This window comes from Grimontia sp. AD028, from assembly GCF_000973155.1.
In the GTDB taxonomy this organism is placed as follows: Bacteria; Pseudomonadota; Gammaproteobacteria; order Enterobacterales; family Vibrionaceae; genus Enterovibrio; species Enterovibrio indicus.
The window spans coordinates 1-57,671 of record NZ_LASY01000007.1 but is presented as its reverse complement, the minus strand read 5'-3'; the positions used below and the strand labels follow the sequence as shown (position 1 = coordinate 57,671).

Below are 57,671 nucleotides of genomic sequence, written 5' to 3'. Positions count from 1 at the left end.
TCCTTCCTAAAGAACAACATGATGAGGTCAATGAAGACGCTCTGCTGGCAATCATCACGCCTAAGCCCGAAAAGGAAACCGAAACCGCCTAAAACTGAAAAGCCCCGCAACACGAGCGGGGCTTCTTTTATCTTTTAGCAAAACATGTCTGGTTAGATAATCGTTCTACCCAAAGAGATCACGACACGACGGTTCTTGTTACGACCTATCGGGCTTTCATTTTCTGCGATTGGACGACGCTCGCCATAAGCTTCAACCTGAATCCTGTCTTTCGGCAAGCCGAGCGACATAAAGTATTGTTCCAGTTTTTCAGCGCGGATTTCAGACATTCTCTGGTTAGCAGCCTTCGCACCACGACCATCCGTGTAAGTCGCCATCAACACCAAATCGATGTCTGGGCTGTATCTCACGAACTCTGCGATTTGTGCCAACCTCGCCATGGAAGCCTTGTTTAACTCATCGCCATTCTCATTGTAATGGAGCACGGTGAAGGCGATATCATCAAAGGCGTAAGGCAATAAGCGTGCAACACAGCTGCTGAATTCATTGTAAGGCTGTTGGAACGACACAGAGGACAACGCAATATCAACGCGTTTCCCCTTGCTTTGCCACTCTTTGAAGCTAAAAGTCGGATAGCGGCCATTTTCCAGCTCAGACAACATACTCCAAGCCGTTTGCCCGTCAACATAACCGTTAAACTGTTTGTAGAAACGCAGACGGTCGATATATTCCGCAGGCTCACCGGCGAACCAAACTGGCGGCATAGAGACGAGAGAGACATTTTGCGTTTCACCCATCGGGCGACGCATTTCCAGCTCAAAATCCAAGTTAATTTTCTTGCTGGCACGGGAAGTAAATGTCGCCATGCCATAGTTCGGGATCATGTGTTCAATACGACACTCGATCGGCGTATCTACCGTCACCTTCCACACAGATTCTGTCGGCTTCGCTCCGTAATACTTGCTCGCAGACACCGAGAGCGGTGCAAGGCTTGCAGCAATGCATAATGTCAACAGCGATGCTTTCTTCATACTGTGCCGGTTCCTGTGAATCAGTGGAAAGGTATTGCTTATCTTATCGGAAGCCAGTCCCTTATCTTTAGTCTTATTTTAATTCTTCATGCCAAAACTAGAAAATGAAAATCAAGCCAGCATCTGACATAATGCACGCCTCATTTTTACAAGTTATCCGAGACATGACCCAAGAAACCAACCTGAATACGCTAAAAGCAAGATTCCGCGGCTATTTTCCTGTTGTTGTCGATGTAGAAACGGCAGGTTTTAACTCAAAGACTGATGCACTGCTTGAAATCTGTGCGGTCACTCTGAAGATGGATGAAGACGGTTGGCTTTCCCCTGATAAAACCATTCACTTTCATGTTTTTCCCTTCGAAGGCGCTAATCTGGTTAAAGAAGCGCTGGAATTCAACGGCATTAAAGACCCTTTCAGCCCACTGCGTGGTGCGGTAGAAGAAGAGCACGCACTGAAAGAGATCTTTAAACTTATCCGCAAAGAACAAAAAGCGGCAGGCTGTCAGCGCTCGATCATGGTGGCTCATAATGCCAATTTCGACCACAGCTTCGTCATGGAAGCCTCGGAGCGTAGTCATCTAAAACGCAATCCTTTCCATCCGTTTGCCACTTTCGACACAGCAGCACTGAGTGGCTTGGCCTTTGGTCAAACCGTTTTGGCAAAAGCATGCCAAACCGCCGGGATCCCTTTCGATAACCGAGAAGCACACTCAGCGCTCTACGATACCGAGCGCACCGCAGAACTGTTCTGTGAGATCGTTAACAAATGGAAGAAATTAGGCGGCTGGCCAGTCATGGCAGCTGAGGAAGAATCCGAACAAGATTCTGATTAATACAATCATAACCTTGGCAAAAGAACCGGCTGCACGCCTTATAAAACAAGGCCTGCGGCCGTTTTCTTTTCACAAACGTCAAATAGTTTTAAACGCTAGATTGAAATCACCCTCAAAAACGAAGGTTTCGTTGCGCAGATCCTGCGCAAACTATTGATAACAAAACCACAACAAATCTCAATTTGCTACTTATACTGACTTAGAACGATTCAACGCTCGTGCCGCTTAGATTCGGACACTTCACGTTGAAGACGACAATAATAAAAGGCAGTGACAGAGAGGCAAATTAATATGAAACGTGTAACACAGCGTACCCTACTTTCCACAGCGATTGCGCTGGCCGCTTTTCAGGCCCACGGCGCAGGCTTCCAAATCAGCGAACATTCCACCAGTGGTCTAGGTCGTGCATTTGCTGGCGAAGCAGCCATTGCAGACAACGCCGCAGTCGCAGCCCGTAACCCAGCGGCGATGACAATGTTTGATTCGACACAAATGTCGGGTGGTCTTTCGTTTATTCAACCGGATGTGGATGCAACACTGAAAAGCAGTAATTTAGGTGGAACAGAAACATACTCGGATGTAGCGCCTGATGCATTGGTACCTTATGCACACTATGTAAGACCACTGAATGACAGGATGGCTTTAGGTGTTTCAGTTTTTTCTAATTTTGGGCTATCTACTGAATATCCATCCGATGCTTCAGCGGGGCCTGCAGCAGGCAAGAGCGAGTTAGCCACTGTAGATTTCAACGTGAATTTCGCTTATGAGGTAAATGAACAACTTAGTTTGGGTCTTGGCTTAAACGCTGTTTATGCTGACGCTTCGTTGGTTCGAAATGCAGGTAACCTGAGCCCCTTCATACCCGGTACAACAGCAACGACAGAGATAGCACATCTTGAAGGTGATGGCTGGGGATATGGCTGGAATGTTGGTGCATTGTGGCAGTTTGACGAGAACAATCGTCTGGGTGTTGGCTATCGTTCGCAAGTCGACATAACGCTGGAAGGGGACTATCGTGGTACTTCGAATACGACAAGCCTAGTCACTGGACAAACTGTTCCTGGTGAAGTTGAACTCAACCTTCCGGACATTTTTGAGTTCTCTGGCTATCACAAAGTCGCACCAAAATGGGCAGTTTCATACAGCGTAATGAGAATTGGTTGGAGCAGTTTCGAAGAGCTCAAAGCTACTGGTTCGTCTTGTACCAGCTCGGACGGTGTAGGAGTGTGTTTCCTCAATGAAGAAAATTGGGAAGACAGCTGGCGCTATTCTATTGGTGCAACCTACTTCCTGAATCCAACTTGGACGCTTAGAGCAGGTTTCGCTTACGATGAAAGCCCTGTACCAGAAGAGTACCGCACTTTAAGTATTCCTGATACTGATCGCAACTGGTATACAATAGGCGCAACATACACTGCAAGCGAAGCCTTTACTATCGATGCTGGCTTTGCTTATTTGAACGGCGATGCCGTTGAAGGAACAGAATCTAAGAGTGTAGCTACTTACAACTTTGAAGCAGGCGGCGACGCTTACATCTTCGCTGTTGGCGCAAACTACACCTTCTAAGTTATTGTTTCAAATATGAGAAAGGCCGATTTTTACAATCGGCTTTTTTGTTTCCAGTCACAAAAGTGAAATTCAATCGAAGCAGCTGTGACCTGCTATTCAGTACCTTACCTACAAAATTCAAACAGTCGCTCAAATCGCAACCAGATCGTTTCTAATCGTTAATGAACAATTACAGGCACTTCTGAATGAACAACCTTTAATTAGTGTATTTACTTAAAACATCAGTTTTAAAACTAGACATAAAATACCGAAATTTCAGACACTCACCTCGATTTTAACACCTGTTTAACATTCCGGCGCATCATGACATATTAAGCATCGTAAAGATCCGACCAGTAGCCATACACATTTATTATAGGCTGCAACGTTTTTCCAACTTATTGAAAATATTGGAAATTGGTCATTTAGTGACCGACAACTCAATTAGGACGAGAGGCAGTATGTCAAAAAAACTATCAAGAAGCGCCCTTGCGGTCGCCATTGCTCTCACCGCCCCAAGTGCTTGGAGTGCGGGTTATCAAGTTGCTGAACACTCAGCAAGCGGATTAGGACGCGCATTCTCTGGCGAAGCAGCAGTCGCCGATAACGCTTCAGTGCTGGCACGTAACCCCGCAGCCATGACTATGTTCGAAAGAACCAGTGTTTCTGGTGCACTGAGCCTTATCGATCCAAATGTAGATGTAACCCATGAAGGACCATCTCGAAACCAAAAAGCTGAAGATGTGGCGCCATTCGCCATCGTTCCCGCCTCCTACATGATTTCACCAATTAACGACAGGCTCTCATGGGGAATTGGATTATTCACCACTTATGGTGTTGCGACAGATTATCCTGACGACTTTAGTCTCGGTCGCTCAGCCGGTGATACTGCACTTACAACAGTTACGTTAAACCCAAGCATCGCATGGAAAGCGAGTGAGAATCTAAGCCTTGGTGCTGGTCTTAATGCTGTCTATGGCGTTGCTGAACTCAATCGCCACAAAGGTTTACTCTCGTTCAACGGTGCAAACGGTAATGCGTCTGACAAGCTAATCACTATGGAAGGCACAACGTATGCTTTTGGCTGGAATATCGGTGCACTCTTTCAAATGGATGAGAGCAACAGATGGGGTCTGGCATACCGCTCTCAAGTGACCCTTGATTTTGAGGGTGACTTTACAGATCACACAGGCGCCGCAGCCAACCTAGCTCCTGGTACTACCGTAAAGGGAGATTTAGAGGCAATTCTTCCAGCCACAATTGAAGCTTCGGGTTTCCATCAGCTAGATGACACATGGGCAGTTCATTACAGTATTCTGTGGACAGAGTGGAGTAAATTCAAAGAACTTCGAGCAACTAATAGCCAATGTAATTCTGCAGATGGGGCTGGGGTATGTTTCTTAAAAGAGGAGCATTATGAAGATGCTATTCGTTGGTCAATAGGAGCGACTCACGCACTCAATGACCAATGGCTGGTTCGAGCCGGATTCGCATTTGATGAACAAGCAGGAGAACCAACCTTGAGTATTCCTGATACCGATCGCTATTGGTATTCAGCTGGAGCCACCTACAAGTACACGAGTGATCTTACATTCGATGCTGGATTTACTTTCATTAATAGTAAATCGAATTCATTCGTTGAAGATAACGAAAACTTTAGTAGCACTGGTAACGCTCTCATCTATGCCCTGCAAGCAAACTACCAATTTTAGTCTCAGCGGATGACAAAGCAGTAACGAGGGATTTTATGAAAACAAAACTACTAACAATCTTGGTGTCAGCCGCGCTCCTGTCAGCATGTAATGACTCAGGTATTTCTGGCGAGCCGACAAAAGCACAAACAACAGTCGATTTCAATCTAGACCCAGATAACTTAGCACCTGTATCTCCAAGCTTCCTGTCAATGGATAGCACTGATGGTACGCTAGCCTCTGACGGTTTTTTAGGTTCATCCAGTTATTCAACTGATATTTCTGATCCTGCTGTTGCTCTAGGTAAAAGTGATGGCTGGGGAACCACTGCACCTTTCTTAATAAACTTCCAAGGTAACGCACTTGATGCATCATCAGCTCCCCAAGGCTTCCACATCATAGAAAGCGGTGACCCTACCTCTGCGGATTTTTCCACTTCTACTAGAAAGAAACTGACGGCCGATCAGGACTACACAGTTACTGCTGAAGGCACCACTTTGGTGGTTCGGTTTATTAAGCCATTAAAGTCGGCTAGCAACTATATGTTTGCAATTACCAACGACTTGAAAGATGTAAATGGAAGTGGCGTAGACTCCTCCACAACATACTCGGTTTTAAAAGGCTCTATACCTATTCCCGCCGGCTCGGAAGCACTTTTACCGGCAAAAGATATCACCCAACTAGTTGAAGCAGAGTTTAGTAAAGAAGGAATAGATTCTCGTAAGATTGTCTTCTCTACTTGGTTTGCAACGCAATCTGTTGGTGACACGCTTTACGCTACAAAAGGCGCAATTGCGACTGCGGTTGGACTGGGTAACAATTTCAATGCAATTTGGAAAGGTTCAGCAAATCCAAATAGTGTTGATATGTCACAGGCCTATATAATGACCGTTCCAGCGTCAGGGCAGGACTTCGCGACAGCTATTCAGTCAGACGCTAGCTTTAACACATACATAGATCCCGATGGTACTGTTGAACCAGCGTTACTAAACTCTTACGCTGCTAATAGCGTTACAGTAACCAGAGGTACCGTTAAGCTTCCATACTTTCTGGAGAAAGACTCAAGCACATGGAACAAAACCCCATTTGAGTCTGGTATGCCAAGCCTAGCTATCATTTCAAACGCATTGAACAGCACTGAAAATGCATCCGTGGTCGCACAACAACTTGTGGGACAGGCAATTGATGTCACCAAACTTGCTTCAGATGCGTCTGAGCAGTTGAAACTCGTTGGTGTGACACTAAATGATGCAAATGGAAATCAATTGGATGCGGAGAGAGTTATAACTCGTTACAGTCCAATCCCTCAGGTTAAGTCGTTAGACGATGTACCGTTCCTTTTGTTCACACCAACAACCACATCTGGTGCAATGGAATTAGTCATCTATCAACATGGCATTACATCTGCGAAAGAAAGTGCTTATGTTTTTGCAGCAAACTTAATAAATGGATCAAAGCTGCTAGGGAAAGACATTGCCATACTAGCCATTGACCAGCCAATTCATGGTGAGCGCAGCTTGGATGCAACGCGCTCTGCAAACGCAGATCCTACAAATTACCTAAACTTGGCCTATCTGCCAGTGGGAAGAGACAACTTGCGTCAAAGCATATTGGATAATGTGGGTCTTCGTGCAGCGCTAACTGTGTCGCAAGGTGCGGGTCTATTCACGGGCACACCTTTGGCAACACTTGATAACACAGCTACCACTCCACCTTCACTTTTCGGGCATTCCCTTGGCGGAATTACAGGTTTTGGAACGGTAGCCACAGCAAATAGCACGTTGAATGATGCGGCTGGCGATAGCTTGTTTAAATTCTCGCGCATTGCCGCTGCGAATACCGGTGGCCAAATAGTGGATTTACTCATCGGGTCGGAAGCGTTTGGCCCTCTAGTGACTTCGCTTGTGACAGCTGGTATTCCTGAGTCAGAACAAGCAGGTGTACTCTCTCTTTTTGCATCTGCAGCACAAACTGTTATCGATCCGACAGATCCAATCAACTTAGTCTACGAGTCTGACCTTAATGGAACAAACGTCCTTGCTGGACTACCAATCTACATGCAACAAGTGAAAAATGACGCCACAGTCCCAAACTCTGTTGAAGATCGTCCATTGGCAGGAACAATTCCTCTTGCTTCACTGATTGGTTTAAACGTTGTTAACAGCCAATCGCAAACAACTAAAGACGGCCGTAACTTCACCAAGTTTGGCAGCGTGGGCCAACACAGCTCTGTCATCGCCCCTCAGAACGAGGACTTCAGTGACATAACTTACACTCAGGAAATGCAATCTGAATTAGTTCAATTCTTGAGTGGTGCTGACGTGAACTTTAGTGTGAATGACGCTAGTGTGCTCGAATAACACTATCTTTTGATTGTCCCAATAGGCCAGCACCCGCTGGCCTTTTTCCTCTCCAATCCAATTCCTTTCAAATTCCCCTCGACAATGTAAAAAATATCAGCAAACTGTGATCTTCGTCTTTTGGGGATAGATTTTGCCCCGTTGGGTGTTTGTAGGGATAGGAAGTAATGAATCCAGTTGTTATTGCGGTTTGCGTGATGCTGGCGTTGGCACTTTTAAGGGTCAACGTGGTGGTTGCGCTAACATTTAGTGCCGTCTTGGGCGGTATGGTCAGTGGTCTAACACTGCCCGAAACCATTTCTGCGTTTGAAGGTGGCTTAGGTGGTGGTGCAACCATCGCGCTGAGTTATGCCATGTTGGGCACCTTTGCAGTAGCGATTAGCCGCTCCGGCATCACGGATCTTTTGGCACAATCCGTTGTGAAAAAGCTGAATGGCAAAGAAAGCCAAAATGCCTCCGCGGCACTGAAATACATGGTGCTTGTGGCTCTTGGCCTGTTGGCAATCTCGTCTCAAAACGTGATTCCTGTACACATTGCGTTTATCCCTATAGTGATCCCTCCTTTGCTGCATGTGTTTGCCAAATTGAACCTTGACCGCCGCTTAGTAGCCTGTGTGCTGACTTTTGGCTTGATCACACCTTATATGGTGTTGCCTGTGGGTTTTGGCGGCATTTTCCTGAACAACATTCTGTTGAAGAATTTGCACGACAACGGCCTGGATGTGGTCGGTAGTCAGGTACCTCAAGCCATGTTGCTGCCAGCGTCTGGTATGTTGTTTGGTGTGTTGGTTGCAGCCTTTATCAGCTACCGCAAGCCTCGCCACTATTCTGAGGAGAAAATTCTGGCTGCAGAGCCTGAAAAAGCAGAGTTCAAACCGCAGAATATTTTGGTTGCGGTAATTGCTATCGCCGCCGCACTGGGTGTTCAGCTCACCACTGGCTCTATGATTGTCGGTGCACTGGCTGGCTTTATGGTGTTTACCTTTGGCGGTGTCATTAAGTGGAAAGACACGCAAGATGTATTCACCCGCGGCGTTCACATGATGGCGATGATTGGCTTTATCATGATTTCTGCAGCAGGCTTTGCGGCGGTGATGAAAGCGACTGGCGGTGTAGAAACACTGGTTGCATCGCTGGCATCCACCATTGGTGACAACAAACCGCTGGCGGCGCTGTTGATGTTGGTTGTTGGCCTTCTGGTCACTATGGGCATCGGTTCTTCGTTCTCAACGATTCCAATTATTGCCACCATTTACGTGCCACTGGCTTTGGCGTTTGGCTTCTCACCGATGGCAACCATTGCCTTGGTAGGCACTGCGGCGGCCTTGGGTGATGCGGGCTCTCCCGCTTCGGATTCAACCTTGGGCCCAACTTCAGGTCTGAACGCCGATGGTCAGCACGAGCACATCTGGGATACCGTGGTGCCAACATTTATCCACTACAACCTGCCGCTGATTGCGTTCGGTTGGATTGCAGCGATGACGCTGTAACCAGAGTGACAGATACAAAAAAGCCGCTGTGTTGTCAGCGGCTTTTTTATGAGAAGGAAAACGCTTAGCTGTTTTCTTCTGCGTCGCGGCGTGTCGCTGCGTTTTTGATCAAAGGCTGAAGCTCACCCTTCTGGAACATTTCCAGGATGATGTCACAACCACCGATCAGCTCACCATCAATCCACAGTTGTGGGAAAGTTGGCCACTGCGCGTAAATTGGCAGCTCAGCACGGATATCCGGGTTTTGCAGGATATCGACGTACGCAAATTTCTCACCACACGCCATCAGCGCTTGGCTAGCCTGAGAAGAAAAGCCACAGCTAGGCAGCTTCGGCGAGCCTTTCATGTAAAGCAGGATTGCGTTCTCTTCAATCTGCTGTTTGATTTTATCAATAGTTTCCATTACTTCCTCGAACACCAAGTGTGATGATGACAACGATTCTAACTGTGTTAGCGATGGAAAAAAACGCCTAAAATCTTTAGGGTCAAAATCCGCCGCTTTTTTTAAAATTATTCTTTTAATAAAGTAAAAACTTGCTAAACTGTTTCGCAGTCGGTCTATAAGTAGATTCGTTCACTTATGGGTACTACCTAAAGTGTACGACAAATCTACAGGAAGCAATAATGTCAGGGGGCGACCCCGCCTATCATGGAGAATCGAGTAATGGCATTTCAACTACCAGCTCTTCCTTACGAGAAAAACGCGCTTGAGCCACACATCTCTCAAGAGACTCTGGAATTCCACCACGGTAAACACCACAACACTTACGTTGTTAAGCTGAACGGCCTGATCGAAGGTACTGAGCTTGAGAACAAATCTCTGGAAGAGATCGTTAAGACTTCTACTGGCGGTGTTTTCAACAACGCAGCGCAAATCTGGAACCACACTTTCTACTGGCACTGCCTGAGCCCAAATGGTGGCGGCGAGCCTACTGGTGATGTTGCAGACGCAATCGCTAAGTCTTTCGGTTCTTTCGAAGAATTCAAAGCGAAATTCACTGATTCAGCAATCAACAACTTCGGTTCTTCTTGGACTTGGCTGGTGAAAAAAGCTGACGGTTCTCTGGATATCGTTAACACTTCAAACGCAGCTACCCCGCTAACTGAAGACGGTGTAACTCCGCTGCTGACTGTTGACCTGTGGGAACACGCTTACTACATCGATTACCGCAACCTGCGTCCAGACTACATGAATGCGTTCTGGGCACTGGTTAACTGGGAATTCGTAGCACAGAACCTGGCTGCTTAATTCCAAGTTAAACGCTTAAGCATTGATAGATACCTCGCCTCGGCGGGGTATTTTTTTGCGTGTTTACTAGGGGCACAAAAAAGCCGCTGTAGTCAGCGGCTTTTGTTCAATCTGAAACTAGTCTTTACGCCACTTCAGAAAGGATGATGCGTAGTGTACGACGCAGCGGCTCAGCTGCACCCCAAAGCAATTGGTCACCCACGGTGAATGCGTTGAGGAAGTCGTTACCCATCGCCATCTTACGCAGACGGCCAACAGGAACAGACAGTGTACCGGTCACTTTGGTTGGAGAAAGCTCTTGCACCGTGATATCACGCTCGTTCGGGATCACTTTTACCCAATCGTTGTGTGATGCGATGATGCTTTCAATTTCATCCATTGGTACATCTTTCTTCAGCTTCAGTGTCAGTGCCTGGCTGTGACAGCGCATCGCGCCGATACGCACACAAGTACCGTCGATAGGTACTGGGCTATCTTGAATACCAAGGATCTTGTTGGTCTCAACCGTCCCTTTCCACTCTTCTTTGCTCTGACCGTTTTCACGTTTCACGTCAATCCAAGGAATCAGTGAACCTGCCAGCGGAGCGCCGAACTCAGACGTTGGGAAATCACCAGAACGCATGGTTTCAGCAACCTTGCGGTCGATATCCAAAATAGATGTCGCAGGGTTTGCCAGATCCATGCTGACAGCGTCGTTGATGGTACCCATCTGGGAGATAAGCTCACGCATGTTTTTCGCGCCTGCACCCGATGCCGCTTGATACGTTTGCGCAGTCATCCACTCAACCAAGCCTTCTTGGTAAAGACCACCTACTGCCATCAGCATCAGGCTGACAGTACAGTTACCACCCACATAGGCTTTGGTGCCTTTGTGAATGCCTTCTTGAATTTGTTTGAAGTTCACTGGATCCAGTGTGATGATCGCGTCATCTTTCATACGCAGCGTAGAGGCCGCATCAATCCAGAAACCTTTCCAGCCGGCCGCCAGCAGTTTTGGATATACCGCTTCGGTGTAGCTGCCACCCTGACAGGTAATGACGATATCCAGCGTTTTCAGGCTTTCGATATCGAATGCATCTTGCAGCATTCCCGCATCTTTGCCGTAATTTGGCGCAGGGATGCCTACTTGAGAGGTACTGTAGAATACTGGCTCGATAACGTCGAAATCACCTTCTTCTACCATGCGTTGCATCAGTACGGATCCGACCATACCGCGCCAGCCGACTAAACCTACTCTTTTCATTCGCACTCACACTCCTTGTAATAAAATTCTCCGCCTATATTGAAAAGTCACAACACAAATAACAAGCAAAAACTGCGCATATTTGTATCGGCAAAGAACTAAAAATAAATCGTAACGGACAAAGGGCACAACGGGCCACGATAATGCGACGCACTGCAAGCGAACAGAGAGATCCTTAAAGCGTTTTTAGACAGCGGAGGGATCAGAACAATGTGTCTTCAGTGAGGGCATCTCGCCGTGACGGAATATTAACGCTATCGCGTCATGCCAAGGTGATCAATGTAACAAATATACAAACATCAGTAAAACGAGAACCAAACAGTAGCACGCCAATCCCGCCAACAGAAAAATCACACCCAAATAACGTCCCGTCACCTGCGATAACATCCCGTGCGCAAAGGTCACAGAAACTAAAATACTTGTTCCCCGTACTCACCCTCTTTCGATAAAGTACCCGCCGCCGCCAGGAAGGTAGCTTTCAAGCCCATAGCCAGTGTTCACTTCACTACCCTCTGCCAACAGGCAATAGGTATCTCAGGCAGGAGCCACAGGGCCAAACTCAAAAAAGGTTTGAACTATGCAAAGACACCCGGTGCGACTTCCTTCTGTATTCCAAGTATTCGCAGCGTTAGGTCTGTTCCTGTTAATGGCGTTTTCTTTTACCGCCCAACTAGACCTGCCTATCCAGCTTGCTCTCTACATTGGCTGGTTCGTGATCATCGGACTCGGCATTAAGCTGGGACACAGCTACAAAGAGCTGGAACAAGCTGCCACCCAGGGCATCGCTAATGGTCTCGGTGCTGTTTTGATCTTGTTGGCTGTTGGCGCTCTGGTCGGCACCTGGATAGCTGGCGGTATCGTTCCAACTATCATTTACTACGGTTTAAAGGCGATTCACCCTTCTATTTTCCTCGCCGCGACCATGATTATCTGTTCGCTGACTGCATTGGCAACGGGCACGTCCTGGGGCGCTGCAGGTACCGCAGGCATTGCGATGATGGGGATTGGACAGGGCTTGGGCGTTCCCGCACCAGTGACAGCAGGCGCTGTGCTTTCAGGCTGTTACTTTGGTGACAAGCTGTCACCACTTTCTGATTCCGTGATCCTCGCGTCTTCCATGTCAGGCGTTGAAATCGTCGAGCACATCAAAGGCATGCTACCTATCGCGCTTATCAGCTACATCATTACTGGCATTCTCTTTACTACACTGGGTCTGCACTACGCGGGCAATGTCGATATGGCTCAGGTGAACGATGTGATTCTAGCGATGGAACAGCAGTTCGTGATCACCCCGTTGAGTTTTGTGCCTGTGGCGATCGTACTGGTATTGCTGGCGATGCGTTTACCGTCATTCCCGGTGATTTCTCTGGGCTCTGTGCTTGGTATTGTCTGGGCCATCGTGGTTCAGGACATGAACCCACTGACAGCGATGAACACCGCTTGGGCTCCTTTCTCGATTGAGTCTGGCGTCTCATTCATTGATGCGATTTTGAACCGCGGTGGTATGGAATCTATGCTGGGTTCTGTAGCGGTGATTGTGTTTGGTTTAGGTTTCGGTGGTCTTCTAGATAAAGTCGGCGTGCTGGAAACCATCGCCAAGCTGTTCGAGCGTAAGGTTGAATCTGCGGGCAGCCTGGCCACATCTACCATCGGTACTGCGTTCCTGGGTAACGTGTTTGGTTCTGCCATGTATGTGTCACTGATCCTGACCCCTAAAATCTGCGCCAAGAACTACGATCGCCTCAGTTACCAACGCAAGAACCTGTCACGTAACGCCGAGTTCGGCGGCACGCTAACCTCGGGCATGGTGCCTTGGAGCGACAACGGTATCTATATGGCAAGCATTCTGGGTGTAGCGACGCTTTCCTACGCGCCGTTCATGTGGCTGAGCTTCGTGTGCATTATCGTCACTATTCTAACTTCTTATATGGGGTGGTTCGTTGACCGCTGCCCACCAACCACCGAAGCATCAGAACCAGCAAGCGAAGACAGTCTTGACGCTCTTGCGCAGAAAGCCTGATTCTCAATGATTTTATCTATGAGTGCGGTTGTAAGACGGATTTCCCACCGCACTTCATATCGGCGATAAATGTTTTCCCAAAATAGAAATCTACCGATAACGGCAGCAAAACAGGTTCGCAACACCAAAACCCGACTCAGATCTCATATCACTGCAAAACCACCAGCGTCCCGCATTTTCTGTAGCACGGATTGATTCCAATCAAGTTTCCCCTCCCCCGCACAAGCAAAATCAATGCGTTCTTTTATTTCAAATTTTTTGGGGAAACATCATGTCCACTCCTGCGCAACAGGCGCGCAAAGTCACCGTCGGCAGCTACATTGCCCTCGCCTTTGCCGTCGTATTCTTTTCAGGTCTGCTTCAGTCCAACCAATGGTATGGCATCTTTGACTTCACCACGCTGAATGGCTCATTCGGTAGTGTGGTTTATGATGTGAGTGAAACTGCTGAAGGCGTGGAAGCAGCAACCACCTCGCTACGTGGTAAAGGCGGTAGCGGTGCACGTGATGGTTTCCTGTTCGCGTTGACGCTTATCCCAACTGTGATGTTCGCACTGGGCATGATTAACGTGCTGGAGCACTATGGTGCACTGGACGCAGCACGCAAGCTCTTAACCCCACTTCTCCGCCCTCTCATGAATATTCCAGGCAATACAGGTCTGGCACTGATTGCTTCTCTGCAAAGCACTGATGCGGGGGCAGCCATGACCCGTCAGCTCAAAGATGAAGGCCAACTCACCAAACGCGAAACCGATATCTTCACCATGTTCCAGTTCTCTGCGGGTGCCACCATCGTTAACTTTTTCTCATCCGGCGCCGTTCTCTTCACCTTAACGCTGGCCGATGGCTCTATGGCCGTCACCTCTTCAATTGGCCTCGCTGTCGGCGTGATGTTCATTTTCAAAATCGTCGGCGCAAACCTGTTCCGCGTTTACCTGAACATCACTGAAGGCAAAGAAGATAAAGCAGAACAAGCGATGACCGAGGAGAAAGCATAATGAGCGTTGCAAAGAAGCCGATGGTAACTGACATTTTCGTTGAAGGCGCAAAGAAAGGCTGGACCATCGCGACTATGTCCACCGTGCCAAACGTTCTGATGGCCTTCGTGATCATCAAGGCACTGCAAATTACCGGTGCGCTGGATGCTATGGGCACCCTGTTTTCACCCATCATGGCAATCTTTGGTCTGCCGGGTGAAGCCGCCGCGGTCCTGATTGGTGCATGGATGTCGATGGGCGGCGCTGTGGGCGTGGTTATCACCCTGTTCGACCAAGGCATCTTGAACGGCGAACACATCGCGATTCTAGCGCCAGCTATCTACCTGATGGGTTCACAGGTTCAGTACCTCGGCCGTATCCTTGGCCCAATCGGTACTGAAGGCCGCTACATTCCAGTGATGATCTTCATCTCTGTGATCAACGCATTCGGCGCAATGTTCGTCATGAACATTCTGGTTTAACGACTTTTCAGGCACAGCATTCGCTGTGCCTTTTTCATTTGGGTCTTTTGCCCCCAGGAAAGCGGGAGATTTTATGAGTTTTGATTTGAATGCGTATCTGGAAGAGCTGCGCCCACTGATCAATCTGGATTGTGGCACTTTAACGGTCGAAGGCATCGAAAAAGTGGCAGACATGATGGCCGCAAAGTATGAAGAAATGGGTGGCTGGCACATTAAACGTGTTGATTGTGGCAAGGCGGGTTCTGGCCTGGAAATCCGCAACAAGCCTGAAAACGACGTGATTGATCTGATGCTGATTGGTCACATGGACACGGTATTTCCAGTCGGCACCGCCGCTGCCCGACCAATGAGTGTTGATGAACATCGCGCATACGGTCCGGGCGTGTCTGACATGAAATCCGGTTTGCTCAATGTGGTTTATGCCCTGCGCTCGCTCGATAAAGCCGTTCTCGACAAGATGTCGATTTGCGTGTGCATGAACCCTGATGAAGAAATCGGCTCACTGCACTCTGAAACCTGGCTCAAGTCGGTCGCGAAAGATGCGCGTACCGTGCTGGTTGCAGAAGCTGCCCGCGCTGACGGCTCGTTGGTAAAAGCACGCAAAGGCATGGCGCGCTACAAAATAACTTTCAAAGGCAAAGCGGCACACGCTGGTAACGAACCGCAAAACGGCCGCAGCGCAATTTCAGAAATGGCGCACTGGATTCTCGCTATCAATGCGATGACCAATTTTGAATCTGGCACCACACTGAACGTAGGCGTGGTCAACGGCGGCGCAGGGGCAAACATTGTTCCAGAACACGCAGAAGCGATTGTCGACGTGCGTTTCTGGGATAACCACGAATACGCCGATATCGACCAGAAAATCCGCGTTCTGACCGAGAGCCCTTTCATCGAAGGTGTATCAGTTGAGCTTGATCGCCAAGCTTACAAGCCTTCTATGGTGCCAAGCGAAGAAACAGAAAGCCTGATGGCAATGGTTGAGGAAACTGGCCGTGAACTTGGCATGGACATTACCTGGCAAGCGGTGGGTGGCGGATCAGATGCCAACCTGACGGCAGTGCTGGGTGTTCCTACACTGGATGGTCTGGGCCCTGTTGGCGCAGGCTTCCATAGTGATGAAGAATATCTGGTTCTGAATTCTATTGAACCACGTATCGAACTTCTCAAACGCGTGATTACAAAGCTTTCAGCCTGATTAACCACTCTAACTTATTGATTAAAAAGGCGAGTCTATACTCGCCTTTTTGTTTAAATTTTTTTGCGTTTTTTTTGCATAGCTAAAACACTTCTCCAGCCTATTTTTCCTTTCTCCATGCTTACCCTGTTCACTTTTCATTTTGGGGTCAGTTGAAAATCATCATGCAACGATTTGCCTAACTTCATCATCACCACGCCGCGACTCCCGCCCAGAACACCAGATATTGATTAATTTTCTTGAGATTAATTCCGAAACCACAGGTGCAAACTGCGAAAATTGAGCCACGGTTAAGGAGATCTATATCGCATCAATGGAGTGAATTTTAAGATGTACAAACTAACCCTAATTAGTGCTGCGCTAATCATGATGAATGGTTATGCCCAAGCAGCAGAAATATCGGTAAAAGCACCGAAAGGTTTAGCACTAGGGAAAGCAGTGGGTGCTAGCGGCGACTACCAGTTCAAAAAAGGGAAATCATTCCTTACCGCGAAAAAGTCAGAGAAAGTGAAGGCAACCCCCTCTTTTAAAGGCGTCCGTTTCTACAACAGTCACCTCATCGTTGAATCCTCTGGTGAAGGCCAAACTATCTCAGGCAATCTACCCACTCTGCCAACAGGCTTTGATGTACGACCCTCTCTCACTGAAGGGCAGGCTATTGCAGCCGTTGCCAAGGCTTACCAAGGCGCGCCAGCGGGACATAAAGATGTTGAATTAATCATTCTAGATGAGGGGGAGAACTCTCGTCTGGCATATCGCGTGTCCTTTATGCTGGGTCACAATGGTGCTCTTTATCGCCCTGCTGGCCTGGTCGACGCCCATACCGGCGAAGTCATCCGACACTGGGACGAACTGATGACTGCGAAAGGCGGTAAACCCGGCAAGCCCGGAGGTGGCGGTGGCGGAGGTGGTACACCCGTACCATATAGCGCTACAGGCCCCGGCGGTAATGAAAAAATCGGTCAATACTATTACGGCTCAGATTTCGGCAATCTCGATGTTCAGGAGTCATCCGGTGTTTGTGTGATGGAGAATGACAACGTCCGCACGATCAACATGAACAACAAGACCCGGGGTGGAAGCACCCATTCGTTCAGTTGCCCGGAAAACACCTACAAATACGCGAATGGTGCGTATTCACCAGCGAACGATGCACATTTCTTTGGTGGTGTTGTCTTCAATATGTACAAAGACTGGTATAACACCGCGCCGTTAAGCTTCCAGCTGACCATGCGCGTTCACTATGGCCGAAACTACGAAAATGCATTCTGGGATGGCCGCGCCATGTCGTTTGGTGACGGTCAGTCATTCTTCTATCCGCTGGTAAGCCTTGATGTTTCCTCCCATGAAGTGAGCCACGGTTTCACAGAACAGAACTCTGGTCTGGAATATCGCGAGCAGTCAGGCGGTATCAATGAAGCTTTCTCAGATATCGCGGGGGAAGCGGCTGAGTTTTACATGCGAGGAAGCAATGACTGGTTGGTAGGCTATGACATTCTCAAGGGTGATGGCGCACTGCGCTACATGATTGATCCCACTCAGGATGGCAAATCTATTGGCCACGCCTCTAATTTCCAGGCGGGCATGGATGTGCACTACTCATCCGGCGTCTACAACCGCGCTTTCTACTTACTGGCAAGCACAGCAGGTTGGGACACGAGAAAGGCGTTCGATATCTTCGTACGTGCTAATCAGACCTACTGGACACCCACTTCTAACTACAATCAGGCCGCCTGTGGCGTCGAAAGTGCAGCCGCTGATTACGGTTACAACGTAGCAGAAGTGACCGCAGTGTTTAATCAAGTCGGTGTGCAATGTACCAATTGATATAACCTAGCCAAAACAAAGGGGCGTTAATCGCCCCTTTCTCTTGTGGTTCTCTAAGACTTATAGCCCCTGAGTGAATCGAGATAATCTGGCAGGAACAGCGAGATCTGGGGAATATAGGTAATCAGTATCAAGAAGAACAGCAGCAGACCTAACCAAGGCAGTGCAGCTTTGATCGCCCATCCCATACTCTCTCCTGTTATTCCCGCTGTCACAAACAGGTTGAGTCCTACTGGTGGCGTTAGCATCCCAATCTCCATGTTAACCACCATGATGATGCCAAGGTGAATGGGGTCGATACCCAGCTGCATAGCAATCGGAAACAGAATAGGTGCCATGATCAGCAAGATCGCGGATGGCTCCATAAAGTTGCCCGCAATCAGCAGCAGGATATTCACCACAATCAGGAAGCCCCATGCCGGTAACCCCCACGCCACGATAGTTTCTGCAATCGTGTGTGGAATACGCTCCGTCGTCAGCACATGGGCAAACAACATGGCATTGGCGATGATAAACAGCAGCATAATGCTGACTTTCGCCGCATCGCGCACCACATGGTTCACTTCCTTGTCGGTGAATGATTTCACCATCACCAAAGGCAATACAGCAAAGTTACGCAGCAACATGGAAACGGTGCTTTCACCTTCCTTACGCCAAGGCGTGTTTTTCAGCGGACCAATGTCACGATAGCCCCAAACACTCACCAACCAGGCGTATACCGCAGCCACAGATGCCGCTTCGGTCGGACTCGCGACACCGCCGTATATTGACCCCAACACGATGATGATCAGCATCAGTCCGCCCAGTGCATGCAGGAAAGAGCGTGAGAGTGCAAACACGCCGGGGAATGGTTGTGCTGGCAACCCTTTGATGCGCGCAACGATGTAAATCGCAATCATCAAAATGCCGCCCATCATCAGGCCAGGAATGAAACCTGCCATAAACATGCGAGACGCCGACACCTCTGTCGCAGCCGCATAAACCAGCATCACGATGGAAGGCGGGATCAAAATACCTAGCGTCCCCGCGTTGGCAATAACACCTGCTGCGAACGCTTTTGGATAGCCTGCTTTCACCATACCCACGATAACGATCGAACCAATCGCAGCTACCGTAGCAGGAGAACTGCCGGATACCGCCGCAAACAGCATACAGGCCATCACAGACGCCATGGCCAGGCCACCACGGATATGACCGACAGAATCAATCGCGAAATTGATCAGCCTGCGTGCGACACCACCTGTCGACAGGAACGCGGAGGAAAGGATGAAAAATGGGATAGCCAACAGGGTGTAGTGTTCGCTGGTTGCTTCAAACAGCTTGAGCGAAATAGATGCCAGCGAGTCATTGGAAAACATCAGAATGGTTGCAACGCTCGATAAACCCAACGCAATCGCGATGGGCATGCCCATGAACATGCAGAGGAATAGCAACCCAAATAATACGGCGATGGTCATTTGTTTTGCTCCTCCCGGCTTTCCATTTCCCTCGTCACCTCTTCAGCGAGGTGCATGCTCTCTTTGGCTTCGTCGACCAAACCAAATCCCGCACGAGTACCTGTCATCACTTCATAGCCAATGGTCAGGACACGTAACGTCAGCAGTCCAAAGCCCAACATCAAGCAAGACATGGCTTTCCATTTCTCAATCGGCAAGTCTTCCATTTCAATGCCAATCATTTTCATTTTGCTGAGATAAACCCACGATCCATAAATAAACAGTCCGCAGTAAACCAAGCAAAACGCAAGTGCCACCAGCGTGACCATTTTTTGCGTGCTGGGTGAAAGGTGTTTGATGGCAGCATCCACACCGATATGTGCGCCTTCACGCAATCCCCAGGACGCGCCCATCAAAACCAGCCAAGCAGACAGATAAAGCGTCAGCTCTTGAGCCCAGAGCAAACCCTCGTTGAAAAAGAAGCGAAGAATCACTTCAAAAAACACCAGCAGTGTCATTGTCACCAGAAGAAGGCCAATCGCTCCTTCTTCGAAACGGTGTAACAACTTAACCATTTGGAACTCCCGAATAAAAAAGCCCGGAACGCTTAAACGACCGGGCTACTGCAATTTACTGGTTTGAAGCAACAGCGGCTTCAATCACCTCTGGACCAATTTCATCCTGGAATTCGGTCCATACAGGCTTCATCACTTCAACCCACTGCTGACGTTCAGCATCTGTCAGGGTAATGATTTCGCTACGGCCTGAATCCAGAATATTCTGGCGGTCTTTCATCGCTTTATCGTTGGCAATGGCATTACCGTGCGCAACCGCTTCGTCCAGTGCTTTTTTCAGTACCGCTCGGTCGCCATCTGGCAAATCATTCCAGAACTCCATTGAAGTCGTCACCATGTAATCCAACACGCCGTGATTAGATTCAGTGATGTATGGCTGCACTTCGAAGAACTTCTTGGAGTAGATGTTTGACCAGGTATTTTCCTGTCCATCAATCGCGCGGGTTTGCAGAAGGGTAAAGACTTCTGAGAAAGGTTTCTTCAGCGGCACAGCTTCAACTGCCTCAAACTGGGCTGCCAGCACATCTGAACTCATGATGCGGAATTTCTTACCATCTGCATCCGCAGGCACGCGCAGAGGATCGTTAGCAGACAGTTGCTTCAAACCGTTGTGCAAATAGCCAAGACCAATCAGACCCTTGCTGTTCACCGAAGAAAGCAGTGCCTGACCCGCCGGGCTTTGTTGGAAACGGTCCACCGCTTCCATGTCTTTAAACAGGAATGGCAGATCGTAAACCTGCAGTTTTTTAGTGTATTTCGAGAACTTGGAGAGAGAAGGGGCAATAAACTGAACATCTCCAAGCAGCAGCGCTTCCATTTCTTTACCGTCGCCAAAAAGCTGAGAGTTTGGGTAAACCTCAACCACATACTTGTCGCCGATGCGCTCTGCAACCAGATCGCGGAACTTCAGCGCCATTTGGCCTTTTGGCGTATTTTCAGCCACCACATGTGAAAACTTGATGGTATCCGGTGCTGCCTGCACGCCTGCGCTCATACCTGCGCATAGCGCCAACACTGAAAACATCGTCGTTAGCTTTTTCATAGCTTTTCCTCTTCATTCCTTGTGTCGTTATGTCCCAAACACATCATTGGGAACATTTGCCTTTTAAGGTCTAGTTGAGGAAAAAGAAAAGCCGCGGAGAGAAAACAATTATTTAACAACTATCCAACAAAAGTGAGAGTTGTAGAGAAGCAAATGGGTATGAATCCACCCATGGTTCAAAAAAGTGTGATGATGCGGTATCCCAGAAGAAATGTAATTCCCCACACTCAAGTGCGGGGGAGAAGCGGGAGAAGCGTTTGTATTGATGTAGAGAGAAGTCGCTACACGATTCAATTTAATAGAGATTGGACATAATAGCGCGCAATCAAGATAGGCTTGCGCCAGCGCATTTTAGGCTCTGCCCAGCGGACAATATGGTTGATCTCCAAACGCTTGGCATCCGGATAACACTGTCGGTGGCACTCGCGGCATGACAAGGTACCACTGTCACGACAACACTGCTGTGCACGTTGTGTTTCGAACGCAATTAAGTCTGAACATTGCGTGCAGAGTTGGCTGCCGCGATGAATGTGTCTGCAATAAAGCGTTGTCATGGCGCGAACGAGCCATAGAGGCTGTCGTGTTGGCGCTGACTGTGTGGGTTGAGTTTTCATAGCCGCGCTATTTTCCTCAGCCAGATCTAAAATCCCTTGACCAAGATCAAGCTTTGATGAAGAACCAACCGCTGTTACATTTTCATTCAAACAAATCGCCGATATCCAGTTTCAGCACGTTTGGATCAAACACTCACGCTTCGATTTCTGCAGACAACGCCTTCACACATGCAGTGTAAATATCGTTTTCTCGCAATGGTTTACCAATGTGGCCTTGCATGCCATTGCTGATACAGCGCCAGATATCGTCTTTCAACACATTCGCTGTCATCGCAACAATTGGGGTCTGCTGGTTGAAGTTGTTGGACCCTCGAATCTGACGTGTGGCTTCAAGCCCATCCATCATCGGCATCTGAATATCCATAAAGATGATGTCGTAGCCCCGAATCGTGGCTTTATCGACCGCGGAAATGCCGTCTGTTGCCTTATCCACAGTGAAACCAAACTTTGCCAGCATCTTCTCCGCAATCATCAAATTGATGGCATTGTCTTCCACCAATAGGCAATGCTTGCCTCTAAATGCACCATTGTTTTGTCTGAGAAGCTCCCTTCCCTTCACATCACTGCCATCTTTTTCAATTTGAAGGGGAAGGAAGACTTCAAACTCCGCGCCATGTCCTGGCTCACTGAAGACAGAAATAGAACCGCCCATCAAATCTATCAACTGTTTGGTGATAGCCAGCCCCAATCCCGAGCCACCAAACTTTCTGGTCGTCGAGGTATCGGCCTGTTGGAATTCATCAAAGATAACTTTGTGTTTTTCTGCTGGGATACCGACACCAGTGTCTTTAACCCTGACGTATACGCCTGTGTAGCCACCCTTCTCTGTGTTCATCGATACACTAAGGCGGACGAGCCCGTTTTCGGTAAACTTCAACGCATTGGAAACCAAATTCAACATCACCTGCTCAATACGGTGGGCATCACCCACAAACCGTCTTGGGCAAGCTTCCTGATAGCTGAATTCAAACGCTAACTGCGGTTTATTCTTAATGGTTGGCAGCATGAGATCTCGCACGTATCGCCCGAGTTTTTCCAAGTCGAACGGCGCTTCTTCCAGTTTCAGGTGATTGGATTCCATCTTGCTGAAATCAAGAATATTGTTGATCAAAGACATCAAGCCACGGGAAGAGTGAGCGATCACTGACAAGTATTCAGCCTGCTTGCCAGACATAGGTTCATCCTGCATCAAAGAAGCAGCACCCAATATCCCGTTCATTGGCGTTCGGATTTCATGGCTGATATTGGCAAGGAAAAGCTGTTTCGTCCGAGCGGCTTCAATTGCACGCTCACGGGTTTCCACCAGATTTGAGCTCAGCTGATTAAACTCAGAGACCAACATACCGAGCTCGTCTTTTTCTGGATAATCAATCGGAGCAAATGGTGCATCGCCTTTTTGCTGAACCAGCGCATTCCTGACTTTCGCCATCGGGCGAACAATCTGCAGGTGAATCGCGACATAGGTGATACACACCAACAAAATAGACACCAACGCCATCGCGAAGAAAAGGTCGTTTTTCAGTTGAGTGGCTTCCACCAGCAGCAGCCGTTCCGGTAATGCACCGACCAAGGTCCAGTTGGTATCAGGCAAGGTCCGGCCAAATACTAACGTTGTCTCATCCAGAATCGGGTCAGTCTCAAGATAGTGGATGAATAAGCGCTCAGTGCTGCTGAACAGAGAAAGATCCGGCATCAGGTCTGAAGCGACAGAGACTGCGTAACCCAAATCAACTTCCGGTGATGAGGCAACAATCGCTTTGGCCAAATCCATAACATTTGGATTGCTTTGGCGAAGTAAACGCTCACCTTGTGTTGCCTGACTAATCACCAAAGCCAGTTCCGCAAAATCGGGTTCATGGCTGGCAATCTCTTTCACACTGGGTAAAGGTGTCAGCGACGGGTCATGCGAGTACTTTGCATCCGGGAATGACATCATGGCACCACCACGGTCAAACATCAGCATATAACCCCCGAGTTTCTCGCCACTTCGGGTAAGAAATGCTTGCAGTCGCTCCAATCTGACATCAATCGTCACAACACCAACGAACAAATTTTGGCTAAAAATCGGTACCGTACAGGTCACCATGGGCTCATTGGTGTAGGGATCGATATACGCTCTTGACCAATACGCCTTTTCTTTGGCGTATCTCGCTGGCGCGTACCATTCCGAGAGTTGGTAAGGCGTCGCGTCTTCTTCGTTGTAGTCGTTGATTCGGCGGAAAGAACCATCATCATCGATCACGATGAACACTGACGATTTCACCTTGTCGGGATCATAGAGATAAGGTTCAGGCCAAAAGCCGCCACTGGCGACCATATCGCGGATGTGTGGGTTTCTGAACATATTGGCGAGCTTCTGCTCGATGACGGTATCTGAATCTTGCAACGAGAGCGTATTTGCCAGAGAGAGGGCGACAGTGCCGACGCTGTTTGAAAGTTGCCCCAGACTTTGCGCGACGGTTTCAACCTGCGCCTCTACACGCTGGTTAGCACTGTCACGCACCATGCTGTTACCTGTGGTATCGAGCACATATACGATGGTAATGACCACGACGGTCAGCATCATGCCCAAAATGCCCAGGGCTTTGAAGCTCATAGTTTTGTACCAGGGTACGTCCTTTGTAAACACGCTGCTTCCTCAAGATGCCGTGGTTCGGTGAGCGTTTTCCATCTCTTTGAGAACCGATTGAATGGTGATACTCAGGAGCTTTTCAAAATGCTTCACTTCGTTCTCATCAATCCACTCGCCCTTGCGCAGACGGGAATCAGCATGAGAACAGAATGCCTGCAGCGCTAGCGCACCAATATTGCCTGACACCCCTTTCACGTTATGAATAAGAGTGCGGGCCCGGGCCAGTTCTTTGGCTTCAAAGTGCTTGCGTAAGGTTTTTCCGTCGTTTTGGTGCTCGGCAACAAACATGGTGAGTACGGCTTCAATAGCGTCTTCGTCTTCATCCAGTTGTTCTTTCAACACCGCAGGTTCGAAAAGTGGCTCATCGGGTTCAACAAAGGTGAACAAGCCCGCCCCTTCAGATGGTTTTTTGTCGGCTTTCACTTTTTTGGATTTAGAAGGATTCACCGCTCCATTCGCGACGCTGCTCTCTTCTTTCCGGGCACTGAGCAAAATGAGTCCGACGAGAAAACCAAATCCAACGAACATCGCCGTCATTGTTTTGTCCAGAAGCAAGAGCGTGCGGGTCGTCCAGTAACTTTGCAGCTGGGTAATGGAGCGCACAAACTTGTGATTGATCACCGCATCCACACTCTCTAGCTGACGGTTCAGTCGCTCGAGACCCGTGTACAGCGTGAATAGTTCGCTACGCGTCATCCCTTCGGGCATTTTCGAAAACTCTGACTCCAACTGTCTGATGTACCCATTGAAACGGGCGATTCTATTGCGCTCCAGTGAATCATTCAGGCCATGGAGTTCAAACAATAAGTAGCTACTGATCCTTTGGAGAAGGCGCTTTAACTCTGGCGTTCTGGTTCCATCGTGAAGTTGTTTGAGTTGTTTGGTGACAGAAGAAATCGAGTAAATCGAGGCGAGCAGGTTATCGACGTCTTCAACAAACGCATCGGCTTCAAGCAAGGTGTTTTGAATATCTTCCCAGCTGTCTTCAATGGTGTGGGATTTAGTACGAAGCAACAGATAACGAAAGTGCTGAACCTCTTTTTCCAACTGAACCAACTCATCGCTTTGGTTGATCATTGAGGCAGAAACGGTTTGTCTCAGTTGCTGGGCCGCATTATTAAGCTTAACCACATGTCCTGCGTGGTCCCGGGTGTGGTTCATGTCTGAATAAGAGATCAAGGCATAGGCCAATGACACTCCGAAACCAATCCAAAGTAGGATCGACAGCCATTTATGACCAGCGAAAAGGTTGCCTGAAAATAGAGAAGATTTAGTTTGCAGAAGTCTTTCGGGCAGTGATGTCACAATCAATCCTTTGTCTTGCAATGCGTTTCCCAACAGCAGGAACGAAAGTCATGTCATTTTAAGTATTTACTGCAGTTTCTTATAAGTTAGGCAATTTGTCTTGGTTTGCAAACAAAGACTTGCAAACTTGCAGTGCCAAAAACGCCATGGCGCAAATTCCATTGCACCATGACGCTCATCTGGCTTATTCGTCGACGTTCAGTCGGCGGGTTAACTGGTCACGCAGATTCGGTGGCGTTCCTTTGATCGTCAGCGTGTCGGTTTCTTGATCGTAGAAAACACGCTCGCCTAAAAGCATGCTGTCAAAGTTGATCGACAAGCCGCCGCCGCCGCCCACAAACTTGGTCAGTTTACGCATCGACGTACGGTCTGCTGGAAAACTCTCTTCCAGTTCATAGCCTTGTTCGGAGGCAAACTGGTAGAAGTCCACGCCTTGATCGTTTTGTGGCAGTTCACCCGCCAACTCTTTCACAACCACTTCGTCACCAGATTGCAGCTGGCCGTTACAGTAGTCATAAACTTGCTTACGATATTGCTGCTTCTCTTCTTTATCCAGACGAGAATCCGCACAGTAATCTTCCACCGCCTGCATCAGTACCAGATTTTGCTGCTTGGTATCCATGCCGACTTCGGCCTGCATAAAATCAAGGAAAAAGTCGGCAACCTTGCGGCCAACTCGTCCTTTTACATAGGTCAGGTAGCGATTAGATTCTGCGTCACTCTCCCAGGTAGAGAGGTCAATACGTGCGGCGATATCCATCTTGGCGACATCCAGATAATCTGTGCTGCTGATTTCCAAATCATCAGTGACTTTCATACTGGATTTTGATTCTAACAATCCGATAAAGAGATATTCTGTCGCCAGAGAGCGGTACTCAGCGATCACCAGAACCCCTTCTTCGGCAAAAGGATACTTCGACAATTCGGTTTTCAGACGCTCGGCAGACTGGGAAGAAAATGTCAGAAAGTCCATTTCTTGCTTGCGACTGGCCTTCAACCAGCCACAAAACTCACTTTCTTCAGCAAACTGACCGAAACCTTTTCCTGCCTTCGCGTTGTACACGCGATGGATTTCGCTGATTAGATTTTCCGTGGAAGGTGAATGAGTTAACAGTTGATCTCTCAGTTGAACAACCAGCGTGTCTTCACCCTCTTTTTTGATTTGATGAAGAATAACGTTTGAAAGCGTGAGGCTCATAATTGAAAACATTTTTCGTCGGACTAGAGTGTGGGGTATTATACGCGGCTTCTCCTGACACAAGACAAGAGTTTCTATGCCTGTTACTTCTAAATATCAAGATAAAAACGTTGAACAGATCCTGAACGATGTGGTCAATGTTCTTGAAAAGCACAAAGTATCTACTGATCTGTCGCTGATGGTTGTTGGTAATATTGCTACCAACATCATTAACAACAACTTGCCAGTGGCTCAGCGTCAACTGATCGCTGAAAAATTTGCTCAAGCTCTGCTGTCTTCAATCGATACAGAGTAATAAGCCGCGTCGAAAATGACGTGCAGTAGAATAAAGAGAAGAATTAACCATATATGGTAGACAGCGGAAACACCTACAGGGATAAAGTCTCCCAGCTCGTGAGCTGGGGGCACTGGTTCAGCTTTTTCAACATTATCGCAGCCATGTTGCTGGGCACTCGCTACATCGCTCAGTCAGGCTGGCCAGAGACTTTGCTAGGTCAAACCTATCAATTGCTGACATGGATCGGTCACTTCGGTTTTCTGGTTTTCGCCCTCTACATACTGGTTATCTTCCCAGCTAGCTTCATTATCCCTTCCCAGCGGTTGATGAGGCTATTTGCTGTTCTGGTTGCCACGGCAGGTATGACCATCCTGCTGTTGGACATCTACGCCTATGAGACAATGCACCTTCACCTGAATCCGTTGGTGTGGGAGTTATTGCTCAGCGGCGAAAAAACGGACATGAACGCCCACTGGCAATACCTGTTTGTGGTCGTGCCCGCTATCTTCCTGCTGGAACTCATTATTTCGGAATGGGTCTGGCGAAAACTCCGTAAACTTTCCCGCAAACGCGTCGGTGTGCCTATCGCCAGCGTGTTCGCGATCTGCTTTATCGGCAGTCACCTCATCCATATCTGGGCAGATGCTTTCATTTACAGCCCAGTGACTGCGCAACGCTCCAATTTCCCGGTTTCCTATCCAATGACGGCGAAAACCTTCATGGAGAAATACGGGCTGCTTGACCGTCAAGAATATCAACGCCGCAAAGATGCCATTGGCGATCAGGAAAGCGAAGTGATTCGCTATCCGTTGGAAAAACTTTCGTTTTCCGCCAACGCACAAAGCTTTAGCCCTAACCTGCTTGTGGTGATGGTGGAAAGCTTGCGAGCAGACATGCTTGACCCGGTTGTGATGCCAAACCTGAATCAGTTTGCTAACAGCAATCTGAAATATACCCATCACTACAGTTCCAGCAATGATGCGATGGCAGGAATTTTTGGCCTGTTTTACGGCTTGCCTGGCAGCTATGCACAAAGCGCGCGAACGGAAGGTTTAAGTCCATTGCTGATTGATACGATGGATAAGCGCAACTACCGTTTCGGTCTTTTCAGCGCTGATAACTTCGACAACCCGATCTATTATCAGAGCATTTTTGGTAAGCACCTTGAGCAAGCGTCAAATGTCAAAGCGTCGGAAACCTGGGTGGCTGACCATATTGCCGCAGACAATCTCGACGAGTGGATCAAAGCCGGTGATGTGAAACAACCTTGGTTCGCTTATCTGGAACTCAAAAGTGTCACTGATTACGAACAAGGTGGTGACTATGAGCGTCCGTTCCAGCCATCACTCGACAACGATATGGCAAGCGTAGGCGAACAAACCTCGCTGGTGCTGAAAAACAGCTATAACAATGCCGCTTATTACGTGGATACCTTGTTGGGTGAAATGCTCGACACTTTAGAAGCAAACGGCCAGCTCGATAACACCGTGGTGATCATTACATCTAACCACGGCACTGAATTTAACGAAACCGGATCCAACAGCTGGGGCGCAAACACCAACTACAGTAAGTATCAGCTGCAGGTTCCTCTGGTCATGCACTGGCCAAATCAGGAACCCCGCCAAGTCGATGTTTACAGCTCGCATTTGGATATCGTTCCAACATTGATGGAGTCCATGCTGGCGGTTGACAGCCCTTCGACCAACTATACCAGTGGCATGAACCTATTCGAGCTTTCCGATAAGCCAAGAAAATGGGTCATCGCTGGTGACAGTCGTGACATCGTCGTGGTTCAGCCTGACAAAACCACGGTGGTGGACAAGTTCGGAAACTATCGCGTGTATGACAGCAACTACAAGCTGCAACCGGAAGGCAAACCTCAGCTTTCTGTACTGATGCAGGTGATGCACGAGTTGAAGCGCTTCTATCATCCCGAAGAAAACTAACAGAGCAGCCAGCGATAAGCTGGTTTCTTTTTAGCCAAACGATTGAAATTCGCGGATTTAATAAAGAAAGGCGATTGACAGCTAAATACTGTGTTCGTACCATGAATCCATAGTGTCGGTCTGTAGCGCAGCTTGGTAGCGCACTGTCATGGGGTGTCAGGGGTCGGAGGTTCAAATCCTCTCAGACCGACCATCTATCTATATGAGCCCGCAGCTTTTTAGCTGCGGGCTTTTTCGTAGCCATGTTCTTGGTTAGTATTCATTTCCCTATTGAAATTATCTGGATAGCGAAATGGACGTCTCTATCGAGTTTGGCGCTTTGCTGGTTGTGCTTGGCTTTGTTGCAGGCATTATCAATACACTGGCTGGCGGTGGCTCAAACCTCACCATTCCTGCGTTAATTGTGCTGGGCATGCCAGCGGAAGTGGCCAACGCCACCAACCGTGTCGGCGTTTTTATGCAGAGTGTTTCCGGCGTTGCAGGATTTCGCCATCATAAGCGTCTGGATAGCCATGACCTGCTACCTATTCTTATCCCAACTCTGATTGGTGGTGCAGTGGGTGCTGGAGCAGCGGCCTGGCTGCCCTCTTCAATCATCAAACCACTCCTGCTCGGTACCATGCTCTTAATGGCATTTATCATGCTGGTAAAACCTCAGGCAGTCATGCCCGATGAAGGAGAGCTTGCACGTAAGGTGAAGGATACACCAGCAGCCTGGGTTGGACTTGCCATTGCGGGTTTCTATGGTGGATTTGTTCAGGCGGGTGTCGGTTTTGTGCTGATTGCTGCGCTGTGTGGGACGCTTCGCTATGATCTCGTGCGCGGTAACGCCTTAAAGCTCGTCTGTACGTTAGCGTTTACTTCCGTCTCGCTCGCTATCTTCATCTGGCAGGATTTAATTCTTTGGTTACCCGGCTTGCTGCTTGCGTTGGGATCCATGTTTGGTGCTTGGTTAGCCGTGAAGTTTGCCATTAAAGCAGACCCTAAACTCCTCAAGTGGTTCCTGTTTTTGATGACACTTGCTGGCGTTATTTTTGCGTACTCGAGCTAACAAAAACCAAGAGTTTTTACCGCCATATCAAACAAATAACCATATAGAGAACAAACACATTACGGGCATCACAGACCCTTAAACTCCCTTGTGAAGTCTGTCGAAGATGAGGGAAATTTAGACATTGCTAATGGCGATTACTGTCATACTGGCCATCTAAAGATTAGAACTAAAATCACATTTTTCGTCAGTAGCCAGTCATAAGGGAGTCATGGGCATGATTGCTTTGGATTACGCATTCTGCCTGAAAGCAGGCGAAGCGATTCGTCCGCAAGAAAATCTGGATGCATTCTGTGCAGCCCTAGGCCAGACTTTATGCCTCCTTGCTGACGATGTCCGCTGCCAAGTTCTTCTCAAAGAGACTGAAAACGCAAGCTGGAGCCAGATCGCAGATATTCGCGATGGTCACCATCAAGTTTCTTCACCTGCCATGGCTTTAGGCGAAGAAGATCAGTCCCTACTCTCCAAACTATTAGACACTGATGCGCCTCTGCAGCAACAGGGGCACTATCACTATGAGCTCCCACTCAATATTCGTGGCATACAATCCGCTGGTTTACTGCTTTCAACCAAAAAAGAAATTCACATTGATGCTAAAGCTAAAACGCTATTGGCATTGATGCTTTCAGGTGTACTCGACAGTCACCTGCAACACCAGTTCCTAGCTTTTGAAAAAGCCAATCATAAAAAAACCGAAAAGAAACTGGTGCAAGAAGTCTGCTCACAAAAGGGACTTTTAGAACAACTCCATATCCTACATAAAATCTCGTTACGACTCTGGCACGCCCATTCTCTGGATAACATGCTTCATACTGCGGTTTATGAGTGTATTCATGCTCTCGATTTTGACCGCATGGCTATTTTCCTTCTCAATAGCCATACCGGTTTGTTGCGCGGGACCTATGGAACAGATATCAACGGAACCGTGACCAATGAGCAATGGTATTGCACGGCGATTCATGAGCACTACCACGCCAAAACCACACTTGATAAGAAGCGCCATATCACCATCAATGAAGGCTGTGAGCTCTATCATGACAACAAAGTCGTTGGGACGGGTTGGAATGCCACCATTTCGCTATGGGATGGTGACGATCCAATTGGTTGGATTGCCTGTGACAACCTAATCTCTGGAACGCCACTGAAAAGTTACCACAGCGAGCTTCTGAAGCTCCTTGGGGTCACTATGTCACAGCACCTTATCCAACGTCGTGCACAAGATGATCTGAAAGCCCTCAATCTGTCACTGGAACACCGCGTGGCAGAGCGCACAGCGCAGCTGGAAGAAGCCAATAAGCGCTTGAATCAGATCTCTCGAGAAGACAGTCTGACACAGGTACCAAATCGCCGGATGCTGGATGAGCGACTGGAAGAGGAATGGCGTCGCGCCCTTCGCTACCAAACCCCATTGACCATTTTGATTGTCGATATCGACCACTTTAAGCAATACAACGACAAATACGGCCATGCATTGGGCGATCAGTGTTTGACCAGAGTGGCTGAAGCGCTCAGTCAGGTCGAGAGACGCGCAGGTGCGCTGTTGGCACGATTCGGTGGAGAAGAGTTCGTATTCCTGTTACCGGGCAGTAACCGAGAGAATGCAATCTCTGTCGCTAATCGCGCACTGGAAGCCGTGCGCAAACTGGAGATCCCGCACGGTGATTCACCCGTTGCGCCGATCGTGACCATCAGTGCGGGGGGAAAAACCACCATCCCAGAAAAGCCCAATAATCAGCAACAGCTTTTCATTGACGCCGATGTCGCACTCTATGAGGCGAAGAACGCAGGTAAGAATCAGGCCTTTGTCTTATAACGGCGTTTTTTAGCTGGCGCCCTTCCCTTTCCCTTCTTGAATCGATTAGGTTGAGCTGGTAGCGAGCGAAGGCTATCCGGCACGTTTCCTTGTCTGACGGTTTGCATCAACACATTCAACTCTGATTCCAACGCCGTCATAAAGGGCTGGTAGGCACCTTTCTTCTCTGCCATATCATGCAGCTGACGCTCCCATTGAGCCGTCATATCCGGATAGGCTGCTTTCTCTGGCAACGCATCAATCAAGCCTTTGCCAGAAGCAGTAGAGCGGATCTGCTTTCCTTCCCGAGACAGCAGACTGCGTTTGAACAGCAAATCTAGAATCCCAGCACGAGTTGCTTCTGTTCCCAATCCGTCCGTATCGCGCAGGATTTTCTTGAGCGATGGGTCTTTTACAAATCGGGCAATCCCTGTCATCGCCTGCAGCAACGTCGCTTCTGTGAAATAACGCGGAGGCTCAGTCATGCAATCTTTGATGTTGCCGCGCGCACAGGTCAATACAGTGCCTTTATCCAGCGGTGGTACCAGGCTTTCGATGTCTTCATTTTGCGCTGACTTATCTCGGGACAACAGCGCTCGCCAACCCGGAGACATTAGCTTTTTCCCTTTTGCGATGAAAAGACCACCCGCAATCTCAAAGTCCAGTTTGGCTTCTGCATACTCCGCGGCAGGATAAAACTGCATCAGGTATTGGCGGGCAATCAGCTCATAAACATTCCGCTCACGTCCACTCAATGCACTGCTGCTTTTCGACGTAGGAATAATCGCGTGGTGAGCATCCACTTTGCTGTCATTCCAAGCCTTCGATTTAAGGGAAAAATTGGCATTGCTGACCGCGGTAGATAACGCATCAGTCGTTTTCGCAATCGCGGTGGAGACGCTTTGTGCTTCTTTGAAATGGCCTTTAGGGAGATAGCGGCAATCTGAGCGCGGATAAGTGATCACCTTATGCTTCTCGTACAAGGCCTGACAACAGGCCAGTACATCGGCGACGCTCATATTAAAACGCTTGGCCGCATCAATCTGCAATGCAGACAGGCTATAAGGTAGCGGCGGCGATTGCTTGGAAGTCTTGCGCTCTGATTTAGTCACCGTTGCAGGCTGGCCTTCAATACGACGCGCGACGTTTTCGACCAGATTCCTCGCCAATACCCGCCCTTCTTCATCCTGCCATGGCTGGCAGGCTTCACTCGGCTGCCAACGGGCAAGAATATCGCTACCTTGGTAAGGAATAACTGCGTCCAATTGAAAGAAAGGCTTGGGGATAAAGGCTTCAATTTCGCGGTCACGACGAACTACCAGCCCCAACACCGGTGTTTGCACGCGACCGACGGAAAGCACACCCTGATACCCCGCCTGCTTTCCAAGCAAAGTATAAGCCCGGGACATGTTCATGCCGTAGAGCCAATCCGCTCTTGAGCGCGCCAGTGCTGACACTGAAAGCGGCACAAAGTCCATGTTGCTGCGCAGTGCTGACAACGCCTTTTTCACCGCCGAGGTGTTCAGGTCATTAATCAACAGACGCTGGATTCGTTTTTTCTTGGCTTCAGAAAGCTTGGCATGGCTGAACACTTCATCCACCAGCAGTTGACCTTCACGATCCGGGTCGCCAGCATGCACGATTTCATCAAACTGCTTGAGCAGTTTTTTCACCACGCCTAATTGTTTGGCGGCAGATTTACGTGGTTTTAAAATCCATTGCTGCGGAAGAATAGGAAGATCGTCGAGTCGCCAGGTTTTATATTTTTCGTCATAAGCCTCAGGCTCTGCCTGCTCGAGCAAATGACCGATACACCATGTCACCGTGTCGCCATTTCCGGCAACAACATAGCCTTCATGATTTTTGTGGGGCTTGGGAAGTGCTGCGACAATCGCGCGGCCTAGGCTGGGTTTTTCGGCGATAAAGAGTCTGGTCATATCGTTGGAAGTCTCGGACGATGAACCCACAATTTATCTAAATTCAGGGAAGTTAACAACAATTAACTGGATATACATCCAGTTAATTGTTGAATGGAACGAGGGCAGGATTACAGGTACGTCACGTACTTTGCAGTATCACGCTTTGGCACGCCAGCCGGTGTGCAATCCGGTGTGCCTACGTAGAGGAACCCTACGATCTCGTCGTCACCTGACACGTTAAACGCTTCACGAACAACAGGGTGATAAGCCCATTTCCCGGTACGCCAGAAGCCCTGAAAACCTTGCGCAACTGCTGCCATCTGCATTGCCTGTGCCGCGCAGCCTGCAGAGATGTGCTGCTCAATCACAGGTACTTTGTCATGTTGCTTGGTGCGGGCAATCACAGTGATTACCATAGGCGCGCGATAAGGTGACTTGGTTGCTTTCTCAACCACCGCGTCTTCTTCGTTGTCGGCTTCTGCCGCGCTTTTCAAAATGGCAGAAAGCTTATCCAGTCCTTCCCCTGTCGCGACGACAAACTCCCAAGGCGTCAACGCGCCATGATCCGGTGCCCTGAGGCCGGCTGCCAGCATGTTGTCCAATGCTTCACCAGTCGGAGCCGGAGCCAGTAAACGAGGAATTGAGCGGCGCTGGGTAAGAAGAGTTATCGCGTCCATATATCGTCCCGAAAAGAATTAAAAATCACTTTTCCAAAATAACACAAAACCCGAGAGGCGACTCCACTCGGGTTTTGTGGTTTTTCAAACTACTGGCTTAAAGTGATATGGCTAACTTCACCCCTTGGCGAATCGCGCGTTTAGCATCCAACTCGCCGGCATGCTCAGCACCGCCAATCACATGGGCTTTGATGCCTTGCGCTTCGAGTGTAGATACCAAACCATTCACTGATTCCTGACCGGCACAAACGATCACATGATCTGCTGGCAGAATGTGGTGCTGACCTTCAAGGGTGATATGCAAACCTGCGTCATCGATCTTCTCGTATGCCACACCACCAAGGAGCTCTACACCTCGTTTTTCCAGCGTTTTCTTATGGATCCAGCCCGTTGTTTTACCCGGTCCTTTGCCTACTCGACCTGCTTTACGTTGCAGTAACCATACCTGACGCTGTGCGACATAGTGAGGCTGAGGGTGTAAGCCGCCTTCATACGAGATAGTTTTGTCGATACCCCAGTCTTTCAGCCAGTCATCCAGCGTGTGATTTTCTGGCTCGGTAATCATGGTTGCGACATCAATGCCGATGCCACCAGCACCAATAATGGCCACGCGACCGCCAAGCTCAGGTTGCTCGCGGATGAACGTTTGGTAATCAATGGCTTTTGGATGGTCGATACCCGGAATGGATGGGATACGAGGTTTTACTCCCGTTGCTACCACCACTTCATCAAACTCTTTCAGGGTATCCGCATCAACTTCCGTGTTCAGACGGACTTCAATGCCGGATTGCTCCACCTTACGGGTGAAGTAACGGATAGATTCTTTGAATTCTTCCTTACCGGGAATTTGCATGGCGAGATTGAACTGGCCACCAAGGGTATCGCGCTTCTCAAACAGCACCACATCAAAACCACGCTCTGCAGCTGTCGTCGCAAAAGACATGCCTGCCATACCACCACCGATAACCGCAACACGGCGTTTGTTGGAAGCAGGTGTGACGACCAATTCTGTTTCGTAACACGCCTGCGGGTTCACCAAACAGCTTGCGCGTTTCCCTTTGAACACATGGTCAAGACAGGCCTGATTACAGGCAATACAGGTGTTGATGTCGTCTGAGCGGTCTTGCTCGGCCTTCGCCACAAATTCGGCATCCGCCAGAAATGGACGCGCCATGGAAACCATATCGGCTTGTCCCGATGACAGGATCTCCTCGGCGATTTCCGGAGTATTAATGCGGTTACAGGTGACCAAAGGCACATTGACCTCACCTTTTAGACGCTCGGTAACCCACGCGAATGCTGCGCGCGGAACCTGAGTGGCGATGGTCGGAATACGGGCTTCATGCCAGCCAATACCAGTATTGATGATGGTCACACCGGCTTGTTCCAGTGCTTTCGCAAGTTCGACCACTTCATCATGCGTGCTGCCCTGCTCCACCAGATCCAGCATCGACAGTCGAAAAATGATGATGAAATCTTGACCCGCACGTTCGCGCACTGATTTAACAATTTCCAACGCCAAACGAGTACGGTTTTCGTAGCTACCGCCCCAGCGATCATAACGGGTATTGGAACGCGCACAGATGAACTGATTAATCAGATAACCTTCTGAACCCATGATTTCCACGCCGTCGTAACCCGCTTCACGCGCAAGTTCCGCACTCTTACCAAAGTCTTTGATGGTATTCAGGATTTGGCGTTCGCTCATGGCAGAAGGCGCGAATTTAGAGATAGGCGATCGCATATCAGACGCACTCAGTGCGAAAGGATGCATCGCATAACGGCCTGCGTGCAAAAGCTGTAGCGCAATTTTACCGCCATTTTCATGCACTGCATCAGTGATGGTACGGTGCGCGCGGGCCGCTCGACCGCTGCTGAATTGCGCACTTAAGGGGTGAAGTCGACCACGGAAGTTCGGAGAAAAGCCGCCTGTCACGATCAGGCCGACACCACCTTTTGCCCTTTCGGCGTAGAAAGCAGCGAGCTTCTTAAACCCGTCATTCGATTCTTCCAGTCCAGTATGCATAGACCCCATCAGTAAGCGGTTTTTCAACTGCGTAAAGCCAAGATCCAACGGCGCGAGTAGGTGTGGGTAAGGCGAATTCATGATGCGCTTCCATGGTTATTATTAGTTCTGGTCAGACCAAGATAAGCCACTCAAACAAAAGTTTCAAACGTTTGTTTACATTTTTACAACATTAATCACCTCTATTCTAATCGGACAGGATTCGTTACGATTACCAGTAATAAAAGAAGCTGGATAACCAAATGAAAACGCTTTTTAAATTTATCGGCACCTTACTGAAGTGGTTTTGGAAGGCCCTCAGTTTTACCCGTCAGTTGATCCTGAATATTCTGTTCATTGCCATGTTGGTGGGGATCTATTTTCTGTTTACGATGGAGCATGCCGCACCGACTAAACCGGTTGAGCAACCAGAGCGAGCGCTTCTGGTTGATATTTCAGGGCCAATCGTTGAAAAGCAGCGCCGCGTCGATCCTTATGATTTCGCGACACGCAATCTTTTCGGTCAGCAAATGCAGTTTGAAAACGTGCTTTACGATATCGTCGAGCAAATCCGTGCTGGCGCAAAAGACGACAAAATCAACGGCATGGTACTCAGCCTGTCCGACATGTCGGAAACCAGCCTGACCAAGCTTCGCTACATCGCTAAAGCAATTAATGAATTCAAAGCCACAGGCAAACCTGTGGTTGCTATTGGTGGGCACTACAACCAGAGCCAATATTACCTCGCCAGCTATGCCGACGAGATTTTCATGGCACCGGACGGCGCAGTGCTGTTGCGTGGCTATGGCACCTATAACCTCTACTTCAAAGACCTGCTGGAAAACCTCGATATCACAACACACGTTTTCCGCGTCGGGACTTACAAATCATTTGTTGAACCATACACCCGTACGGGAATGTCTGAAGAAGCGCGCGAAGCAAACTCTGTTTGGCTGAATCAGCTTTGGGGCGCTTTTGTCGATGACATTGCCACCAACCGTAATATCGAGGTTTCAACACTCTCACCAGATGCAGATACCCTGATTGCTAACCTCAAGGCAGCAAACGGTGATTTCGCGAAACTAGCCTACAACATGGGCTTGGTCGATGAACTGATGACCCGCCAACAAATCCGTACCCGTCTGGCAGAAGTATTTGGCAGCGATGGGGAAGACAGCTTCAACTATGTGAGCTTCTATGATTACGCGCCGCTGAACTTTGAATTGCCTAAGGCAGACCAAATTGCCGTGGTCGTTGCAAGCGGTGCGATCGTGGATGGCTTTGAATCAGAAGGCACTATCGGTGGTGATACCACTGCTGGCCTACTGCGTGATGCACGCCTGAACGATTCAATTAAAGCGGTGGTTTTGCGTGTAGACAGCCCAGGCGGCAGCGCCTTTGCATCGGAAGTGATCCGCAACGAAGTGGATGCACTGAAACAAGCGGGCAAGCCCGTCGTCGTATCCATGTCTAGCGTGGCAGCGTCCGGCGGTTATTGGATATCCTCAAGCGCGGACCGCATACTCGCGCAGCCAACTACCATCACAGGGTCTATCGGTATCTTCGGTATTCTGACCACCTTCGAAGATGTGCTGGCGAAGTACGGTGTTTATAACGACGGTATCGGCACCACACCATTTGCGGGTGTCGGGGTCACACGAGCGTTGCCAGAAGAAATCAGCAACATCATGCAGCTTGGGATTGAAAATGGTTACCAGCGCTTTATTGGCCTGGTCGCCAGCCAACGTAACCTATCACTCCAAGATGTCGATCAAGTGGCGCAAGGCCGCGTATGGACGGGTTACGATGCGATGAAACGTGGCTTGGTTGACCAAATGGGCGACTTTGACGATGCCATTACCGTTGCAGCAGAACTGGCTCAGGTAACCGATTATTCATTGAACTGGATGGAAGAGCCGCTCACCCCAGCACAGCAATTCATCTATGAGTTCATTAACCAGGCGATGGTAACGCTCGGATTGAACGAAGCCGTCAAACTGCCTGATGCAGTTCAACAGTTTGCTAACCACGCAGTTACTGAAATAAACAACCTGAATAACTTCAATGATCCAAACGGACAATACGCGCTCTGTCCGAATTGTAGTTATTACGAAAACTGAGACCTCTCAACAACCCCCGGCGAAATCCGGGGGTTTTTTTCGTGCATCCACTCCGTATAATGCGCGCACTACCTCGGCTACATTTAAGTTGTGAAGATGGAAAGAAAACACATTTATATCGCCTACACTGGCGGCACAATCGGCATGCTGAAATCAGAGCAGGGCTACATTCCTGTGTCTGGCTTCATGCAACAACAACTCCAACAAATGCCGGAATTCCATCGCCCTGAGATGCCTGAATTCACTATTCACGAATACAGCCCGCTGATCGACTCCGCCGACATGACCCCTGCAGAGTGGCAACGCATTGCTGACGATATTCGTGAGAACTACGATAAGTACGATGGCTTCGTGATTCTCCATGGTACAGACACCATGGCATACACCGCCTCTGCGCTCTCCTTTATGCTGGAGAACCTGGATAAACCCGTCATCGTGACAGGATCACAAATCCCGTTGGCAGAACTGCGTTCTGACGGTCAGGCGAATCTGTTGAACGCACTGCATATCGCTGCGAATTACCCTATCAATGAAGTGACCTTGTTCTTCAACAACCAGCTTCTTCGCGGTAACCGTAGCACCAAATCCCATGCAGATGGTTTCAATGCTTTTACGTCGCCAAATCTGCCGCCTCTGTTGGAAGCGGGTATTAACATCCAGCTCCACGGTGCAGAAATCGATAAGAAGCCGGAAGGTGCTTTCAACGTTCACACGATTACCGAACAGCCTGTTGCCATTATCATGATGTATCCGGGGATTTCGCCGGAAGTGATCCGCAATGCGCTGAAACAACCAGTGAATGCGATGATCCTGCTGACCTTTGGTGTGGGCAACGCACCTCAGAATCAAGAGCTGCTAGGCCTGCTTCGCGAAGCGACTGATCGCGGCGTTGTGGTGTTGAATCTGACCCAGTGTCTGGCAGGTAAAGTCAATATGGGCGGTTACGCTACAGGTTGTGCGCTGGCAGAAGCAGGCGTTCTTAGCGGTTATGACATGACCCCGGAAGCAGCACTGGCGAAACTGCACTTTCTTCTGAGTCAGGACTTGCCAATGGATGCCATTCGCACCCAACTTCAACAAGACCTCCGCGGCGAATTGTCGCTCTGATATTCAGAAAAACAGACAATGTAGAAGGCCGGCATACGCTGGCCTTTGTTGTTTTTGGTCATACTTCCACTGAACAATCCCTCATACTTTTCTGGCCATTCAAACCCAAAAAACTCATTCCCACCCCTGATATTCAACTGAAAACCTACTGACTGTCTTGTGATTAGTGCTTAGTTGAATAGTGTATTGACACTGTTAAATAAATTTACACCTCAGTAGAAAGCGCTAAATAAGCAAAGACTTAAGATCAGGGAGTAGTACGATGGCAACGTTTACCGGCACCTATGCGAATGACAAATTAAATGGCACAAGTGGTAATGACACCATCTTCGGTTACGAAGGTAACGACATGATAAAAGGTGGTGCAGGTAACGATATCCTTAATGGTGGCGGTTCATCTGGTTTTACTAGTGATATTTCTTTGTCTCGCTCGGCTGATGGTACTTTTGACATCAGTGGTGGTGATGCTGTCTCTCTCGATTTTTCACACTTCACCCATAGCGCAGCCTATAACAACAGTCTTGGCTACTACATTCTTGATGAAGATGGCAGTGTCCTGAAAGCTGTCATCGTTGCAGACAACGTGAAAAATGTCAGCGCCATTAACCTTGACGATATAGCGACTGAGGGAGGAGCAAAACTAGGACTCTTCCTTATCCCTGATGGCGATCGCAAAGGTTTTGACAAAGGCGAAGTGAATCTCGACCTTTCAACCAACTCTGCGACAGTTACCCAAGGTTCAAGCTCAGCGGCAGTCTTCACTTCTCAGAAAAGTGAGAACGGAGATGGTATCGACCATGAGCGTGAAAGCGGCTCTACCAGCAAGTGGGAAGATCTCTGGGGCGGAGGTGACAATGATTTCAATGACACCACGTTCCAAATCAACGTGACCCAACCTCGCTCCAAACTCCCAGACAACGACACTATTTTCGGTGATGAAGGCGACGATACCATCAATGGTGGCGCGGGTGATGATCTGATTTTTGGCGGTCGAATCAGCAAAGAAACGGTTCAGATTGACCGTGGCTCTGATGCACTGTTTGATATTTCTGGTACTGAAAAGGCGCGTTTGGATTTGAGCAGCTTCAGCCATAGTGCGGCATACAATAACAGCTTGGGCTACTACATTCTCGACAGTAACGGAAACGTTATTCGTGCTGTTATCGTCGCCGACAACGTTAAGCATGTGTCTTCGCTGAAGATCGACATCGACACCACAGGCGGCGAGAAAATGGGGCTTTTCCTGATCCCCGATGGTGATCGTGCAGGATTTGATAAAGGCGAAGTCATCCTTACTCTTGATGGCACACCAACAGTGTCACAAGGCTCAGTAACCAGCGATGTTTTTGTATCGCAGGCCACTGAAAATACTGGGGATCTGGATCACGAGAGAAACTCAGGCGATGTTTCAGCTTGGGAAGACCTACGCGGTCTGGGCGATAAAGATTTCAACGACACGGTATTTACTGTCGAAGTCACCGCAGAAAAAGAAGTCAGCGATAAAGATACGATTGACGGTGGAACCGGTAACGACACGATCCATGCTGGGGATGATGCAGATATCGTTCACGGCGGTGAAGGTGATGACAAAATCTTTGGCGGAAAGGGTGACGACACTCTTTACGGCGATGAAGGTGCCGATGACATTCGAGGTGGTCACGGCAACGACACCGTGAACGGTGGTGAAGGCGACGACGTGCTCTATGGCAAAGCAGGGAACGATACGCTTGACGGCGGCGCGGGTAACGACAAGCTTTTCGGCAACGCAGGCAGCAACACCCTTCTTGGTGGAGCGGGTAACGATGAGCTTTACGCCGGTAACGGTACAAATAACCGACTGGATGGCGGGGAAGGCATAGATACCTACACAGGAGGCATCGGCTCCGACATTCTGGTATTCGACATTGAAGATTTTGCTGGTGAAACCAAAACACTCTCTAAAGGACGCGTTGTAAATGACCAAGTCTACAATGCAGCAACGGGATTTGATGTTTTGGAAGTGTCCGGCGATGTGCATGTTGACTTCACAGGTGCGGCTTATCAATCTGACACCACAGTTAACGGCAATGTGATCGCAGGCGTTGAGGCAATTGTCGGTGATGATGGCAATCAAACGGTGACGATAAAAGAGCATTCAATCTTGGCGCAATCAGATGATACAGAACGTGGTGATTGGGATGGATTTGTTGCTTATTTAGGTGGTGGTGACGATACCTTTGACTTTGCCGGCCCTCGCTGGACTTATGAAGCAGATGCAACAGCGAATGCAGAACTCACGCCGGCAATGATCCAGCAAATGGGATTAACGGAAGACCAAGCCTCGACACTTAAGGCTTATGTGTTCTCGTCTGACATCTCTGGTGAGCAAATCACCCTTTGGACAGATGCAGAAAACATCACTCAGGCAGGTAATGACATCTTCTAAAGAGGTGCTCTCGGTCTTCCAAATAACCTAAAGAAAAACGCCGACTTCACGTCGGCGCTTTTTTATTCTTCGCTCAGCTTGGTCTGAACAATCGTTTCCTGATTCGGCGCAAACTCTCGTTTTAACTGCGCTTTCGACTTCATTGTAATATCACCACCTGCCGCAACCGTCATATGTTGCGGCTCCGTGTTGTGGCGAGATTGATAGAGCATCACAACCTGGATAGCATTGTCGCGTTGCTCCGGTGTCAGTGTCGTGCCTTCAGGCCATTTACCGGTTTCTACCGCATACAACAAGCGTTCATAAGCGTCTGGGGTGATGGTGGACAGCAACTGCTCGATATCCATGATACTTCCTTTCTTCCTTGGCCACCCAAAGGTGCCACAACACAATCAGAGAGTAAAAATGTCGGTTTTCGACCAAAGATACTCGTGTGTCTAACACACTGAGATACCTTGACTAAAAAGGCAAACAAGCCAAGAAATCAGTCATTTCCCATGCTGATTTTCAGTTTTTTATAGCACTTTAGTGCGAATTCCTATTTTACTACGCCCGCAATAGTACTGATTTTAATCTGAATACGCACCTCGCAGCTTGAGAGATCGCAGACCTTTTGCCACTTTATGTGACGACGCTCGGCCAACAGAAACTGGTTTCACTAAAACCAATTGAACAAAAAACCAGGCACCATGTCGTGAAATCTGTCCCGCCCGTTTAATACACCGACACACGAAGCCGTATCCGTGGTCGCAAGAAAATACTTAATTTCGAGCAAGGTACGCCACATGGCATCCATTTCTGGCACAAATACAAATGACAATCTCATCGGCACCAGCGACGATGACGAAATATACGGTCTACTAGGTAACGACACCCTGCGTGGTTATGAGGGTAACGATAAGGCTTATGGCGACTCATCGCCTGAAGATATCGCCACCCTATCTCCAGACGCTAATGGTTCATATGCCATTCAAGAAGAGACATTCATCAGCGTGACTTTGTCACAATTTAGCTTCCCCGCTGGTGAAGAGAAAAGCTTGGGCTACGCCATTTTGGACGCATCCGGAACCATCATTAGCCGTGACATCATTGTAGATTATGTCAGCTTGGCGGAGCGCGGCTCGGCGCTCGATATCAACGTACCAGGTGGCGCAGCGCTGGTTTTCTTCACCATGCCTGCCAGTCAATTAACAAATTTTGAATGGCGCCCACTCGACCTTAATGACGTAGACACCAATATCCCATCATCAAGCGTCACCATCGAAGTTGAAGAAATCAGCAGCGACACCAGCACGCATGGCAATGACAGTCTGTATGGCTATGAAGGTGATGACCGCCTGTTTGGCGAAGGTGGCGATGATTTTCTCGTTGGCGCTGACGGTAATGACGTACTTTCCGGTGGCGATGGTAACGACACCCTTTGGGGTGGAAATAATGATGACCATCTTCACGGTGGCAACGGTGACGATACGTTACGCGGACAAAATGGCACCGACAAACTGGAAGGCGGTGCAGGTGATGACACGCTGTATGGTGGTCAGGGTAACGACGAGTTACTGGCAGGTGAAGGTGCTGACCTCGTCTTTGGTGAAAATGGTGACGACTATATCCGCGGCGGCAGTGGTGACGACGAAATTTGGGGCGATGCAGGAAACGACACTATTCGTGCCGATGAAGGTGCCGATTACATCGACGGCGGAACCGGTGACGACCAGATTTTTGGCGGTAACGGTGACGATGAAATCTATGGTGCCACAGGCAATGATGACCTTCGAGGAAATGGCGGCAATGATCTCATCTACGGCGAAGAAGGCGATGACTTCCTGCGCGGTAATGGTGGGAATGACTATCTAGACGGTGGCGTCGGTAATGACACCCTCTACGGCAACTTGGGCACTAACACCCTACTTGGCCGTGAAGGCAACGACTATCTGTTTTCCGGTTGGAACAGCTTCGACAACCTACTTGATGGCGGCGTCGGAGAAGATATTCTAATGGGCGGAACCAATTCCGACACCCTAATTTTCGATGTTAATGATTTCCAAGGACAAATCCGCACGCTTTCTAACGGAAAAGAAGTCAACAAGCACATCTATGATGCCGCAACAGGCTTTGATGTCTTGAAGATTTCAGGCTCAGTGCATGCCGATTTTACGGGTGCTGCCTACCAAACCACACCCGGTGTGACGGGTAACGTCATCGCCGGTGTTGAAGCCGCTATTGGTGGCAATGGCAACCAAACTGTTACCATTAACATCCATGAGACTGATGCGCAGTCAGACACCACCGATCGGGACGATTGGCAGGGTTTTGTGGCTTGGCTGGGAGAAGGGGATGACACCCTGAATCTCACTGGGGTGCATTGGCAGTACGAAGCTTCAGACACATCTAATGCTGATATCACGCCAGCGATGATAGAGAAAATGGGCATAACAGCAGCCCAGGCCGCGGATTTACAAGCTTATGTCTTCACCGATATCCGCGATGGTGATCAAGTGACTATTTGGACTGATGCTGAAAACATCACTTATCTTGGTACGGATATCGTCTGATATCAGTCAGCTTTATTAAAGGGCCAGCCGACGTGCTGGTCTTTTTTATCTCTGTGGACTCACGCAAAAGTCGTGAAATGAACATAAACTGAAAAGTAGCGTTTATGTTATAAGTCATTTGTGTATCAATAGAGACGATAAGAGCCACGAATACGATGAAGAAAGGCTTGTTGAATAATCCGATGAAGCTGGCGATTGCCACTATCACCCCACTTTTGCTTGCGGGCTGTTTTGAGAGCAACCGCAGCACCGCTCAGCTTTGCGAGAACTACCCTCAGATCTGTAATAAGCTTAACGTCCAGGATGGCCAATGCCGCCATGAGCGAACTGACCTTATTTGGAAACGTTATGACGTGGTGAAAAAAGAGTCAGATCTGAATAAGTTCGATGAACTGCTACTGACCAAGAAGTACGCAAAGTGTATGGAGTTGGCTGCACAGATTGAAACCACCACGCTGAAATCGAAAAAGACACTGCGCACGGAAGCTCTCTTCCACGCCTATGACGCTATCGACAAACTTGAACAGCAACTTAAATCTTCTTACCAGCCTTCCATTATTTACTACCGTTGGACACAGGGTGACAACGAAGCACTCGAACAATTCTTGAAGTTGGAAGAAACCGAATACCTCAACACCCCAGAGTTACAGCTTGGTCTGGCGACTTACTACGTCGATAAAGACAAAGAACACACTATCAAACTGCTATTGAAAGCCCTCTCCTATTATGATGGCCGCGCTGGCGAAACACGTGAAAAGGCGATTCCAGATGTGGTTAAATCTCTCGCAACGGCCAACCATTCTATTGGAAAGCTCGATGAAGCCTACCTTTGGGCACTCGTAGGCGGTGAACTGGGGCTGCCAATCGCTAAAGAGGCACAGCTTAAATTGCTATACCCAATGGCAGATTCAAGACGTGCGACTATTGCTGACATTGCAAAAGATATTGCGTCTGAAATCGAAGATGGGGATTTTGAAAAAGGACTACTGATGCAGCTTGCGACATTGGGTGACCCGACCTAATCAATGCCACCTCTTAAAACCGAAAAGTGCGCCGAGAGCGCACTTTTTGTTTTCTGATACTCAGTGAATTTCAACTTTTACTTTCGTCATTCTGCTCAGCAAAAGTCATCGACACAGAATTCACGCAGTAGCGTTGCCCTGTTTCTGTGGGGCCGTCGTCAAACACATGCCCCAGGTGGCTGTCACAGGCAACACAACGAATCTCGGTTCTTACCATTCCATGGCTTTGGTCTTCAAGGTAACGAACCGCACCTTCTACCGCTAAATCAAAGCTTGGCCAGCCGCATCCAGAGTCAAATTTTGTACTCGAATCAAATAAAAGAGCATCACAGCAGACGCAGTGATATGTTCCTTTCTTATGATTGTGTAATAAAGCACCAGTATATGGCGCTTCTGTATGTCCCAACCGACAGACCTTATATGCCTCTTCAGACAGAGACGCTTTCCACTTATTATCTGATGTCATGACTTCCTCTTGTGCGGGAAATTTCTCTTTCCGGCAAGCCGGAATTTGGCAAAAGATTTTTTACCTGCTTATTACTCTGAGTACCACCCCGGATAATAAGCTTCGCCCGTCAGGTCACAGCTTCAGCGGTCTGCTGACTTTTATCTCATCAACAATGGCTTACGCGCAGCGCCGACAAACTCGTTTTCGATTCTCAGTTTTCGCACTTACCGAACGGCATATTGTCACCATACTTGTTTAGCGAAGCAGATATGCGCCTTAAAGAGTATGACAGATGGCGTTGTACAAATATCAAGCTAGGGTGTTTTACGGGAATAATTTCAAATATTTTGTAGCACATTCAAATATTGTTTGGGCGATGTAAAAATAATCCGTACTAATTTTTGACTTTAAGCAATTTAGATGGGTTTTTTGCTTGCATGGGTGGTACCGATTCTGTAATTTTACTACCAATTTCCTTTCACTAGATATTAAGTTGTGGAGCAACATAATGACTATCAAAGTAGGTATTAACGGTTTTGGCCGTATCGGCCGTTTCGTTTTCCGTGCATCTGTTGAGCGTAACGACATCGAAGTTGTAGCAATCAACGACCTGATCGACGTTGACTACATGGCATACATGCTGAAGTACGATTCAACTCACGGTCGTTTCAACGGTACTGTTGAAGTTGTAGACGGTAACCTGGTTGTTAACGGTAAGACTGTTCGCGTAACAGCTGAGCGTAACCCAACTGAACTTCAGTGGGACGCAGTAGGCGTTGACGTTGTTGCTGAAGCAACTGGTATCTTCCTGACTGACGAAACTGCACGTCAGCACATCACTGCTGGTGCGAAGAAAGTTGTTCTGACTGGTCCATCTAAAGATGCAACTCCAATGTTCGTTATGGGTGTTAACCACGAGACTTACGCAGGTCAAGACATCGTTTCTAACGCTTCTTGTACTACTAACTGTCTTGCGCCAATCGCGAAAGTACTGAACGACAAGTGGGGCATCGAGTCTGGCCTGATGACTACTGTTCACGCGACTACTGCAACTCAGAAAACTGTTGACGGTCCTTCTGCGAAAGACTGGCGTGGCGGTCGTGGTGCTTCTCAGAACATCATCCCATCATCAACTGGTGCAGCTAAAGCAGTTGGCGTAGTTCTTCCAGAACTGAACGGCAAACTGACTGGTATGGCTTTCCGCGTACCAACTGCAAACGTTTCTGTTGTTGACCTGACTGTTAACCTGAAAGAAGCTGCTTCTTACGCAGAAATCTGTGCGGCAATGAAAGCTGCTTCAGAAGGCGAGATGGCTGGCGTTCTGGGTTACACTGAAGACGAAGTTGTTTCTCAAGACTTCATCGGTGAAGTTCAAACTTCAGTATTCGACGCAAAAGCTGGCGTTGCTCTGACTGACAAATTCGTTAAAGTTGTATCTTGGTACGACAACGAAATCGGTTACTCAAACAAAGTTCTGGACCTGATTGCTCACATCTCTAAGTAATCATTCCGGATTGCCGTTAAGGCATGAGTGACAAAAAGGCGGCTGATGGCCGCCTTTTTTGTACCTGAATTTTTGTAGCAAATTTTCAAAAGGCACCTTCATGGACGTAAAACAGCTCCCTACCCTTGCTGTTCTCTCTGACTATGTCACTGTCTGCGAACTGGACGGTTTAAAAGTCGTTCGTGTTATTCATCCGAAAGCCACCGCTGCTATTTCCTTGTTTGGCGGCCACGTGCTGAGTTTCACGCCGGCCGATAAAAAAGAAACCATTTGGATGAGTGGGAAAGCAGACTTTACCGGTAACAAAGCTATTCGTGGCGGCATTCCTGTTTGCTGGCCTTGGTTCGGCAAAGCAGCAGAACCTTCTCACGGTTTTGCACGCACCAGCGAATGGACGCTCAACGAGCACCGCGAGAATGATGAAGGCGTGATTGTTAGCCTGACGCTGTCTGACACCCCCGAAACCCGCGCTATTTGGCCTCATGCTTTCCATGCAGAACTTCTGATGGAAGTCAGTGACACACTCAAAGTCAGTTTAGTCTCGACCAATACTGGCGCGAGCCCCATGCAAATCGGCGGTGCGCTGCACACCTACTTCAACATTGACGACATTCACCAAGCCACTGTTTCTGAGCTCGGTAACGAGTACATTGAAGCGGGTGAGCGTAAGCCAAGTACAGGCAAAGCGACGTTCGAAGGCGAAGTAGACCGTATTTACACTCAAGCAGCAGAGACCGTGATAATTGAAGATGCAGCGAATCAGCGCCGTATAGAGGTCAACAATCAGGGTAACAACGGTGTGGTCGTCTGGAATCCATGGCAAGCGCTTGCCGAGGGCATGGCTGACATGGATGATGACGGATTTTTGACCATGGTTTGTGCAGAATCTGCTGTTTACGACAGAAGTGTGACGCTCCAACCTGGCGACAAACACACGCTCTCAACCGAAGTTATTTGTAAATAAATCGTTAACTAACAGCGGTTTTATTGAAGCCGGAACCTTGGGGTTCCGGCTTTTTTATTTTTTGGCACGTGCAATGCAAGTTCGTCATCACGAGAAGAGGTGCCAAAGTGAGCGTTTGGGGAGGTCTATCTGTGACGGACGTTGGAAACCCAGAAAGTGGCGTCTCGCTGGTGAGAATTCGCTATTGGGAATGGATCGGTAGAACAATTCCCTGTGTATATACGGTTAACTAGCGATATTTACACAACCCAATCCTGGAAGGCTGAATACAAAGCCTTATCACAAAAGGGAAAAATATCGAAAAAACAAGTAATTCAACCAAGCAAATTGATCAGTTGCGACTAGTCTTAAAAGAGTGAGGATATGAAAGCAACTGCGCCGATATCCTTTCTAATTGATAACAGCACGATTTAGGGGGCAGGACCATGAGTATTTTCGACCACTATCGTCAACGCTACGAAGAAGCAAAAGACGAAGAGCTGAGCCTTCAAGAATTTCTGGACCTTTGCCGGGAAGACCGCAGCGCTTATGCAAATGCGGCTGAGAGGCTGTTAATGGCCATCGGCGAACCTGAAATGATCGACACTGCGCTCGATCCTCGCTTGAGCCGTTTATTCTCCAACCGCGTCATCTCGCGCTACAAGACTTTCGAAGACTTTTACGGCATGGAAGATGCCATCGAGCAAATCGTTTCTTACCTCAAGCATGCTGCTCAAGGTTTGGAAGAACGCAAACAAATCCTCTACTTACTTGGCCCAGTGGGCGGTGGTAAGTCTTCACTGGCTGAAAAACTCAAAAGCCTGATGCAGAAAGTGCCGGTTTACGTGCTGACTGCAAACGGCGAACGCAGCCCAACCAACGACCACCCTTTCTGCCTGTTTGATGCCGCGGAAGACGGCGCATTGCTGGAAAGCGAATACGGCGTTCCTCAACGCTACCTGCGTACCATCATGTCACCTTGGATTGCCAAGCGTCTGCATGAATTCGGCGGCGACATTACTAAGTTTAAGGTTGTCAAAGTTCGTCCATCCATTCTTGACCAGGTTGCTGTTGCGAAAACAGAGCCGGGTGATGAAAACAACCAAGACATCTCTTCGCTGGTTGGTAAAGTCGATATCCGTCAGCTTGAGCATTTTGCGCAAGATGACCCAGATGCTTACAGCTACTCCGGTGCGCTGTGTAAAGCAAACCAGGGTCTGATGGAATTCGTTGAGATGTTCAAAGCTCCCATCAAAGTGCTTCACCCATTGCTAACAGCGACGCAGGAAGGTAACTACAACGGTACTGAAGGTCTTTCAGCCCTGCCGTTCGATGGCATGATCCTCGCTCACTCGAACGAATCAGAATGGCAAACCTTCCGTAACAACAAAAACAACGAGGCATTCCTCGACCGTGTATACATCGTCAAAGTGCCTTACTGTCTTCGTGTTTCTGAAGAGATCAAAATCTACGACAAACTGCTGGAAGGCAGTGAGCTGGCTAACGCACCTTGTTCGCCAAGCACGCTCGATATTCTCGCCCGTTTCAGTGTGCTGTCGCGCCTGAAAGAGCCGGAAAACTCCAGCATCTTCTCGAAAATGCGCGTCTATGACGGTGAAACGCTGAAAGACACGGATCCTAAAGCCAAGTCTTATCAGGAGTACCGTGACTATGCTGGCGTTGATGAAGGCATGAACGGTCTTTCTACCCGCTTTGCGTTCAAGATCCTCTCTCGCGTATTTAACTTCGACCATTCTGAAGTGGCGGCAAACCCTGTGCACCTGTTCTACGTGCTTGAGCAACAAATTGAGCGAGAACAGTTCCCGCAAGAAATTGCTGAGAAGTACCTGGAAAACCTGAAAGGTTACTTGATTCCGAAATACGTCGAGTTTATCGGCAAGGAAATTCAGACCGCTTATCTCGAGTCTTACTCTGAGTACGGCCAGAACATCTTTGACCGCTACGTGACCTATGCAGACTTCTGGATTCAGGATCAGGAATACCGCGATCCAGATACCGGTCAACTGTTCGACCGCTCTGCGCTCAACAGCGAGTTGGAGAAAATCGAGAAGCCTGCAGGTATCAGTAATCCTAAAGACTTCCGTAATGAAATCGTGAACTTTGTCCTTCGTGCACGCGCTAACAATGAAGGTAAGAACCCGGTTTGGACCAGCTACGAAAAACTTCGCACTGTTATCGAGAAGAAAATGTTCTCGAACACCGAAGAGCTGCTCCCGGTCATTTCCTTCAATGCGAAAACGTCGACCGAAGAGCAGAAGAAACACGACGACTTCGTCGCCCGTATGATGGAGAAAGGATATACCCGCAAACAAGTACGCTTGCTGTCTGAGTGGTACTTGCGTGTGCGTAAATCCTCGTAACACTGTCTAGGGATGTATTGAAATTACGGGGGGCTTATGGCGCATTTTATAGATCGAAGGCTCAACGGGAAAAACAAAAGCACGGTGAACCGTCAGCGTTTCTTGCGACGTCACAAGCGACAGATTAAAGAGTCTATTGCTGATGCTGTAAACAAACGTTCTATCACTGATGTGGATAGTGGTGAAAGCATCACTATCCCTTCCCGGGACATTCGAGAGCCAGTATTCCGACAAGGCAAAGGCGGACAGCGTGATGCTGTCCACCCTGGCAACGACCAATTTATCCCCGGCGACCGTATTGAACGCCCACCTGGCGGTGGACAAGGCGGTGGCGCGGGAGAAGGTCAGGCAAGCCCAGATGGCGAAGGTCAGGACGATTTCGTTTTCCAGATTTCGAAAGACGAGTATCTGGATTTGCTGTTCGAAGATCTGGAACTGCCGAACCTGAAAAAGAACCAGATGAACAAGCTGGTAGAGTGGAAAACCCACCGCTCCGGTTTCAAAGCAACCGGTGTGCCGGCCAACATTGCGATTGTACGTTCGCTTCAGAACTCTCTGGCACGTCGAACCGCTATGTCAGCAGGCAAACGCCGCAAACTGCGTGAGCTTGAAGCGGAACTCGAAGCGCTGAAAAGCACTGAACCAGGGCAGCCGCTTGAAGAGAAACGTCTGCTGGAAGAAATTGATGAACTCAAGGCCAAGATTGCCGCTGTACCTTTCATCGACACTTTCGACCTACGTTACAAGAACTACGAGAAGCGCCCACAACCGAGTAGTCAAGCAGTCATGTTCTGTCTGATGGATGTGTCCGGTTCGATGGATCAGGCCACCAAAGACATCGCCAAGCGGTTCTACATTTTGCTCTATCTCTTCCTGACCCGAACCTACAAAAACGTGGAAGTGGTGTTTATCCGCCACCACACGCAGGCGAAGGAAGTGGACGAGCATGAGTTTTTCTACTCTCAGGAAACGGGTGGCACCATAGTGTCCAGTGCACTGCGGCTGATGAATGACATTGTCAAAGAGCGTTACCCTTCCAACGAGTGGAATATCTACGCCGCACAAGCATCAGATGGCGATAACTGGGCAGATGATTCACCGGGTTGTCGCGAGTTGTTGGAAAGGCAACTGCTGCCGGTAACACGTTACTACGCTTACATTGAAATTACCCGTCGAGCACACCAGACACTGTGGCGAGAGTATGAATCAGTGGCAGAGAGCTACGAAAACTTTGCTATGCAGAACATTCGCTCTGCCGACGACATTTTCCCAGTCTTCCGGGAGTTGTTTAAGAAACAGGTGAGCTAACCCCTCACCTCTCTTTCCGGGTTTGAGATCCAAGGAGGACGCGATGGCAGTCGCAGCAAAAAAGAAAAAGAAGACGCTCAGTGATGGTCCTGACTGGACGTTTGAGCTGCTAGAGAACTACCACACGGAAATCAAACGTGTGGCGGAACACTATCGCCTCGACACCTATGTGAACCAAATTGAAATCATCACTGCCGAGCAAATGATGGATGCCTACTCAAGTGTGGGCATGCCTATCAACTACAACCATTGGTCTTTTGGCAAGAAATTCATCGAAACAGAGCGCGGTTACAAGCATGGTCATATGGGCCTTGCGTATGAAATCGTGATTAACTCCGACCCATGTATTGCCTATCTGATGGAAGAAAACACCATCACAATGCAGGCACTGGTCATGGCGCACGCCTGCTATGGTCACAACTCTTTCTTCAAAGGCAACTACCTGTTCCAGACATGGACGGATGCAGGCTCCATTATCGATTATCTGCTTTTTGCCAAAAACTACATCAGCGAGTGCGAAGAGAAATACGGCGTGGATGAGGTAGAAAAACTCCTCGACTCCTGCCACGCCCTGATGAACTACGGCGTGGATCGCTACAAACGACCACAGAAGATCTCGATTGCCGAGGAAGTGGCGCGTCAGAAATCCCGCGAGGATTATCTGCAAAGTCAGGTCAACGCGCTTTGGCGGACTATTCCAACCAGTGAAAAGGTGCGTGAGAAAGCCGTTGATCGTTTCCCATCTGAGCCACAGGAAAACATTCTCTATTTCTTCGAAAAGCATGCCCCTCTGCTGGAGTCTTGGCAGCGTGAAGTGATTCGTATCGTCAGGAAGGTCAGCCAGTATTTTTACCCGCAGAAGCAAACGCAGGTGATGAACGAAGGCTGGGCGACATACTGGCACTACACCATACTTAACCACCTTTACGATGAAGGACTGGTCACAGACCGTTTCATTATGGAGTTTCTGCACAGCCACACCAATGTGGTTGCACAGCCGCCCTATAACAGTCGTTTTTACAGTGGTATCAATCCTTATGCGCTGGGTTTTGCGATGTTTCAGGATATTCGCCGTATCTGTGAAGACCCCACCGAAGAAGACAAATACTGGTTCCCTGAAATCGCAGGCAGTGATTGGTTGGAAACCTTACATTTTGCGATGCAGAACTTTAAGGACGAGAGCTTTATCAGCCAGTTCCTGTCACCCAAAGTGATGCGAGACATGAAGTTCTTTGCCATTAATGACGATGACAGACAAAACTTCATCGAAGTGACCAGCATTCATAACGAGGAAGGTTACCGCCAGATCCGGGAGAGGCTATCGGCGCAATACAACCTCAGTAACCACGAACCTAATATTCAGGTATTTGATGTGGATCTACGAGGCAATCGGGCGCTGACCTTACGTTACGTGCCGCATAACCGCATACCGCTGAACGATTCCTACGAAGAAGTGCTCAAGCACGTTCACCGTTTGTGGGGGTTTGAAGTGGTACTGGAGGAAGAACTGCCGGACGGCAAGAGTAAGATCATCTCAACCTGCCCAAAGCGTCCTCAGTTTGATCCCGATTTGATACCGGGAAGCTAGCGAGACGCACACAGACAAAAAAACCGCCAGAAGTGGCGGTTTTTTTTTAGGAAAGACAGGATTAAGCTTCTTCCTGCTCCATCAACTTGGCAATGGTATCGCGATTATGGAACCAAATCGCGCCGCTTTCACGACCATATTGCTTGATGCGATCAGCCACATCCAGATGACGGCCTTCATTCGTTATAACCAGCAAATCACGGTAGAACTGAATCGCCAGCTCACAAGCACGCTTGTCCATGAAGTAGTAACCACCTACGCGGGAGTAGATTTTACGCATGCCATTCATGGTCAGTACGTAAACTTTGTTGCCTGAGCGTTGCGCCATGCCTTGGAATAACATGTAGTCGAAGTGGTTGAATGCACGACCACGGCAAACCGCTTCACAAGTGTCTTGATCAACCTTACCGAAGGTATCGTAAATTTTCTTCACGTCCTGCAAGATGGCGTCTTTCTCTTCAGCCGCTTCAATGAAGCTCGCGAAGCTGTCGCTTGCCAGCAGGGCCTCACAACGACCAATCACTTTCTCTATCAGGTCTGCACAGATTTGCGGGTCATTTTTCACCGCATAACGCATGTAAACGCCACTGATGTCGGTGCGTGCTGACAGCAGGTTTTCCAACACACCGTGAACGTCTTCACCCTCAAGGGTAACCAGCGTATCGAGAATGTTGAGACCTGATGTGTTCATGTAGTCATTCACGCGCGTCGGCTTACCATGTTGGATAGTCAACCAGCCGTCACGAGCCAGGCGCTGTAGCACCTCTCGAAGGGTTGTACGTGTGACACCAATCAGTTCTGACAACTCGCGCTCTGCGGGAAGAATAGAGCCTTGTGGAAAGTGATTATTCCAGATGCTCTCGATGATATATTTCTCAGCAAAAGTTGCCGGGCTATCCGCCTTAATAACCATTGAGTGTTGTTTCCAGGTTGCTTCTTATCTTGATTAATAACTCATCATACCACTTATCCTCGCCACCTAGAAACCTAAGAAGGGTATCGTTTGCGCCCATTTAACTGTGATTTGACGGGCGTACATCACAGTTAATTAAATTTTCATCTAACTTGAACAGCTGCCTTGTCTGGTTTCATAACCACAACATGCACTTTTATGTGCGTTTTAAACCGTAAAAACTGACCAGCTACCAATTTTACAACCTCTTCACGCCCATCAATGGCGAAAAGAAAAGCGATTGTTTTCTGCTGCACGTTATCCTTGATCCCCATCACTGTATACAACCAATCCCATGCATAGAATAACGGCGCCCAAATGTTACAGGATATTTCAAAAGCCCAGGGTTGGAGTCGCGTTTTTTCGTAACATACTCCAGTAATTTAATTAACATGCAACGGATTGTTGACTGTTTGAAAAGTCGCTGTATTGTGTGCTCCGAGTTTGCCTATGCGATGGGTTTCAGCGGTACTTTTCGTCGATAAATCGACGTTTAGGGGTCAGATTCCAAACATTTCAACAAAATTTGAAATTGTGTAATTTTACCGCCCCCTGTCGCAACAGAGCGTTTACATCTTCATTTCAAGCCTCCATAGAACTTGCTTTTATAAGAAACAGAGACATATACATGGCCATTACGCTAAGGAATGCTTTCATCAAGAACTTTCTCGGTAAGGCGCCCGACTGGTACAAAGCGGCGATTATTGCGTTCTTGATTATCAACCCAATTGTTTTCGCTATCGATCCGTTTATCGCGGGTTGGTTGCTTGTAGTGGAATTTATTTTCACTCTGGCGATGGCACTTAAATGTTACCCACTTCAGCCTGGCGGCTTACTGGCCATCGAAGCCGTAGCCATTGGGATGACCAGCCCAGCCACGGTGAAACACGAGCTGGTTGCAAACTTCGAAGTTCTGCTGCTGCTTATCTTTATGGTGGCGGGTATCTACTTCATGAAGCAGCTATTGCTGTTCATCTTTACCAAAATCCTGCTCGGTATTCAGTCGAAAACGCTGTTGTCTCTAGCCTTCTGTTCTGCAGCCGCATTACTTTCTGCATTCCTTGATGCGCTGACCGTGATAGCTGTTGTTATCAGTGTGGCAGTTGGCTTCTACTCTATTTACCACCGTGTTGCATCAGGTAAAGACTTCCAATCCAACCATGACCATACCTCAGACGAGTCTGTTCGCGATGACCTAAGCCGCGATGACCTTGAGAATTACCGTGCATTCCTGCGCAGCCTGCTGATGCATGCGGGTGTAGGTACCGCACTGGGTGGTGTAATGACCATGGTAGGTGAGCCTCAAAACCTGATCATCGCTGAAAAAGCAGGTTGGCAATTCGGTGAGTTCATCGTTCGAATGTTGCCTGTTACCTTGCCAGTTCTGTTCTGTGGTTTGGCGACCTGTGCATTTGTCGAAAAATTTGGCCTGTTTGATTACGGTGCAAAACTGCCTGAAAACGTTCGCCAAATCCTGGTTGAATTTAACAATGCCGAGCGTGCGAAACGCACCAACTACGACGTAGCAAAGCTTGTTGTTCAGGCGATCATTGCAGTGTGGCTGGTTATCGCACTAGCAATGCACTTGGCCGCAGTTGGTTTGATTGGCTTGAGCGTTATCATCCTGGCAACCTCTTTCACCGGCGTTATTGACGAGCACCATATTGGTAAAGCGTTTGAAGAAGCGCTGCCGTTTACTGCACTGCTGGCGGTTTTCTTCTCAGTGGTTGCAGTTATCGTCGACCAAGGTCTGTTTACTCCAGTGATCAGTGCCGTTCTGCAACTGGAAGGTGGTGCGCAGCTCACCATGTTCTACATCGCGAACGGTTTGCTCTCCATGGTGTCAGATAACGTATTCGTTGGTACGGTTTACATCAACGAAGTTAAAGCAGCTCTGATGGATGGCATCATTACTCGTGAACAATTCGAGCTTCTCGCTGTCGCAATCAATACCGGTACTAACCTTCCGTCGGTGGCAACACCTAATGGTCAGGCTGCGTTCCTGTTCCTGCTGACATCAACCCTGGCTCCGCTCCTGCGCTTGTCGTACGGCAAGATGGTTTACATGGCGCTGCCATACACCGTCGTAATGGGTCTGGTAGGTCTCGCAGGTATCGAATTGCTGCTGCTTCCAATGACGGAGTGGTTCTATGAAGCGGGTTGGATCACACTTGGCACGGTTGAAGCGGCTGGTGCAGTGAGTGCTGGTCATTAAGGCTTGATTTCCAGCTCCGTAACTTTTTGAATAGCAAAGTCCCGCCTTCGGTGGGGCTTTGTCTTTTACAACGGATTCGTATTCTATGTTGTCGTATTTCAACGAAATATCCCGTGGGCGTGGCGCTTGGTTTCTGCTGATGCTGTCGGGTTTAATCCTCGAAGGTTGTGCGCTGTTTTTCCAACACGTGATGGACTTGGCGCCTTGCGTCATGTGTATCTATGAGCGTGTTGCCATGCTGGGTGTGGTGGGTGCGGGTCTCATCGGTATGATTGCTCCGCAAAACGCACTGGTACGCTGGTCAGGACTGATTGCCTGGGGTGTTGCGGCTGGTTGGGGTCTTAAACTTTCCATCGAACATGTCGGCTACCAATTCCCGGATCCGAACGACCTGTTTGGCGCGACCTGCGATATCTTTGTTTCTTTCCCTTCATGGGCGCCATTGAACCAATGGGTTCCATGGATGTTTGAAGCCAGTGGCGATTGCAGCAAGATTGTTTGGCAATTCCTGACACTGTCTATGCCTCAATGGCTGATCGTGATTTTCGCAGCCATGCTGGTTGTGTTGGCTGTTGTTGTGTTGTCTCAGCTATTCGGCAAGCGCGAGCGCCGCCTCTTCTAGTTGAAGCCATTGCGTCGATAGAATCACAAAAAATCCCAGCCTTGGCTGTAATGCCGATCAGTTAAGC

Annotated in this window: 45 protein-coding genes and 1 tRNA gene (1 of these 46 running past the window's edge); 29 read left to right on the top strand and 17 right to left on the bottom strand. The window is 48.7% G+C overall.

Going from position 1 to position 57,671, the window contains the following annotated elements; translation table 11 throughout:
• Positions 1 to 92, top strand: partial view of an HD domain-containing phosphohydrolase gene (locus RN22_RS01670; protein ID WP_046302837.1) — the 3' portion only. The gene continues 2,806 nt to the left of window position 1, outside the view; the window shows 92 of its 2,898 coding nt (coding positions 2,807–2,898); its start codon lies off the left edge, out of view; it ends in the stop codon at positions 90 to 92.
• Between the two features lie 60 nt (positions 93 to 152).
• Here RN22_RS01670 and RN22_RS01665 read toward each other — a convergent pair whose 3' ends face one another.
• Positions 153 to 1,031, bottom strand: coding sequence for an OmpA family protein (locus RN22_RS01665; protein ID WP_046302836.1), 879 nt, complete (start codon positions 1,029 to 1,031; stop codon positions 153 to 155).
• Between the two features lie 164 nt (positions 1,032 to 1,195).
• Here RN22_RS01665 and rnt point away from each other — a divergent pair, with 164 nt between their 5' ends.
• The 5 genes from rnt (at position 1,196) to RN22_RS01640 (ending at position 8,953) form a co-directional block, all read left to right on the top strand.
• On the top strand, positions 1,196 to 1,864 hold the full coding sequence (gene rnt / locus RN22_RS01660) for a ribonuclease T (protein ID WP_046302848.1): 669 nt from the start codon (positions 1,196 to 1,198) through the stop codon (positions 1,862 to 1,864).
• Positions 1,865 to 2,155: 291 nt separating this feature from the next.
• Positions 2,156 to 3,430, top strand: a complete 1,275-nt coding sequence (locus tag RN22_RS01655; RefSeq protein ID WP_046302835.1) for an outer membrane protein transport protein — start codon at positions 2,156 to 2,158, stop codon at positions 3,428 to 3,430.
• A 443-nt stretch (positions 3,431 to 3,873) separates the two neighbouring features.
• On the top strand, positions 3,874 to 5,124 hold the full coding sequence (locus RN22_RS01650) for an outer membrane protein transport protein (protein WP_046302834.1): 1,251 nt from the start codon (positions 3,874 to 3,876) through the stop codon (positions 5,122 to 5,124).
• A 35-nt stretch (positions 5,125 to 5,159) separates the two neighbouring features.
• Complete coding sequence (locus RN22_RS01645; protein WP_046302833.1) at positions 5,160 to 7,463, top strand: VolA/Pla-1 family phospholipase; 2,304 nt, start codon at positions 5,160 to 5,162, stop codon at positions 7,461 to 7,463.
• 167 nt (positions 7,464 to 7,630) lie between these two features.
• On the top strand, positions 7,631 to 8,953 hold the full coding sequence (locus RN22_RS01640) for a Na+/H+ antiporter family protein (protein WP_046302832.1): 1,323 nt from the start codon (positions 7,631 to 7,633) through the stop codon (positions 8,951 to 8,953).
• 64 nt (positions 8,954 to 9,017) lie between these two features.
• Here the strand turns inward: RN22_RS01640 and RN22_RS01635 are convergent, their stop codons facing one another.
• The gene (locus tag RN22_RS01635) at positions 9,018 to 9,356 is read right to left on the bottom strand and encodes a Grx4 family monothiol glutaredoxin (protein WP_046302831.1); all 339 of its coding nucleotides are present in this window, start codon (positions 9,354 to 9,356) and stop codon (positions 9,018 to 9,020) included.
• 261 nt (positions 9,357 to 9,617) lie between these two features.
• Between RN22_RS01635 and sodB the strand changes: the two genes are divergently transcribed.
• Complete coding sequence (gene sodB / locus RN22_RS01630) at positions 9,618 to 10,202, top strand: superoxide dismutase [Fe] (RefSeq protein ID WP_002541102.1); 585 nt, start codon at positions 9,618 to 9,620, stop codon at positions 10,200 to 10,202.
• 124 nt (positions 10,203 to 10,326) lie between these two features.
• Here the strand turns inward: sodB and asd are convergent, their stop codons facing one another.
• Positions 10,327 to 11,445 carry an aspartate-semialdehyde dehydrogenase gene (gene asd / locus RN22_RS01625; protein ID WP_039850385.1) on the bottom strand — a complete coding sequence of 373 codons (1,119 nt, stop codon included), beginning with the start codon at positions 11,443 to 11,445 and terminating at the stop codon, positions 10,327 to 10,329.
• Positions 11,446 to 12,022: 577 nt separating this feature from the next.
• On the opposite strand from asd, the gene nhaC reads away from it, so the two are divergent.
• From nhaC to RN22_RS01600, 5 genes are all read left to right on the top strand, one after another.
• Positions 12,023 to 13,465: a Na+/H+ antiporter NhaC gene (gene nhaC, locus RN22_RS01620; RefSeq protein WP_046302830.1), complete on the top strand. Its 1,443-nt coding sequence runs from the start codon at positions 12,023 to 12,025 to the stop codon at positions 13,463 to 13,465.
• A gap of 271 nt (positions 13,466 to 13,736) precedes the next feature.
• A complete protein-coding gene (locus tag RN22_RS01615; RefSeq protein WP_046302829.1) occupies positions 13,737 to 14,462 on the top strand; it encodes a nucleoside recognition domain-containing protein in 726 nt (241 codons plus the stop codon).
• Positions 14,462 to 14,923: a YjiG family protein gene (locus RN22_RS01610; RefSeq protein WP_002541098.1), complete on the top strand. Its 462-nt coding sequence runs from the start codon at positions 14,462 to 14,464 to the stop codon at positions 14,921 to 14,923. The genes RN22_RS01615 and RN22_RS01610 overlap by 1 nt, the downstream gene beginning before the upstream one ends.
• A 73-nt stretch (positions 14,924 to 14,996) precedes the next feature.
• Positions 14,997 to 16,121, top strand: a complete 1,125-nt coding sequence (locus RN22_RS01605) for a M20 family metallopeptidase (RefSeq protein WP_046302828.1) — start codon at positions 14,997 to 14,999, stop codon at positions 16,119 to 16,121.
• 330 nt (positions 16,122 to 16,451) lie between these two features.
• Positions 16,452 to 17,948 carry a M4 family metallopeptidase gene (locus RN22_RS01600; protein WP_046302827.1) on the top strand — a complete coding sequence of 499 codons (1,497 nt, stop codon included), beginning with the start codon at positions 16,452 to 16,454 and terminating at the stop codon, positions 17,946 to 17,948.
• Between the two features lie 53 nt (positions 17,949 to 18,001).
• Here RN22_RS01600 and RN22_RS01595 read toward each other — a convergent pair whose 3' ends face one another.
• From RN22_RS01595 to yejK, 7 genes are all read right to left on the bottom strand, one after another.
• Positions 18,002 to 19,405, bottom strand: a complete 1,404-nt coding sequence (locus tag RN22_RS01595; protein ID WP_046302826.1) for a TRAP transporter large permease — start codon at positions 19,403 to 19,405, stop codon at positions 18,002 to 18,004.
• A complete protein-coding gene (locus tag RN22_RS01590; RefSeq protein WP_046302825.1) occupies positions 19,402 to 19,959 on the bottom strand; it encodes a TRAP transporter small permease in 558 nt (185 codons plus the stop codon). Before RN22_RS01590 ends, RN22_RS01595 begins: the two co-directional genes overlap by 4 nt.
• Positions 19,960 to 20,014: 55 nt before the next feature.
• Positions 20,015 to 21,001 carry a TRAP transporter substrate-binding protein gene (locus RN22_RS01585; protein ID WP_002541093.1) on the bottom strand — a complete coding sequence of 329 codons (987 nt, stop codon included), beginning with the start codon at positions 20,999 to 21,001 and terminating at the stop codon, positions 20,015 to 20,017.
• 290 nt (positions 21,002 to 21,291) lie between these two features.
• Entirely contained in the window at positions 21,292 to 21,615 is a 324-nt protein-coding gene (locus RN22_RS24605) for a nitrous oxide-stimulated promoter family protein (protein WP_082111337.1), read from the bottom strand.
• 133 nt (positions 21,616 to 21,748) lie between these two features.
• The gene (locus RN22_RS01580) at positions 21,749 to 24,211 is read right to left on the bottom strand and encodes a hybrid sensor histidine kinase/response regulator (protein ID WP_046302824.1); all 2,463 of its coding nucleotides are present in this window, start codon (positions 24,209 to 24,211) and stop codon (positions 21,749 to 21,751) included.
• A 42-nt stretch (positions 24,212 to 24,253) separates the two neighbouring features.
• On the bottom strand, positions 24,254 to 25,552 hold the full coding sequence (locus RN22_RS01575; RefSeq protein ID WP_231590828.1) for an Hpt domain-containing protein: 1,299 nt from the start codon (positions 25,550 to 25,552) through the stop codon (positions 24,254 to 24,256).
• 184 nt (positions 25,553 to 25,736) lie between these two features.
• On the bottom strand, positions 25,737 to 26,750 hold the full coding sequence (yejK, locus tag RN22_RS01570) for a nucleoid-associated protein YejK (protein ID WP_002541089.1): 1,014 nt from the start codon (positions 26,748 to 26,750) through the stop codon (positions 25,737 to 25,739).
• Between the two features lie 76 nt (positions 26,751 to 26,826).
• Between yejK and RN22_RS01565 the strand changes: the two genes are divergently transcribed.
• From RN22_RS01565 to RN22_RS01545, 5 genes are all read left to right on the top strand, one after another.
• On the top strand, positions 26,827 to 27,045 hold the full coding sequence (locus RN22_RS01565) for a DUF1414 domain-containing protein (RefSeq protein WP_046302823.1): 219 nt from the start codon (positions 26,827 to 26,829) through the stop codon (positions 27,043 to 27,045).
• 53 nt (positions 27,046 to 27,098) lie between these two features.
• Positions 27,099 to 28,973: a DUF3413 domain-containing protein gene (locus tag RN22_RS01560; protein WP_046302822.1), complete on the top strand. Its 1,875-nt coding sequence runs from the start codon at positions 27,099 to 27,101 to the stop codon at positions 28,971 to 28,973.
• 116 nt (positions 28,974 to 29,089) lie between these two features.
• A tRNA-Pro gene (locus RN22_RS01555) sits at positions 29,090 to 29,166 on the top strand.
• Between the two features lie 99 nt (positions 29,167 to 29,265).
• Entirely contained in the window at positions 29,266 to 30,024 is a 759-nt protein-coding gene (locus RN22_RS01550; RefSeq protein WP_046302821.1) for a sulfite exporter TauE/SafE family protein, read from the top strand.
• 217 nt (positions 30,025 to 30,241) lie between these two features.
• Positions 30,242 to 31,837 (top strand): GGDEF domain-containing protein, encoded by a 1,596-nt coding sequence (locus tag RN22_RS01545; protein WP_046302820.1) that lies wholly within the window; start codon positions 30,242 to 30,244, stop codon positions 31,835 to 31,837.
• Here the strand turns inward: RN22_RS01545 and RN22_RS01540 are convergent.
• The 3 genes from RN22_RS01540 to RN22_RS01530 form a co-directional block, all read right to left on the bottom strand.
• The gene (locus RN22_RS01540; RefSeq protein ID WP_046302819.1) at positions 31,819 to 33,753 is read right to left on the bottom strand and encodes a DNA topoisomerase III; all 1,935 of its coding nucleotides are present in this window, start codon (positions 33,751 to 33,753) and stop codon (positions 31,819 to 31,821) included. The two genes, RN22_RS01545 and RN22_RS01540, sit on opposite strands and share 19 nt — an antisense overlap.
• Before the next feature lie 110 nt (positions 33,754 to 33,863).
• Positions 33,864 to 34,412 carry an NAD(P)H nitroreductase gene (locus RN22_RS01535; protein WP_046302818.1) on the bottom strand — a complete coding sequence of 183 codons (549 nt, stop codon included), beginning with the start codon at positions 34,410 to 34,412 and terminating at the stop codon, positions 33,864 to 33,866.
• A 97-nt stretch (positions 34,413 to 34,509) separates the two neighbouring features.
• Positions 34,510 to 36,519 (bottom strand): NADPH-dependent 2,4-dienoyl-CoA reductase, encoded by a 2,010-nt coding sequence (locus RN22_RS01530; protein ID WP_046302817.1) that lies wholly within the window; start codon positions 36,517 to 36,519, stop codon positions 34,510 to 34,512.
• Positions 36,520 to 36,680: 161 nt separating this feature from the next.
• Between RN22_RS01530 and sppA the strand changes: the two genes are divergently transcribed.
• The 3 genes from sppA to RN22_RS01515 all read left to right on the top strand — a co-directional run bounded on the left by sppA (position 36,681) and on the right by RN22_RS01515 (position 42,069).
• A complete protein-coding gene (gene sppA / locus RN22_RS01525) occupies positions 36,681 to 38,537 on the top strand; it encodes a signal peptide peptidase SppA (protein WP_046302816.1) in 1,857 nt (618 codons plus the stop codon).
• A gap of 96 nt (positions 38,538 to 38,633) precedes the next feature.
• Entirely contained in the window at positions 38,634 to 39,644 is a 1,011-nt protein-coding gene (ansA, locus tag RN22_RS01520; RefSeq protein WP_046302815.1) for an asparaginase, read from the top strand.
• A gap of 262 nt (positions 39,645 to 39,906) precedes the next feature.
• The gene (locus RN22_RS01515; protein WP_082111335.1) at positions 39,907 to 42,069 is read left to right on the top strand and encodes a DUF4114 domain-containing protein; all 2,163 of its coding nucleotides are present in this window, start codon (positions 39,907 to 39,909) and stop codon (positions 42,067 to 42,069) included.
• A gap of 62 nt (positions 42,070 to 42,131) precedes the next feature.
• Here the strand turns inward: RN22_RS01515 and RN22_RS01510 are convergent, their stop codons facing one another.
• Complete coding sequence (locus tag RN22_RS01510; RefSeq protein WP_002541075.1) at positions 42,132 to 42,416, bottom strand: YeaC family protein; 285 nt, start codon at positions 42,414 to 42,416, stop codon at positions 42,132 to 42,134.
• Between the two features lie 438 nt (positions 42,417 to 42,854).
• Here RN22_RS01510 and RN22_RS25575 point away from each other — a divergent pair, with 438 nt between their 5' ends.
• Both RN22_RS25575 and RN22_RS01500 read left to right on the top strand, forming a co-directional pair.
• Entirely contained in the window at positions 42,855 to 44,621 is a 1,767-nt protein-coding gene (locus tag RN22_RS25575; RefSeq protein ID WP_046302814.1) for a calcium-binding protein, read from the top strand.
• Between the two features lie 155 nt (positions 44,622 to 44,776).
• The gene (locus tag RN22_RS01500) at positions 44,777 to 45,643 is read left to right on the top strand and encodes a DUF2989 domain-containing protein (protein ID WP_002541070.1); all 867 of its coding nucleotides are present in this window, start codon (positions 44,777 to 44,779) and stop codon (positions 45,641 to 45,643) included.
• A gap of 70 nt (positions 45,644 to 45,713) precedes the next feature.
• Here the strand turns inward: RN22_RS01500 and msrB are convergent, their stop codons facing one another.
• A complete protein-coding gene (gene msrB / locus RN22_RS01495; protein WP_002541069.1) occupies positions 45,714 to 46,109 on the bottom strand; it encodes a peptide-methionine (R)-S-oxide reductase MsrB in 396 nt (131 codons plus the stop codon).
• Positions 46,110 to 46,599: 490 nt separating this feature from the next.
• On the opposite strand from msrB, the gene gap reads away from it, so the two are divergent.
• The 5 genes from gap (at position 46,600) to RN22_RS01470 (ending at position 53,815) form a co-directional block, all read left to right on the top strand.
• Positions 46,600 to 47,595: a type I glyceraldehyde-3-phosphate dehydrogenase gene (gene gap, locus RN22_RS01490; protein WP_002541068.1), complete on the top strand. Its 996-nt coding sequence runs from the start codon at positions 46,600 to 46,602 to the stop codon at positions 47,593 to 47,595.
• A gap of 100 nt (positions 47,596 to 47,695) precedes the next feature.
• Positions 47,696 to 48,559: a D-hexose-6-phosphate mutarotase gene (locus RN22_RS01485; protein WP_046302813.1), complete on the top strand. Its 864-nt coding sequence runs from the start codon at positions 47,696 to 47,698 to the stop codon at positions 48,557 to 48,559.
• Between the two features lie 425 nt (positions 48,560 to 48,984).
• Positions 48,985 to 50,919: a PrkA family serine protein kinase gene (locus tag RN22_RS01480; protein ID WP_002541065.1), complete on the top strand. Its 1,935-nt coding sequence runs from the start codon at positions 48,985 to 48,987 to the stop codon at positions 50,917 to 50,919.
• Positions 50,920 to 50,955: 36 nt separating this feature from the next.
• Entirely contained in the window at positions 50,956 to 52,227 is a 1,272-nt protein-coding gene (locus RN22_RS01475) for a YeaH/YhbH family protein (RefSeq protein ID WP_046302812.1), read from the top strand.
• A gap of 43 nt (positions 52,228 to 52,270) precedes the next feature.
• On the top strand, positions 52,271 to 53,815 hold the full coding sequence (locus RN22_RS01470) for a SpoVR family protein (RefSeq protein WP_002541061.1): 1,545 nt from the start codon (positions 52,271 to 52,273) through the stop codon (positions 53,813 to 53,815).
• Between the two features lie 61 nt (positions 53,816 to 53,876).
• Here the strand turns inward: RN22_RS01470 and fadR are convergent, their stop codons facing one another.
• Together fadR and RN22_RS24945 are read right to left on the bottom strand one after the other, a co-directional pair.
• On the bottom strand, positions 53,877 to 54,728 hold the full coding sequence (fadR, locus tag RN22_RS01465) for a fatty acid metabolism transcriptional regulator FadR (RefSeq protein WP_046302811.1): 852 nt from the start codon (positions 54,726 to 54,728) through the stop codon (positions 53,877 to 53,879).
• 143 nt (positions 54,729 to 54,871) lie between these two features.
• A complete protein-coding gene (locus tag RN22_RS24945) occupies positions 54,872 to 55,024 on the bottom strand; it encodes a hypothetical protein (RefSeq protein ID WP_156168154.1) in 153 nt (50 codons plus the stop codon).
• Between the two features lie 371 nt (positions 55,025 to 55,395).
• On the opposite strand from RN22_RS24945, the gene nhaB reads away from it, so the two are divergent.
• Both nhaB and dsbB read left to right on the top strand, forming a co-directional pair.
• Positions 55,396 to 56,982, top strand: coding sequence for a Na(+)/H(+) antiporter NhaB (gene nhaB / locus RN22_RS01460; protein WP_046302810.1), 1,587 nt, complete (start codon positions 55,396 to 55,398; stop codon positions 56,980 to 56,982).
• Positions 56,983 to 57,067: 85 nt separating this feature from the next.
• A complete protein-coding gene (gene dsbB / locus RN22_RS01455) occupies positions 57,068 to 57,604 on the top strand; it encodes a disulfide bond formation protein DsbB (RefSeq protein WP_046302809.1) in 537 nt (178 codons plus the stop codon).
• The last annotated feature ends 67 nt before the right edge of the window (positions 57,605 to 57,671 follow it).

Coding starts and splice junctions, on each gene's coding strand:
- RN22_RS01665 (WP_046302836.1), bottom strand. CDS start 1,031: ATGAAGAAAGCATCGCTGTTGACATTATGCATTGCTGCAAGCCTTGCA.
- rnt (WP_046302848.1), top strand. CDS start 1,196: ATGACCCAAGAAACCAACCTGAATACGCTAAAAGCAAGATTCCGCGGC.
- RN22_RS01655 (WP_046302835.1), top strand. CDS start 2,156: ATGAAACGTGTAACACAGCGTACCCTACTTTCCACAGCGATTGCGCTG.
- RN22_RS01650 (WP_046302834.1), top strand. CDS start 3,874: ATGTCAAAAAAACTATCAAGAAGCGCCCTTGCGGTCGCCATTGCTCTC.
- RN22_RS01645 (WP_046302833.1), top strand. CDS start 5,160: ATGAAAACAAAACTACTAACAATCTTGGTGTCAGCCGCGCTCCTGTCA.
- RN22_RS01640 (WP_046302832.1), top strand. CDS start 7,631: ATGAATCCAGTTGTTATTGCGGTTTGCGTGATGCTGGCGTTGGCACTT.
- RN22_RS01635 (WP_046302831.1), bottom strand. CDS start 9,356: ATGGAAACTATTGATAAAATCAAACAGCAGATTGAAGAGAACGCAATC.
- sodB (WP_002541102.1), top strand. CDS start 9,618: ATGGCATTTCAACTACCAGCTCTTCCTTACGAGAAAAACGCGCTTGAG.
- asd (WP_039850385.1), bottom strand. CDS start 11,445: ATGAAAAGAGTAGGTTTAGTCGGCTGGCGCGGTATGGTCGGATCCGTA.
- nhaC (WP_046302830.1), top strand. CDS start 12,023: ATGCAAAGACACCCGGTGCGACTTCCTTCTGTATTCCAAGTATTCGCA.
- RN22_RS01615 (WP_046302829.1), top strand. CDS start 13,737: ATGTCCACTCCTGCGCAACAGGCGCGCAAAGTCACCGTCGGCAGCTAC.
- RN22_RS01610 (WP_002541098.1), top strand. CDS start 14,462: ATGAGCGTTGCAAAGAAGCCGATGGTAACTGACATTTTCGTTGAAGGC.
- RN22_RS01605 (WP_046302828.1), top strand. CDS start 14,997: ATGAGTTTTGATTTGAATGCGTATCTGGAAGAGCTGCGCCCACTGATC.
- RN22_RS01600 (WP_046302827.1), top strand. CDS start 16,452: ATGTACAAACTAACCCTAATTAGTGCTGCGCTAATCATGATGAATGGT.
- RN22_RS01595 (WP_046302826.1), bottom strand. CDS start 19,405: ATGACCATCGCCGTATTATTTGGGTTGCTATTCCTCTGCATGTTCATG.
- RN22_RS01590 (WP_046302825.1), bottom strand. CDS start 19,959: ATGGTTAAGTTGTTACACCGTTTCGAAGAAGGAGCGATTGGCCTTCTT.
- RN22_RS01585 (WP_002541093.1), bottom strand. CDS start 21,001: ATGAAAAAGCTAACGACGATGTTTTCAGTGTTGGCGCTATGCGCAGGT.
- RN22_RS24605 (WP_082111337.1), bottom strand. CDS start 21,615: ATGAAAACTCAACCCACACAGTCAGCGCCAACACGACAGCCTCTATGG.
- RN22_RS01580 (WP_046302824.1), bottom strand. CDS start 24,211: ATGAGCTTCAAAGCCCTGGGCATTTTGGGCATGATGCTGACCGTCGTG.
- yejK (WP_002541089.1), bottom strand. CDS start 26,750: ATGAGCCTCACGCTTTCAAACGTTATTCTTCATCAAATCAAAAAAGAG.
- RN22_RS01565 (WP_046302823.1), top strand. CDS start 26,827: ATGCCTGTTACTTCTAAATATCAAGATAAAAACGTTGAACAGATCCTG.
- RN22_RS01560 (WP_046302822.1), top strand. CDS start 27,099: ATGGTAGACAGCGGAAACACCTACAGGGATAAAGTCTCCCAGCTCGTG.
- RN22_RS01550 (WP_046302821.1), top strand. CDS start 29,266: ATGGACGTCTCTATCGAGTTTGGCGCTTTGCTGGTTGTGCTTGGCTTT.
- RN22_RS01545 (WP_046302820.1), top strand. CDS start 30,242: ATGATTGCTTTGGATTACGCATTCTGCCTGAAAGCAGGCGAAGCGATT.
- RN22_RS01540 (WP_046302819.1), bottom strand. CDS start 33,753: ATGACCAGACTCTTTATCGCCGAAAAACCCAGCCTAGGCCGCGCGATT.
- RN22_RS01535 (WP_046302818.1), bottom strand. CDS start 34,412: ATGGACGCGATAACTCTTCTTACCCAGCGCCGCTCAATTCCTCGTTTA.
- RN22_RS01530 (WP_046302817.1), bottom strand. CDS start 36,519: ATGAATTCGCCTTACCCACACCTACTCGCGCCGTTGGATCTTGGCTTT.
- sppA (WP_046302816.1), top strand. CDS start 36,681: ATGAAAACGCTTTTTAAATTTATCGGCACCTTACTGAAGTGGTTTTGG.
- ansA (WP_046302815.1), top strand. CDS start 38,634: ATGGAAAGAAAACACATTTATATCGCCTACACTGGCGGCACAATCGGC.
- RN22_RS01515 (WP_082111335.1), top strand. CDS start 39,907: ATGGCAACGTTTACCGGCACCTATGCGAATGACAAATTAAATGGCACA.
- RN22_RS01510 (WP_002541075.1), bottom strand. CDS start 42,416: ATGGATATCGAGCAGTTGCTGTCCACCATCACCCCAGACGCTTATGAA.
- RN22_RS25575 (WP_046302814.1), top strand. CDS start 42,855: ATGGCATCCATTTCTGGCACAAATACAAATGACAATCTCATCGGCACC.
- RN22_RS01500 (WP_002541070.1), top strand. CDS start 44,777: ATGAAGAAAGGCTTGTTGAATAATCCGATGAAGCTGGCGATTGCCACT.
- msrB (WP_002541069.1), bottom strand. CDS start 46,109: ATGACATCAGATAATAAGTGGAAAGCGTCTCTGTCTGAAGAGGCATAT.
- gap (WP_002541068.1), top strand. CDS start 46,600: ATGACTATCAAAGTAGGTATTAACGGTTTTGGCCGTATCGGCCGTTTC.
- RN22_RS01485 (WP_046302813.1), top strand. CDS start 47,696: ATGGACGTAAAACAGCTCCCTACCCTTGCTGTTCTCTCTGACTATGTC.
- RN22_RS01480 (WP_002541065.1), top strand. CDS start 48,985: ATGAGTATTTTCGACCACTATCGTCAACGCTACGAAGAAGCAAAAGAC.
- RN22_RS01475 (WP_046302812.1), top strand. CDS start 50,956: ATGGCGCATTTTATAGATCGAAGGCTCAACGGGAAAAACAAAAGCACG.
- RN22_RS01470 (WP_002541061.1), top strand. CDS start 52,271: ATGGCAGTCGCAGCAAAAAAGAAAAAGAAGACGCTCAGTGATGGTCCT.
- fadR (WP_046302811.1), bottom strand. CDS start 54,728: ATGGTTATTAAGGCGGATAGCCCGGCAACTTTTGCTGAGAAATATATC.
- nhaB (WP_046302810.1), top strand. CDS start 55,396: ATGGCCATTACGCTAAGGAATGCTTTCATCAAGAACTTTCTCGGTAAG.
- dsbB (WP_046302809.1), top strand. CDS start 57,068: ATGTTGTCGTATTTCAACGAAATATCCCGTGGGCGTGGCGCTTGGTTT.